Origin of the sequence: Pseudonocardia nematodicida (assembly GCF_040105385.1) — a bacterium.
Classification (GTDB): Bacteria; Actinomycetota; Actinomycetes; order Mycobacteriales; family Pseudonocardiaceae; genus Pseudonocardia; species Pseudonocardia nematodicida.
The window spans coordinates 54771-110109 of sequence record NZ_JBEDNQ010000004.1 but is presented as its reverse complement, the minus strand read 5'-3'; the positions used below and the strand labels follow the sequence as shown (position 1 = coordinate 110109).

The window sequence follows — 55339 nt, the reverse complement described above, 5'->3', positions numbered from 1 at the left end:
CCGGATGCTCGGTGACCTGGTGCTGGAGGACGCCCGGACGCTGGCGTTCGTCCGGTCCCGCCGGGCGGCCGAGCTGACCGCGCTCGGCGCGCAGCGCCAGGTCGCCGACGTCGACCCGGCGCTGGCGAGGCGGGTCGCGTCCTACCGCGGCGGCTACCTGCCCGAGGAGCGGCGGGCGCTGGAGGCGCAGCTGATGTCGGGCGAGCTGCTGGGGGTGGCGACCACCAACGCGCTCGAGCTCGGCGTCGACATCTCCGGGCTGGACGCCGTCGTGCTGGCCGGCTTCCCCGGCACCCGGGCCTCGTTCTGGCAGCAGGCCGGGCGGGCCGGGCGGGCCGCCGACGAGGCGCTCGTCGTGCTGGTCGCGCGGGACGACCCGCTCGACACCTACCTGGTACACCACCCCGAGACCCTGGTCGGGGCGCCGGTGGAGAGCTGCGTGCTGAACCCGGTCAACCCCTACGTGCTCGCGCCGCAGCTCGCCTGCGCCGCCGCGGAGCTGCCGCTGACCGAGGCCGACGTCGACGAGGTGTTCGGCGGCGAGCCGGCCCGCGAGGTGCTCGGCGCGCTGGTGGACGAGGGCGTGCTGCGCCGCCGACCGCACGGCTGGTTCTGGCCGGAGACCGGGGAGGCGCCGGCCGCCCGGGTCGACATCCGCGGCGCGGGGCTCGGGCAGGTCGCGGTGGTCGAGGCGGGGACCGGGCGGATGCTCGGCACCGTCGACGGCGGCGCCGCGCCCGGCTCGGTCCACCCCGGCGCGGTGTACCTGCACCGCGGCGAGAGCTACGTCGTCGACGAGCTCGACCTCGACCAGGGCCTGGCGCTGGTGCACCCCGAGGAGCCGGACTGGCGGACCGAGGCGCAGTCGGTCTCGGACGTGACGGTCCGCTCCGCCGAGCACTCCCGGCAGCACGGCCCGGTGGGCGTCCACTTCGGTGAGACGACGGTGACCAGCCAGGTCGTCGGCTACCGGCGGCGGACCCCGGACGGACGGGTGCTCGACCAGACCCCGCTGGACCTCCCGGCGCAGAGCCTGGAGACCCGGTCGGTCTGGTACACGATCGACCCCGACGCGCTGGCCGCCGCCGGCATCGACGACGCCCGCCTGCCGGGCGCGCTGCACGCCGCTGAGCACGCGGCGATCGGGCTGCTGCCGCTGTTCGCGATCTGCGACCGGTGGGACATCGGCGGGCTGTCCACGGCGCTGCACCCGGACACCGGCCTGCCCACGGTGTTCGTGCACGACGGCCATCCCGGCGGCGCCGGTCTGGCGGAGCGGGGGCACGCGGTGCTCGCCCGGTGGCTCGCCGCGACCCGGGCCGCGGTGCGCGACTGCGAGTGCCGGACCGGGTGCCCGTCCTGCGTGCAGTCCCCGAAGTGCGGCAACGGCAACAACCCGCTGGACAAGGCCGGCGCGATACAGGTCCTCGACCTCGTCCTGACCGCCCTCGCTGTGGATCCGTCCAGGGGTACCTGAGCGCTGAAGTCCGCTGATCGAACTGCGCTGGTGTGCCCGTCGGCGGGGCGGGACTCGGTCACCACCGGCCCGCCTGTCGGGGGCGGAGACGGGCCGGTGGCAACCGCCGGCGACGGCGTCGGACGGGGGCGCGTGATGCGGCTCCGACGCCGTCGCTGCACTGGGGAGCGAAGCTTCCGGCGGTCCGGGACGGGCCGGACCCTGCCCGCCGCGGATGACTCCCAGTAGGCACCGGATCCGGCTCCGTGACCAGAGATCCGGGCGCCGACGTCGCCGATCGGTCCGGCGGCGACGACGAGAAGCCGTCGCGCCGCACCTCTCGCCGCGACGCGCCGAGACCACCGCGTGTCGCGTCGTTCTCCCTCCGTTCATCCGGGGCGGTGGACCGCTGGGCGAGTTCTTCGCCCCGCTGCCGGAGATGTCACGATCGTGTCCGGTAATGGCCTCGCCATTCGTCGCACGACCTCGGCGACGAGTACGGGGCCCGCTCCTTCGGGCCTTCCACTCCCGGGTTCCGCCCGGCCCGCTGTAGACACCGCTGTTCGGGGGCCTGCCGGATCCGTCGTGATCGTGGTCGGCATCGCTGATCCTCATGACGCCCGAGGATCGCCGTCCGGCGCAGCCGGTCCGGCGCGCGCTCGCGCGGTGGCGGGTGCCCGGACCGGGAGCAGCCCCGTCCACGGCACCTCGGTCTCGACCAGCGCGTCCCATCCGTCGAGTTCGCAGCTGACGACCACGGCGCCGTTGCGGTCGGCGATCTCGGCGGCGAGCGCACAGGCGCTGTCGGCGCCGTCCACCGACCGGGTCGCGGCGGCCAGGGCGGAGAGGTCCGCCGCGGCCGCGGCGACATGCCGTGCGCGGACGGCAGCGGCGAGGTCGACGCCGACGGTGGCGACGAGCAGCAGCACCGCGGCGGCGGTCGCCGCCCAGACGGAGGCGACACCGGAGTCGTCGGTGAGGCGGCGGCCTGTCACGGCGGTGCCGGCGATCCGGAGCGGGCGGCCGGGCCGGCCGAATGACCGGCGACGGCCGGATCCGGCGCCTCCGGCTCGTTCCCAGGGTGGCGCGGGGCGGCCTCGTTCCCACGGTGGCGCGGGTCGGCCTCGTTCCCCGGGTGGATCGGGTCGGCGAGGTCGGTCGGCGCGACATCCGGCTCGGCCGGATCCGGCCCGAGGCCGTCCGGCTCGACGTAGCCGGAACCGGGCGGGGTCGTTGTCTCCGCGGCCAGGCCGGGCTCGGCGACCGCGACGGCGCTGCCGCCGATCGCGACCGGCAGCAGCCCGACCGGCCGGACCCGGACGGTCGCGACGACGGTGTCGCCGTCGAGCCGCAGTTCGGTCTCGGCGCCGGTCGGAGCCAGCGCCGCCGCGGCCGCCCGGCCGGTGTCGGCGTCGCCGCGTGCGGCCTGGCGGGCCAGCTCGCGGGCGGCGTCGGTGCAGCGGACCCCGGCGGCGACCGCGGCGACGGCCGCGATCGCTGCCGCGGTGACCAGCACCAGCGTCCCGAGCGCCATCGCCGCCTCGACGGTGACCGCGCCCGCGTCGCCGGTGCCGGGGCCCGGACCGGGGTCAGAACGTCGTCGACAGGGCACGTTGCACGATCCCGGTCAGGGCGGCCAGCACGTCGTTGCCGCTGACGATCGCGTAGAGCAGGGCCGCGAACGCCGCGGCGGCCACGGTGCCCACAGCGTATTCAACCGTCGACATGCCGTCGTCGTCGCAGGTCAGAGCGGTCAGTCGAGCGCGCAGGACGGAGCGGGTGGAACTCATGGCGTTCTCCTTCGTCGGGGGCCCGCGGTCCGCGGGCCCGGATGCCGCCCGGTGCTCACCACCGGGCGAACGCCTCCCCGGCCAGCCCGATCACGACCGGCACGATGCCGAGGACCAGGAAGGCGGGCAGGAAACAGAGCCCCAGCGGGGCGGTGATGCGCACGGCCGCACGCTGGGCGCGCTCCTCGGCGCGGTCGGTGAGCCCGGCACGGAGCCGGGCCGCCTCGGCGGCCGCGGCCCGGCCCAGCGCGGCACCGGTGCTCGCCGAGCGCCCGGCGGCCCGGGCGAAGCCGGCGAGCTCGGGGGTCGCGGCCGCGGCGGACCAGGCGTCGCCGGCGTCGGCGCCGAGCGCGAGCAGGCCCGACACCCGGCGCAGCGTCGTCCCGGACTCGCCGGGAAGCCGGCGCGCTGCCGCCGCGACGGCGTCGGGCACCGTGAGCCCGGCGGTCAGGCAGGTCGCGAGCAGGTCCCACGCCGCGGCGAGGTCGGCGTCGGCCGGTGGCGGCGATCCGGCCGCCGCCCGCCGGGCGAGGACCAGTGCTCCGGCTCCGGCTCCGGCCCCGACGACCGCTCCCGGCACACCCGCGACCGCACCCCCGAGCACCGCCCCGGCCGGGACGAGCGCCGCCAGTACCGCGGTGCGGGGCGGTCCGGGCGCCGGTCCGGCCGGAGGTCCGGACAACACCCGGAGACGTCCGGCGGCGGGCCGCGCGCCGCCGAGCAGCAGGGCCGCGGCGAGCAGCCCCAGCGCCGCCGCGGTCACGACAGCCCCCCGCTCACGCCGGTACCGCTCACGACAGCACCGTTCACGACAGCACCGTTCACGACAGCACCGTTCACGACAGCACCGTTCACGACAGCACCGTTCACGACAGCACCGTTCACGACAGCCTCGCTCATGACGGCACCGCGCTGCGCAGGATCCGGTCTGTCCACAGTGCACCCGCTGCGGTGAGGAGCACTCCGCACACCAGCAGGGCCGGACCGTGCCAACCGGTCCGCAGGACGCCCAGCGGCGCGATCCCCATCAGCTGACCGAGCCCGATCCCGGCCAGCGGCAGCGCCGTCAGGACCGACGCCGTGGCGCGCGGACCGGCGAGCTGGGCGCGGACTCGTGCGCCGTGGCCGAGCCGCCACCGGAGGTCGTCGAGCACTCCGGCGAGCAGGTCGGCCAGGGGCGCGCCGTGCCGGTCCGCGAGCTCCCACGCCGCCGCGACGCGGTTGAGGTCGCGCGCCACCGGGTCCGCACCGGCCCGGACCCGGCGTGCGCCGGCCCGGCGCAGAGCCTCCGGTACCGGCTCACCGGTGTGGACCGCCGTCGCCGCGGGTTCGAGCAGCGCGCGGGCGAGCGGGCCGTCGTGCACGGTGCCGGCCAGCGCCGCGGCGGGATGGGCCCCGGTGCGCAGCTCGTCGGTGATCCGCGCGAGCGCGTCGGCGAGTTCGGTCCCGGTCTCGCCGGCCCGGCGCTCGTCCGCCCGGCCGGCGAGCCGCCGCCGGACCACCCATGTCGCGCCGGCCCCGCAGAGCGCGCCGGCCGGTCCGAGCAGCAGCAGCCCCGTGGCGGGGACGAGAACGTAGAGCACGGCGGGGAGCGGGAGCCGGTGTGTGCGGCGCCGGCCGCCCGGTGCGCCGAGACCGCGGAGCCGTTGCCGGCCGGTGCGGCCCGGCAGGCCGAGGACGGCGACGGCGAGCAGGAGCAGCGCGACCGCGGCGCTCGGCGGAGCGGACAGTGCCGGCACTGTCGTCAGCACGGTGCACCCACCCCGCGCTCGCGCAGCAGATCGAGCAGGTGCTCCCGCCCGGGGCCCGCCCCGGCGTCCCGGGTCCAGGCCGGCTCGACCCGCGGGCTGCCGTCGCCGTCGCGGCACAGCACCCCGATGGCCTCGAGCACCCGGCCCGCGCCCGGCCGGCGACCCATCTGCAGCACGACCTGCACCGCCGCGGCCAGCTGCCCGTCGAGGGCGGACGGCGACATGCCGCCCAGGCCGGCGAGCGCCCGCATCCGGGCCGGGATCTCCCGTACCGAGTTGGCGTGCACGGTGCATGCCCCGCCGTCGTGCCCGGTGTTCATCGCGGCGAGCAGGTCGCAGACCTCCGCGCCCCGCACCTCGCCGACCACCAGGCGGTCCGGCCGCATCCGCAGCGCCTGCCGGACGAGCTCGCGCAGCGGGACCCCTCCGGCACCCTCGATGTTCGGTGGGCGGGCGACCAGCCGTACGACGTGCGGGTGGCGCGGCCGCAGTTCCTCGGCGTCCTCCACGGTGATCAGCCGCTCGCCCGGGTCGGCGGCGCCGAGCAGGGCGTTGAGCAGAGTCGTCTTGCCGCTGCCGGTGCCGCCGGAGACCAGTACCGCGAGCCGGGCGGCGACGACCGCGCGGAGCAGGGCCTCACCGGTGGCGTCCAGGGTTCCGGAGCGGCGCAGCGCCGCGAGGTCGTGGTGGGCGGGCCGCAGGACCCGCAGCGAGATCGCCGTCCCGGCGGCGGAGACCGGGGGCAGCACCGCGTGCAGCCGCACTCCGGCGTCGGCGAGCCAGCCGTCGACGCACGGGCTGGCGTCGTCGAGCCGCCGGCCGGCCGCCAGCGCGAGCCGCTGGGCGAGGCGGCGTACCGCGGCCTCGTCGGGGAAGGCGACGTCGCAGCGCTGCGGGCCCGCGCCGCGGTCGACCCACACCGCGTCCGGGGCGGTGACCAGCACGTCGGTGGTGGCCGGGTCGCGCAGCAGCGCGTCCAGCGGGCCGGCGCCGGCGAACTCCTGGCGCAAAGTCCGCAGTGCGGCGAGCACGTCCAGGTCGGAGGCGACGCCACCGGACTCGGCCCGCACCGCGGCCGCGACGGCGGCCGGGCCCGTCTCGCCACCGGAGTCGGCGAGGCGGGAGCGCACCCGCTCGACCAGCGGGTTCACGACGCGACCCGGGACGGCTGCTCGTCGGCCGGGCGGAGCCGGGCGTGCACCGCGCGTGCCGCGGTGGCCAGCGGCCCGCGCCCGGAGCCGGGGGTCCGTCCGCGCTCCATGGCGCCGGCCAGGTCCCGCTCGGAGCGCATCGCGTGCAGCAGCGGCAGGCCCAGCGAGCCGGCGACCTGGTCGGGTGTGATGCCGCCGGGGGAGGGGCCGCGCACCACCAGCTCGACCACGCGGGCGTGCTCGGCGAGGACGTCGCAGACCCGGCCGGCCGCGGCGCAGGCCCGCAGCCGGGCCGGGACGGCGAGCACGGTCAGGTCCGCCGCGCCGAGCACGGCCAGCGCGGCGTCGGTGGGGAAGCGCGGGATGTCGCAGACGACGGTCCCGCCGGCGCGGCGGCCGGCGTCGATCACCGCGGCGACCGCGGTCGGGTCCGGGCCGTGCGGCGACCGCGCGCAGGACAGCACCGACAGCGCGGTGCGGCCGGAGACCGCGCGCGGCAGTGCGGCGTGCAGCGACGCGGCCTGCACCCGGCCGTCGCCGACCGAGAGCTCCGGCCAGCGCAGTCCCTCGGCCCGTTCCAGGCCCAGGAGCAGGTCGAGCCCGCCACCGAGGGGGTCGCAGTCGACCAGCAAGGCCTCGGCGCCGTCTCGCGCCGCCGCCACCGCGACCGCGGTCGCGAGCACGGAGGCCCCGGCGCCGCCGCAGCCGCCGACGACGGCGAGCACCCGCCCCGCACGCCCGCCGGCCAGCGCCCGCTCACGGGCGTCGGCGAGCATCCCGGTGAGCGCCGCCTCGCCGCGGGGCAGCTCCACCACCCGGTCCGCGCCGAGTGCCACGGCCGCCCGCCAGTCCTCGGCCACCGGCTCGCCGGGCACCGCGATGATCACCGCGTCCCGGCGCGGGAAGCCGGCCCGCAGGCAGCGCTGCGCGCCGGACCGGTCGAGGAGCACCGCCGCGGCGCGGGACCAGCCCCGCCGCGCGTCGGCGGCGTCGACCGCGCACTGGGCCTCGGTGTCGGCCGCCGCCGCGAGCCGCAACAGCGCGTCCAGCACGTCCGGGTCGTCGGCCACGATCAGGCAGCGCCGGTCCATCGCGAGTCCCCTCCCGCCGTGGCCCGCCGGTGCGGGCTCCTGTGACTGAGAGTGCGGCCGGACCGGGGCTTCGGGCGGGCGAGTTGCGGTCCTGTGGATGGATCGCGGTCGGAGGCCCGGGCTGTGGACGGACGGCGGCCCGACGCCCCGGGATGTCGGTCCGGGGTGCGACGCTCGGGCGGGGACGCCCACGAGGACTCCGTGGATCCCGGGCGGGACCGGCTGCGGGTGGGCGGCGGATGACGGAACCGGCCGGGCACGAGGACGGCCCCCGCCAGGGGGGATTGGCGGGGGCCGTCGGTCGGTTCAGCCCCGGGGGGTCGAGCTGAACCCGCTCGGACGCAGTCCGAGCTCACACAACTGTAGCTGTAATGGCGCCATCACGCCCATACCTCGCCCGTGGCCTGCGCCGACCGGTTCGGGCCGGGGCGTGGCCGCGGCGTCCCGGACGGGTGGCCGCGGGCCCGACCGGTGACCGCGTCCGGGCGACCGGTCGTGCTGGAACGGTTACCCGGTGCAGCGACGCGGCCGTCGTGCATGATCGTCGGATCACGCCGGAACCGGAGCCGGACCGGGCGTCGTCGCGGGCGTCGGGCCGCCGGGTCCGGCAGGGTGGACGCCGTGTCCGACGCGCGCACCGCCTCCCGTCCCGCTCCCGCCCGTCCCGGCGCCGCGCCGCCGCTGGGCGCCGGCCCGCAGGCCGTGTTCCTGGACCTGGACAACACGATCATCGCCGGGTCCAGCGCGCTGGCGTTCGCCCGGCCGTTCGCCCGGCACGGGCTGATCGACCGCGCCACCGTCGTCCGCGGCGCCTGGGCGCAGCTGCTCCTGGTGCTCTCCGGTGCCGACGCGTCCACGATGGACACCCTCCGCCGGAGGATGACCCTGCTCTGCCAGGGGTGGGAGGTGGACCGGGTCCGGGCGATCGTCGCGGAGACGTTGCAGGAGGTCATCGGCCCGCTGGTCTACCCGGAGGCGGTCCGGCTGATCGCGCGGCACCGCGAGCAGGGGGCCGGGATCATCCTGCTGTCGGCGTCCGGGCACGAGGTCGTCGAGCCCATCGCCGAGCTGATCGGTGCCGACCGGTTCCGCGCGACGACGATGAGCATCCGGGACGGCCGCTACGCCGGCGACATCGCCTTCTACTGCTACGGCGAGGGGAAGGCGGAGGCGGCCCGGGAGATCGCCGCGGAGACCGGTCTGGACCTGGACCGGTGCGCCGCCTACTCCGACTCGATCACCGACCTGCCGCTGCTGGAGGCCGTCGGGCTGCCGGCGGTCGTCAACCCGGACCGGGAACTGCGCGTGGTCGCCCGGGAGCGCGGCTGGCCGGTCCTCGCCTTCGTCCGTGCGCACTCGCGGCGGGACCGGCTCTTCCGGCTCCGTGACCGCCTGTCCGACCGGCTCGCGGGGCGGGACGGCGGACCGGACGCCGACGCGAGCGTGGGCCCGGCCGGGTCGACCGGGGGGACCGGCGACGGCGACCGCCCGGCCGGATCGGTCGCCGCGCCCGTCGGGCGGTCGGTCGCGCTCGCCGCCACCGGGGCACTGGCGCTCGGCGCCGGCGTCGTGTTCGCCCGGCGACGGGCCGGTCGCGGCTGCTGACCGGACCGCCGCAGAGCACGACCAGGGCGGACCGGAACCGACCCGGGCGGACCGAGCCCGACCTGGACCGGTGCCGAGGGTGACCCGGACGGCCGCATCGCTCGTCACACACCGCTGCTGAACCGGTGCACCTGTCAGTGAGGGTTGCCTCCGTCACACTCCTGGGGCTAGGAAGGACCTCGCGGATCCCGGTCTGGCCAGAGGCGGTTCGGAGGAGAAGAGCCCGTCTCCCCGGCCCGGGCGCCGTACGCGAGAGCCGGGCACTCCACGCCGAGCACGCCGCGGGAGGCATGTCGTCGTGGGCCTGCGTACCGGGACGCCGGGCGCCGAGGCCAGTACACGACACGTAGTGCACGAACGGATCCCCGGGACATCGCGTCGAGCCGGGCGGGGCCCTACGGGGTGCCGCCCGGCTCTTGCGTGTGCCCTGGGACGGGGTCAGGCGGTGTGCGCGGCGGCGATCGACAGCCCTTCGCGGGACCCGGCCTCCCACTCGGTGCAGGTGTGCGTGATCCACCGGGCGAGCCCCTCGGGCGTCCCGGACGCGAACGCCTCCGCCGCCTCCCGGTAGCCGGCCGCCCGGCGCAGGAAGCCGACCTCGGGCACCGACAGCCCCCGCGGGTCCAGACCCGACGACATCGCCGTCAGCCGGGCGGCGGCGCGGGCGACGACGCCGTCCGCGGTCCCGAACGGCCGCAGCGTCAGCAGCTCACCGTGCACCACTGCCACGAGCACCGGCGCCGGTACCGAGCTGCGGCCACCGAGCAGGTCTCCCAGCAACGACAGCCGTGACGCCACGCCCTCCCGGGGACGTCCCAGCCGCGCTTCGTGGGAGGAGACCGGGACCAGGTCGGTCGCCGCGAGCACGTGCAGCCGGGCCAGGCCCTGCAGCGGGGCACGGGACCAGGTCTCGAGCAGCTTCGCCCGCTCGTCGGCGATCCGGACCGCACCGGCCAGCACCGGGTCCGCGACGTGGTCGGCGGTCGCCGGCGCCAGTGGTGCGCCGTCGAGAGCCGCGGACGCCCGGGCCGCGCGCAGTGCCGCCTCGGCCGCCGTCGCGGGCCAGCCGCGGCGGTTCACCGGCTGGTTGTGCACCTCGGTGGCGGCGTCCCGGGCCCGGGCCACCGCCTCGGCGACACCCGGCAGCGCGGCGAGCGGGGCGAGCGGGTCGTCGGTGGGGACGGTGGCCATGCCCTCCATCGTCGCAACCCGTCGATGATCGGCTCCGCCGTGCCCGGACCGTCCGTCGGCCGTCGATCGACCGTCCGTCCACCGCCGGTCGTTGCACTCGGCGACGGACCCGGCCGCCGTCGTCGTCCCGAATGCCCGCTCACCTGCGCGAACGGGCCGATCCGGGAGATCCACCGGCGGGCGACCTCTCCCGTCAGACGGTGCGCGGGGCGATCGGAATCACTAGCGTCGCCCCACACACGTGTGCGCACACCGAGTGCGCCACCGGGGCCGGGTTCCGGCCCGTTTGCACCCGTCGCGTCGAGGAGGACACGAGGACATGGCCGAGTCCGAGAAGAGCAGCGCCCTGAGCGCACTGTCCACCGAGAGCCGGTCGTTCCCGCCGTCGGAGGAGTTCGCGGCGCAGGCCAACGCGGGAGCCGACGCCTACGAGCGTGCCGACGCCGACCGCGACGGCTTCTGGGCCGAGCAGGCGGACCGTCTCCATTGGACGAAGAGGTGGGACACCGTCCTCGAGTGGGAGGCCCCGTTCGCCAAGTGGTTCGTCGGCGGCGAGCTCAACGTCGCCTACAACTGCGCCGACCGGCACGTCGAGGCCGGCAACGGTGACCGGGTCGCGATCCACTGGGAGGGTGAGCCCGGCGACTCCCGCACGATCACCTACGCCGACCTGCAGCGCGAGGTCTCCAAGACCGCGAACGCGCTCACCGAGCTGGGCGTCGGCAAGGGCGACCGGGTCGCGATCCAGCTGCCGATGATCCCCGAGGCGGTCTTCTCCATGCTGGCCTGCGCCCGGCTGGGCGCGCTGCACAGCGTGGTGTTCGGCGGGTTCTCGCCGGGCGCGCTGAAGGCCCGGATCGAGGACGCCGAGGCGAAGGTCCTGATCACCAGCGACGGCCAGTACCGGCGCGGCAAGCCCGCGCCGATGAAGGAGAACACCGACGAGGCCGTCGCGGGCACGACGATCGAGAAGGTCCTCGTCGTCAAGCGCACCGAGACCGACGTGCCGTGGACCGAGGGTCGCGACGTCTGGTGGCACGACGCCGTCGACTCCGCGTCCGAGACGCACACCCCGGAGTCGTTCGACTCCGAGCACCCGCTGTTCATCCTCTACACCTCGGGCACCACCGGGAAGCCGAAGGGCATCCTGCACACCTCCGGTGGCTACCTGACCCAGTCCGCCTACACCCACCACGTGGTCTTCGACCACAAGCCCGGCGAGAGCGTCTACTGGTGCACCGCCGACGTCGGCTGGGTCACCGGGCACACCTACATCGTCTACGGGCCGCTGGCCAACGGCGCCACGCAGGTGATGTACGAAGGCACGCCGAACACCCCGCACGAGGGCCGGCACTGGGAGATCGTCGACAAGTACGGCGTCACGATCTACTACACCGCGCCCACGCTGATCCGGACGTTCATGAAGTGGGGCGAGGACATCCCCGCCAAGTACGACCTGTCCTCGCTCAAGGTCCTCGGCACGGTCGGCGAGCCGATCAACCCCGAGGCCTGGATGTGGTTCCGGGAGAAGATCGGCAAGGAGAACTGCCCGATCGTCGACACCTGGTGGCAGACCGAGACCGGCTCGCAGATGATCGCCCCGCTGCCGGGCGTCACGGCGGCCAAGCCCGGCTCGGCGATGGGCCCGCTGCCCGGGATCTCGGCCGTCGTGGTCGACGACTCCGGCACCCCGGTCGGCAACGGCGAGGGCGGCTACCTGGTGCTCGACAAGCCGTGGCCGTCGATGCTGCGCGGCATCTGGGGCGACAACGAGCGCTACCGCGACACCTACTGGTCCCGGTTCGCCGAGCAGGGCTACTACTTCGCCGGTGACGGCGCGAAGTACGACGACGACGGCGCGATCTGGCTGCTCGGCCGGGTCGACGACGTCATGAACGTCTCCGGCCACCGGATCTCCACCACCGAGGTGGAGTCGGCGCTGGTCAGCCACCCGACGGTGGCCGAGGCGGCGGTCGTCGGCGCGTCGGACGAGACGACCGGGCAGGGCATCGTGGCGTTCGTGATCCTGCGCGGGTCGGCGGCCGGCGACGAGTCGAAGGGCGAGGAGGCGATCAAGGCGCTGCGCGACCACGTCTCCAAGGAGATCGGGCCGATCGCCAAGCCGCGCCAGATCATGGTCGTCGAGGAGCTGCCGAAGACCCGGTCCGGGAAGATCATGCGACGGCTGCTGCGCGACGTCGCGGAGAACCGCGAGGTCGGCGACGTCTCGACGCTGGCCGACTCGTCGGTGATGGACATGATCTCCTCCGGGATGCAGGACTCCAAGGAGGACTGACCACCGGACCCCGGTCCACGCGCCCCACGCCGGGGCCGGGGCCGGGGGCTCGGGCTCGGGGACGTACGCCCGGGGCTGGGAGCATGGCCCCGTGGACGGCGACGGCGTGCGGGTGCGGCGGGGCTTCGTCGTACCCGGGCGCGAACTGCGCTGGCGGTTCTCCCGCGCCTCCGGCCCGGGCGGGCAGGGCGTCAACACCACCGACTCCCGGGTCGAGCTGTCGTTCGACGTCGCCGGCTCGCCCAGCGTCCCCGAGACCCTGCGCGAACGGGCGCTGGGACGGCTGCGCGGCCGGCTCGTCGACGGCGTCCTGACGATCACCGCGGCCGAGCACCGCAGCCAGCTCCGCAACCGGGAGGCCGCCCGGGACCGGCTGGCGTCGGTGCTGGCCGAGGCGACCGCGGCGGGCCCGCCGACCCGCCGTCCCACCCGCCCGACGGCCGGGTCGCGGCGGCGCCGGCTGGACGCCAAGACCCGGCGCGGTCAGATCAAGAAACTGCGCGGCCGCCCGGACGAGTGAGTGGTTGTCCCCGGCGTGGCGTAGCCGAGCGGGCCCGAACACCCCGTGGCACGATGGCGGCTCACCGATCGACGGCCGTCCGGGGGACACGACCCTCAGGCGCCAGGGCGCAGGAGGAATGACGGTGGCCAGCAACAGCCAGTCCGGCGACGCGGAGGTCCCGCCGGTCCTTCCCTCGATCCCGCTCACGCCGGAGCCGGGCCCGCGCGACGCCTCTCTCGGCGCTCTCGCGAAGGACGTCACCACCCACCTGTCCACTCTGGTCCGGTCCGAGGTGGAGCTCGCGAAGGCCGAGGTCACGGCCGAGGTGAAGAAGGGCGTGCAGGGCAGCGTCTTCTTCGTGATCGCCGCGGTGATCGGGCTGTTCAGCCTGTTCTACCTCTTCTTCTTCATCGCCGAGCTGCTCGCGGTGTGGCTGGACCGGTGGGCCGCCTTCGGCATCACCTTCCTGATCATGCTGATCGCGGCCGGAGTGTTCGGACTGCTCGGCTACCTGCGGGTCCGCAAGATCCGCAAGCCGGAGCGGACCATCGACTCGCTCAAGGACTCCGCGCAGGTGCTGTCCCAGCGCGGCCGCTCGGGCAACGACGGCAACGTGCGTGAGCTGACCGACCGCCCGTCCGGGCGGCACGCCGCCGCCGGCTGACCTACCCCAGCGGGGAGCCGAGTGGGCGGGCCGGTCGACCCGGCGCTGGTCCGGGTACCCGGACCGTGGACGCACCGGGCGGTCTCGGCCAACGGCATCCGGATCCATGTCGTCGAAGCAGGGCCTCCCGACGGTCCGCTCGTGGTGCTGCTGCACGGCTTCCCGGAGTTCTGGTGGACCTGGCGTCATCAGCTGCCGGCACTGGCCGGTGCCGGGTTCCGGGTCGTCGCCCCGGACCTGCGCGGCTACGGCGACACCGACAAGCCGCCCCGCGGCTACGACCTGTGGACGCTCGCCGGTGACTGCGCCGGTCTGATCCGCGCCCTCGGTGAACGCCGCGCGCACCTCGTCGGGCACGACTGGGGCGCGGTCATCGGCTGGAGCGTCGCCGCCCTCCAGCCGCGCCTGGTCCGGTCGTTGTCCGGGCTCGGCGCCCCGCACCCGCTCGCCTACCGCGCGGCGGTGCTCCGTGACCCGCTCGGCCAGGGCCGCGCCGGCCGGTACGCCGCCGGGTTCCAGCTCCCGCGGCTGCCCGAGCGTTCCCTGCGTGCCGACGCCGGTGCCCGCGTCGAGCGGATCCTGCGGACCTGGGCCGGACCGCACTGGCCGTCCACACCGGACTTCACCGATGCGGCGGCGCGGTACCGCGGGGCGATCCGGATCTCCACGGTGGCGCACTGCGCGTGCGAGTACTACCGGTGGACGCTGCGGTCGCAGGTCCGCTCCGACGGCCGGAGCTTCGCCCGCGCCGTCGCCGGGCCGGTCGGGGTCCCGGTGCTGCAGGTGCACGGCGCCGACGACCCCTGCGTGCTGGAGGCGACGATGCGGCGCTCGGCCGCCTTCGCCGCCGCGGGTCTGGTCCACCACGCACTGCCGGGCAGTGGACACTTCCCGCACGAGGAGGAACCCGCCCTGGTCACGTCCCTGATCCGGGCGCATCTCGACGCCGCGGGATGAGCCGGGTCCCCGCCCGCGGCGGCGCGCCTCTACGCTCGTCGACCGTGCGAATCCTGGTCGTGGGAAGCGGCGCGCGCGAGCACGCCATCATGGTGTCCTTGGCGCAGGATCCGGAGGTGACGGCCCTGGCCTGCGCCCCCGGCAACGCGGGGACGGCGGCCGTCTCCGAGACGCTCGGCCTCGACGTCTCGGACAACGACGCGCTCGTGGCGCTGGCCCGGAGCTGGGAGGCAGACCTGGTCGTCGTCGGCCCGGAGGTGCCCCTGGTCAACGGCGCGGCCGACGCGGTGCGCGAGGCCGGCATCCCGTGCTTCGGCCCGGGGCGTGAGGCGGCCCGGATCGAGGGGTCGAAGGCGTTCGCCAAGTCGGTGATGAGCGCGGCGGGCGTGCCCACGGCGTCGTCGGTGGTGGTGGACAACCCGGCCCACCTGGAGACGGCGCTGAGCGTGTTCAGCCCGCCCTACGTCGTCAAGGACGACGGCCTGGCCGCCGGCAAGGGCGTGGTCGTCTCGTCCGACGTCGAGGTGGCCCGCGCGCACGCGCTGGGCCTGCTCGACGCCGGACACCCGGCCCTGCTCGAGTCCTTCCTGGACGGTCCGGAGGCGTCGCTGTTCTGCCTGGTCGACGGGACGACCGTGGTCCCGCTGCTCCCGGCCCAGGACTTCAAGCGGGTCGGCGACGACGACACCGGGCCGAACACCGGTGGCATGGGTGCCTACTGTCCGCTGCCCTGGGCCGGTGCGGGGCTGGCCGACGACCTCGTGGAGCGGGTGGTCCGGCCGGTGGCCGCGGAGCTCGAGCGTCGCGGCGCGCCGTTCTCCGGGTTGCTGTACGCGGGGCTGGCGCTCACCTCGCAGGGCCCGGCGGTGATCGAGTTCAACTGCCGGTTCGGCGACCCGGAGACCCAGGCCGTGCTGGCCCTGCTGCGGACCCCGCTCGCGCGGCTGCTGCACGCGACGGCCACCGGCACCCTGGCCGAGCAGCCGCCCGTCGAGTGGGCCGAGGGCTCCGCGGTGACGGTCGTCGTCGCCGCCGAGGGCTACCCGGCGACCCCGCGACTCGGCGACGTGATCACCGGGGCGGACGGTGACGGCGTCCTGCACGCGGGGACCCGGCGCCGCGAGGACGGCGCGGTGGTCTCCAGCGGCGGGCGGGTGCTCTCGGTGGTGGGGACGGGACCCGACCTCACCGCGGCCCGGGCCGATGCCTACGCGCGGCTCGAGCCGGTGCACCTGGCGGGCTCGCACCACCGGACCGACATCGGGTTGCGCGCCGAACGCGGGGAGATCTCGGTCCCGACGGGGTGATGTTTCGCCGACGTTACCGCCATGTGGATTAGTGATGTTGCTCCAAACGGCGCAAAACAATGATCAACCTGGCTGATCTTGCGATCTGCAATCCGGTGCATCGGAGGCGTGTGCAGAGCTCGTGAACACGCCGTAAAACCGGACATGATCGTTTGATCGTCGCGTGGCGGCCGTGGACAGTTCCTGATCACGAGGGCACAGCCGGTGCCCTTGAGTCACAGGAGGATCCATCATGGCCAACGCTCCCCGCCGTCGCCGCGCCCTGACCCTCGTCGGTGCCGCGATCGCCGCTCCGCTGGCGACCCTGGCGTTCGCCGGTTCGGCCCAGGCCGCCGAGCTGACCCCGGTCGCCGAGTACCTCGACGAGACCATCGCCGACACCGAGTCGCAGATCGGCGAGGTCCTCGACGCCCTCGGCCTCGAGGCGTGATGACGCGCGGGCCCCGCCCGCGCACCTGAGAGCCGGTCGTGGGAACCGGCTCCCACATCCGGGTCCGGCACCTCGCCGCCGCGACGGTGCCGGACCCGTTGCACCACGGTGGGTCGCGCGCCCGGACCCGGGCTCCCGTCCGGGCGCGCGACCCCTCCGAGCGGCGGCGCCTACGCTCGCGGGGTGACCGTGCCGTCCGCCCCCCAGCTGTCCGTCGCGGCCCGCGCCGCCGTCGCCCCGTTCCACGTGATGGACGTGTGGGCGGCCGCCGCCGTCCGTGCCCGCGAGCACGGCGACCTGATCAACCTGTCCGCCGGGCAGCCGTCGACCCAGGCCCCCGAGCCGGTCCGCGCCGCCGCGATCGCCGCGCTGCAGTCCGAGGTCCTGGGCTACACCGTCGCGCCGGGGATCCCCGAGCTGCGTGACGCCGTCGCCGGGCACTACCGCCGCACGTACGACCTCGCCGTCGACCCGTCCGACGTCGTCCTGACCACCGGGTCGTCCGGCGGGTTCCTGCTGGCCTTCCTGGCCGCGTTCGACGCCGGGGACCGCGTCGCGATGGCCCGGCCCGGCTACCCCTGCTACCGCAACATCCTCGCCGCGCTGGGCTGCGAGGTCGTCGAACTGGCGTGCGGGCCGGAGACCCGGTTCCAGCCGACCGTCGAGATGCTCGAGGAGCTCGACGAGCCGGTGAAGGGGCTCGTCGTGGCCAGCCCGGCCAACCCGACCGGCACGGTGCTCGCTCCCGCGGAACTCGCCGCGCTCGCGTCCTACTGCGAGGAGCGCGGGATCCAGCTGGTCAGCGACGAGATCTACCACGGCATCTCGTTCCCGGGCTCGCCGGCGACGACGAGCGCCTGGGCGACCTCGCGCGAGGCGCTGCTGGTGAACTCGTTCTCGAAGTACTTCTCGATGACCGGCTGGCGGCTGGGCTGGCTGGTGTGCCCGCCGCGGCTGCGCCGGACCATCGAGGGGCTGGCCGGGAACTTCACCGTCTGCCCGCCCGCGCTGCCCCAGCACGCGGCGCTGGCCGCCTTCGACGGGGCGAGCTACGCCGAGGCCGACGCGCACGTCGTGCGCTACGGGCGCAACCGCGACCTGCTGCTGTCCGGGCTGCCGGAGATCGGGATCGACCGGCTGGCCCCGGCCGACGGCGCGTTCTACGTCTACGCCGACGTCGGCCACCTGCTGCGACCCGGCGAGGACTCGATGGGGCTCACCTACCGGCTGCTCGACGAGACCGGCATCGCCGTCGCGCCGGGTGCGGACTTCGACCCGGTCGACGGCGGGACGCACATCCGGTTCTCCTGCGCGGGTACCCCGGAGGCGATCACCGAGGCGCTCGGCCGGCTCCGGGCCTGGGTGTAGCCCGGTCCAGGCCGACCAGCGTGCGCAGCCCGGTCCGGGTCGTCACGGCGGGCGCCCCGCGGAACAGCCAGATCGCGATGACCGGGTCGCAGATCGCGCACCCGAACGACGAGTGCGACAGCGCCGGGATGATCGGCGCACCCTTGAGGTGGTGCACGACGTCCCAGGCGGTGTGCAGGAGCCAGCCGACGCCGAGCCACCGGTAGTCCCGCAGTCCGAGGTAGGCGCACGTCGTGACGACCGCGGTGAAGGCCAGCTCCCACAGCCCCAGCGCGCCGCTGCTGATGTAGGCGGCGCCGGCTCCGGCGACCATCACGGCGTTGAACTTCTGCCGCCCGGGTTCGGGGATCAGCGAGGCCAGCACGACGTACACGACGCCGACGAGGATCGGGGCGAGGATGCTCACGAGGCCAAGATACAGTCAGACTGAAACTCATCCCACCTGTGAGTGCTTTCCGGGGTCCTGGCCCCGGAAAGTGCTCACAGGGGCGTCAGCCCACTCGGGGAAACTGGGCGGGCGGTCCGCCCGGTGAGCCGGTGCTCGACGGGCCGACCTCACCGATCCGGTTCAGGGCCGCGGTGACGTGCTTCTCGGCGACGTCGCGGTGGGTCATCAGGCGCAGCTTGCCGGCGATCGCGCCGGCCCGGACGCCGGCGTCGGCGAAGGCCGCGATGGTGCCGCGCAGGTCGGCGACGTCGAGCAGCACGATGTTGGTCTGCGGCTCGCGGACCCGCCAGCCCCGCTCGCGCAGCCCGGTGGCGAGTGTGGTGGCCAGCGCGTGGTCCTCGGCGAGCCGGTCGGCCTGGTCGAGCGCGACCAGGCCGGCCGCGCCCAGCACGCCGCCCTGCCGGACCCCGCCGCCGAGCATCTTGCGCAGCCGCCGGGCCTGCTCGACGAACTCCGCCGACCCGGCGACGACCGATCCGACCGGTGCGCCGAGACCCTTGCTCAGGCAGACCGACACGGTGTCGGCACCGACCGTCAGCGCCCCGGGCGGCACGCCGAGTGCGACGGCGGCGTTCCACAGCCGGGCGCCGTCGAGGTGCACCGCGAGCCGGGCGGCGCGCGCCGCGGCGGCGACCGAGGCGTGCTCCTCCGGGGCGGTGATGGTGCCGCCGGCCGAGTTGTGCGTGTTCTCCAGGCACAGCAGCGCCGGGCGCAGCGAGGCGTAGAAGCCGTCGTCGACCGCGGCCCGCCGGACCGCCGACGCGGTGACCTTGCCGGGCCCCCCGTCGTGCGGCAGCGGGCGGGGCATGCCGCCGGCCAGCCAGGCGGCGGTGCCGAGCTCGAAGTCGAGGACGTGCGCACCCTGTGGGGCGAGGAACGACTGACCCCGGGACAGGTGGCTCATCAGCGCGATGATGTTCGCCATCGTGCCGGTCGGCGTCCACAGCGCGTCGGCGGCGCCGAGCAGCCCGGCGACCCGCTCCTCCAGCGCGCGCAGGGTGGGGTCGCGGTCGAGGACGTCGTCGGCGACCTCGGCGCCGGCCATGGCCTTGCGCATCTCGGGGGTCGGCACCGTGACGGTGTCGGAGCGCAGGTCGATCGGCTCGTCGTCGGGGACGGCCTCGCGCGCACTGCGCGACGCGCGACGGCTTCGAGGTGTCGGACGCACGCCCTCAGTCTCGTTCATCGGCATCCGGAGCGACACGGCAGGGTCACGAAATGGTCACGGGATACCCCGCCACCTGCACCGACACCGGCGTGAACTCCGCCATGCCACTCGGAGGGACGACCGTCCGGACGGGCAGGATGGGGGTATGGCCGCGCCGGGGAGACAGACCGAGAAGGGCGAGCGGCGGCGCGCACTGCTCGTCGACGCCGCCGCCGACCTGCTCGCCGAGGGCGGCTTCGAGGCGATCCGGCACCGCGCCGTCGCCGAGCGGGCCGGCGTGCCGCTGGCGGCGACGACGTACTACTTCTCCTCGCTCGAGGATCTCGTCACGGCCGCGCTCGACAGCCTGGCCCGCGCCGAGCTCGCCGACGCCCGGCGGTTGCTCGAGCTGCGCGACGACCCGGCCGAGATCGTCCTCGACCTCCTGCTGGGACCCCGCTCGCGGACCGAGGGCCTCGACGCCGTGCTGCGCCGGTTCGAGCGGCTCATCGGATCCGGGCGCCGGCCGTTCCTGGCCACGGTCCTGCGCGAGCAGCGCGTCGAGTTCGACGCACTGCTCACCGAGGCGCTGGCCCGCGCCGGTTTCCGCCCCCGTCCCGGTGGTGTCCGCCGGGTCACCGCGCTGGTCGACGGCGCCGTGCTCTCCGGGCTGATCGAGGCCGCGCCCGACCCGCGGGGGATCGCCCGGGAGGCGCTGGCCGAAGCCGTCGCCGAGTGAGCGGCGCCGCGCCATTACCATTCCCGCACGTGATTCCCAACGTGCTGGCCGCGCGCTACGCGAGCCCCGAGCTGGTCCGCCTCTGGTCGCCGGAGTACAAGATCCAGCTGGAGCGCCGGCTGTGGATCGCGGTGCTGCGCGCCCAGCGCGACCTCGGCATCGAGGTGCCGCCGTCGGTCATCGACGACTACTCCGCCGTCGTCGAGCAGGTCGACCTCGCCTCCATCGCCGCCCGTGAGCGCGTCACCCGGCACGACGTGAAGGCCCGCATCGAGGAGTTCAACGCCCTCGCCGGTCACGAGCACGTGCACAAGGGCATGACCAGCCGGGACCTCACCGAGAACGTCGAGCAGCTGCAGATCCGGCTCTCGCTCGAGCTCGTCGCCGACCGCACGGTCGCGGTGCTGGCCCGCCTCGGCCGGCGCGCCGGTGAGCACGCCGAGCTCGTCATGGCCGGGCGCAGCCACAACGTCGCCGCGCAGACCACCACCCTGGGCAAGCGGTTCGCCTCCGCCGCCGACGAGCTGCTCGTCGCGCACGCCCGCCTCGAGGACCTGCGCTCGCGCTACCCGCTGCGCGGGATCAAGGGCCCGATGGGCACCTCCCAGGACATGCTGGACCTCCTCGACGGCGACGCGGCCAAGCTCGACGACCTGGAGCGGCGCGTCGCGACCCACCTCGGCTTCGCCGAGGCGTTCACCAGCGTCGGGCAGGTCTACCCGCGCTCGCTGGACCACGACGTCGTCACCGCCTTGGTGCAGCTGGCCGCCGCGCCGTCGTCGCTGGCCACGACGATCCGGCTGATGGCCGGCGCCGAGCTCGCCACCGAGGGCTTCGCCCCCGGCCAGGTCGGGTCGAGCGCCATGCCGCACAAGATGAACGCGCGTTCCGCGGAACGCATCAACGGGCTGATGACGATCCTGCGCGGGCTCTCGGTGATGACCGCGGACCTGGCCGGATCGCAGTGGAACGAGGGCGATGTCAGCTGCTCGGTGGTGCGCCGGGTCGCGCTGCCGGACGCGTTCTTCGCCCTCGACGGGCTCTTCGAGACCACGCTGACCGTACTCGACGAGTTCGGCGCCTACCCCGCGGTGATCGCCCGCGAGCTGGACCGCTACCTGCCCTTCCTGGCGACGACGGCGGTGCTGATGGCCGCCGTCCGGGCCGGTGTCGGGCGGGAGACCGCGCACGAGGTGATCAAGGAGCACGCGGTCGCGGTCGCGCTGGCGATGCGCGAGCAGGGCCAGGCCGACAACGACCTGCTGCAGCGCCTCGCCGGCGACACCCGCCTCGGCCTGCCCGAGGGCACCCTCGACGGCCTGCTCGAGGACCCGCTGCGCTTCACCGGCGCGGCATCCGCGCAGGTCGCGGGCGTGAACGAGAAGATCGCCGCGATCACCGCCGAGCACCCCGAGGCCGCCGCCTACACACCCGGAGGGATCCTGTGAAGCTCGTCCACTCCGGCAAGGTCCGCGAGCTCTACCTGGACTCCTCCACCGACCCGGCCGAGCTGCTGCTGGTCGCCTCGGACCGGCTGTCGATCTACGACGTGGTGCTCCCGACGCCGGTCCCGGACAAGGGCGCGATCCTCACCGCGCTGTCGCTGTACTGGTTCGACCGCACCGCCGACCTGGTGCCGAACCACGTGCTCGGCACGCACGACATCCCGGACGAGTTCGCCGGCCGCGCCGTCCGCTGCCGCCCGCTGCAGATGCTGCCGGTGGAGTGCATCGCCCGCGGCTACCTCACCGGCCTGGGCCTGAAGGAGTATCAGAAGGACGGCACCGTCTCCGGCGTCCGGCTGCCGGACGGCCTGGTCGAGGGCTCGCAGCTACCGGAGCCGATCTTCACCCCGACCACGAAGGCGCCGGTCGGCGAGCACGACGAGTTCATGACCTACGACGACGTCGTGTCCCTGCTGGGCGCGGACACCGCGGCCCGGCTGCGCGAGCTGACCCTCGAGGTCTACCGGCGCGGCGCCGAGTCGGCCGCAGGGGGCGGGATCCTGGTCGCCGACACCAAGCTGGAGTTCGGCCGCGACGCGGGCGGCGAGATCGTGCTGGGCGACGAGGTGCTGACCCCGGACTCGTCCCGGTTCTGGCCCGCCGACTCCTACGAGCCGGGCCGGACGCAGTTCTCCTTCGACAAGCAGTACGTGCGCGACTGGTCGGCCGGCCTGGACTGGGACCGCACCGCCCCCGGCCCGGAGGTCCCCGCCGAGGTGATCGGGGTCGTGCACGACCGCTACGCCGAGGTCTACCAGCGGATCACCGGCACGCCCTGGGGGTCGCCGACCGCGCACTGAGGCCGGCTCGGCCTGTCCGGCCCGCGCGTGATCCTTGTTCCGGTTCCGTGCGGTGCCGTCGTCGGCACCGATCGGAACCCGCCCGATGATCACCGCCCGGCCCAGGCAGGCACGGGCGGCCCGGGCCGTGTCCGGTGGAGTTCCCCGCCGTTCAGCCGGCGTCCAGGGCGTCGAGCAGGGCGGTGGCGGTCGGAGTGTCGGTGACCAGCCGGTTGAACAGCCCCGCCCGCACCCCGCCGACGATGCTCGGCGCCTTCTCCGCCCCGACCGCGACGGCGATCTTCCGCGGCACGCATCGCAGCTGCTCCGGCGAGATCCGCACCATCCGCTCGCTGCCCGGGAACGCGATCTCCCCGCCGTCGGCGCGGTAGAAGTTCAGGCAGACGTCCCCGACGCCGGCGCGCAGGCCGTCGTCGTCCAGCGGGACCGAGGTCGAGATCGACTCGCGGCCGGCGGGCGGGGCCCCGACCCCGACGAGCGCGGCGCCGGCGTGGTCCCAGAACCCGGTGACCCGGCGGAACTCCGGGTCGTCGGCGAGCGTCGTGCGCATCGCCGGTGACGGCATGGCCTGGGTGAACAGGAAGTGCGGGCGGCCCTGCATCCGTTCGGCGACGGCCCGGGTGATCTCGTTGGTCTGGTGCCAGGCCTCCGGCTCGGCCACCCCGCCGACGGTCGGCACGATCTCCAGGCCCGGTACCGCGGGCAGCGCCTCGTGGCTGAGCTCCCACACCGTGCGGCCGGACGACACCAGCAGCACGTCCCCGACACCCAGTCCTGCCTCGCGCAGGGCCTCGCCGACCGGCTCGGCCAGCGCCGCGCCGAGATCGGCCGACGCCGCGAACGGCGCCAGCCACACCCGGTCGATCCCCAGGGCGTCCGCGAGCCGGGTCGCGGTGTCGCCGCCGGAGTGCAGCGTGTCCGGGTCGTGCACGGTGATCCGGACGATCCCGATCCGGCGCGCCTCGGCCAGCAGCCGGGAGACCGTCGGCCGGGACACGGTCAGCCGCTCCGCGATCGTGGCCTGGTTGAGGTCCTCCAGGTAGTACAGCCGTGCCGCCCGGTGCATCAGCCCCAGGTCACGACGTGAGAAGCCCCGCGGCGCCATAGCCGCCCCCTTCCGCTCCCGGACGATCCTGCCACCGACCGTACTGCACGTTTGTTCACATTGGAACCGATGTGTTGACCGATGTTCACGTCAGAACGCATGCTCAGGGTCGAGCGCATGCACCTGTTCGCATGGCACCAATGGAGGTTCCGCCGTGGCTGAGAACTCACGCCTTCCCACCCGGATGCAGGCCGTCGTCGTACACGGTCCCGAGGACTACCGGCTCGAGGAGGTGGACGTCCCTCAGCCCGGCGCCGGTGAGCTGCTCATGGAGGTCGAGGCCGTCGGCGTGTGCGCCAGCGACCTGAAGTGCTACCACGGTGCCGCCAAGTTCTGGGGCGACGAGAACCGCCCCGCCTGGGCCCAGACCGGCCGCACCCCCGGCCACGAGTTCGTCGGGAAGATCGTCTCCGGCGACGCCGACGGCCTCGCGCTGCACGGCGTCGAGCTCGGCGACCGGGTCGCCTGCGAGCAGATCGTGCCCTGCGAGGAGTGTCGCTACTGCCGGCGGGGCCAGTACTGGATGTGCGGGCCGCACGACATGTTCGGCTTCCGCAACTTCGACGGCGCGATGGCCCAGTACATGCTGGTCCCGACCCGCGCCCGGGTGCACAAGGTCTCGAAGGACCTCGAGCCGCATCACGCCGCGTTCGCCGAGCCGCTGTCCTGCGCGCTGCACGCGGTCGAGCGGGCGACGATCTCGTTCGACGACGTCGTGGTGGTCGCCGGCTGCGGCCCGATCGGCCTCGGCCTGATCGCCGGCGCCCGCGCCAAGAACCCGAAGCTGCTGATCGCGCTGGACCTCGACGACGAGAAGCTCGAGCTGGGCCGCCGCACCGGCGCCGACCTCACGATCAACATCGGCTCCGAGGACGCCGTCGCCAAGGTCAAGGAGCTGACCGACGGCTACGGCGCCGACGTCTACCTGGAGGGCTCGGGCGCGGTCCCGGCCGTCGCGCAGGGCCTGAACCTGCTGCGCAAGCTCGGCACCTTCGTCGAGTACTCGGTGTTCGGCTCCGAGGTCACCGTGGACTGGTCGATCATCTCCGACGACAAGGAGCTCGACGTCCGCGGTGCCCACCTCGGCCCGCACTGCTGGCCCGCCGCGATCAAGATGCTGGAGGACGGCAAGCTCCCGATCTCCGACATCTGCACCCACCAGGTGCCGCTCGCGGAGTTCCAGAAGGCCCTCGACCTCGTCGGCGACACCTCCGGGTCGTCGGTCAAGGTCTCGATCCTCCCGCACGCCTGAGAGGCCACCGATGAGCAGCGCTGCCATCAACCCACCGCAGAACGAGACCTTCCTCGACCGCCTCGGCATCCCGAACTCGCTGCGCTGGGGCTTCCTCGGCGTGCTGGTGTTCATGACCGGCAACGGCACCGAGTCGAACTTCATCTCGCCGCACATCGAGGCGGTCCTCGGTTCGCCCGAGGCCACCGTCGCCACGATCATCTCGATGTACGGCCTCGCCGTACTGATCGCCAGCTACCTGGCCGGCGCGCTCGCCGACCTCTGGGGGCCACGCCGGGTGATGACCCTCGGCGTGTCCGTCTGGGTCGTCTTCGAGGTCCTCTTCCTGCTCAGCCTGCAGGCGGAGAGCTTCTGGGGCGTCGTCATCACCTACTTCCTGCGCGGCTTCGGGTACCCGCTGTTCGCGTTCGCCTTCCTGGTCTGGATCTCCGCGGTCACCCCGTACCACCGCAACGGCGCCGCGGTCGGCTGGTTCTACGTCATGTTCACCGGTGGCCTGCCCACGCTGGGCTCGCTGTTCGCGATCGGCATGATCCCGGCGTTCGGCGGGTCGACCGGTGGTGAGACCGCCGCGATGATCGGGGCGACCGGGCTGGTCGTCGCCGGCTGGGCGATCTGCCACTTCGGCGTCCGGGAGGGGCACGCCCACCAGCGGCTCGCCCCGGCCGGCGAGACGAACGCCCAGGTGCTCACCGCCGGTCTCCGGCTGACCGCGAAGAACCCGAAGATCCTGATGGGCTTCCTGGTCCGGCTGATCAACACCGCGCCGCAGTACGGCATGTTCGTCATCCTGCCGGCGGTCATCGCGGTCGACCTCGGCTGGGGCCAGAGCCGCTGGCTGACCATGACGGTGTTCGTCTACGCGACGAACATCCTGGTCAACGCGGTCTTCGGCTGGGTCGGCGACAAGTGGGGCTGGCGCCGCACGGTGCAGTGGTTCGGTGTCTTCGGCTCGGCCGTGGGTCTGCTGCTCTGGTGGTACGTCCCGCAGGCCGTCCCGGCCGGCTCCACCTGGGGCTTCTGGGTCTCCGTCGCGGCCGGCTGCGTCTTCGGCTGCCTGCTCGCCGGGTTCGTCCCGATGGGCGCGATCATGCCCGCGCTGGCACCCGACCACAAGGGAGCCGCGATGGCCATGTACACCACCGCCGCCGGTGGCGCGGCCTTCCTGGGCGCGGCCGTCGTCGCGATCATGCTGGGTCTCGGGACCGGGAACGTCGGCGTGGTCTGGGCGTTCGTCGTCCTCTACGGAGCGGCCTTCGTGATGATGTACTGGCTCGACGTGCCCCAGCACGCGGAGGACCTGGAGTCCTCGGCCGACCAGTCCGAAGTGCAGGAGAGGACATGACCAGGATCTACGACGACCCGGCCGAGTTCGCCGACGACCAGCTGGCCGGGTTCCTCGACCTCTACTCCGACCGCGTCCGCGGCGTGCACGGCGGAGTCGTGAGCCACCGCGCGGAGGAGCCGCAGGTCGCCGTGGTGATCGGCGGCGGATCCGGGCACTACCCCGCGTTCTGCGGGACGGTCGGGCCCGGCCTGGCGCACGGCGCGGTGGTCGGCAACATCTTCACCTCGCCGTCGGCGGCCCAGGCGTACTCCGTCTGCAAGGCGGCCGACCAGGGCCGGGGCGTCATCCTCAGCTTCGGCAACTACGCCGGCGACGTGATCAACTTCGGGATCGCCGCCGAGCGGCTGCGGGCCGAGGGCATCGACACCCGCATCGTGATCGTGACCGACGACGTGGCCTCCGCCGAGGAGGAGGAGAAGCGGCGCGGCATCGCCGGCGACTTCACCGTCTTCAAGGTGATGGGCGCGGCCGCCGCCGCGGGCCACGACCTCGACGAGGTCGAGCGGCTCGGCCGGGCCGCGAACGCCGCCACCCGCAGCCTCGGCGTCGCCTTCTCCGGCTGCACGATGCCGGGCGAGGACGACCCGCTGTTCACCGTCCCGGACGGGCACCTCGGCCTCGGCCTGGGCATCCACGGCGAGCCGGGCATCCGGGACGTCGAGATGCTGCGGGCGAAGGACCTGGCCGAGCTGCTGGTGTCCGAACTGGTCAAGAACGCGCCGGCCGACGCCGGCCGGCGGGTCGGCACGATCCTCAACGGACTCGGCACGACCAAGTACGAGGAGCTGTTCCTGCTCTGGGGGCACGTCGCGAAGGGCCTGCGCGACGCCGGGCTCGAGATCGTCGACCCGGAGGTCGGCGAGCTCGTGACCAGCCTGGACATGGGCGGCTGCTCGCTCACCCTCATGTGGCTGGACGACGAGCTGGACCCGCTCTGGCGGGCCGACGCCTACACCCCCGCCTACCGCAAGTCCGGGTCCCCGCTCGCGGCGCTGCGCGAGCCGACGGCCGACGAGCTGGCCGAGGCCGACGCCGTCGTCACCGCGCCGGAGGCCGGCGAGGCCGCGATCCGGCTGGCCGGCACCGTCCGCGACGCCTTCGCCGCGATCGAGGCGACGCTGCGGGAGCACGAGCACGAGCTGGGCCGGATCGACGCGGTCGCCGGGGACGGCGACCACGGCCGCGGCATGCTCAAGGGCGTCACCGCCGCGACGGCCCGGCTCTCCGACGCCGGCGAGGACGTCGGCGGTGGCTGGCTGCTCCAGCAGGCTGGGCAGGCCTGGGCCGAGCGGGCCGGCGGCACGTCGGGCGTCCTCTGGGGCGCCGCGCTGGAGGCCTTCGGGCGGCACCTCGACGACCGGGCGACCGGGTACCCGGCGGACGTGGTCGTCGGGGGCGTGCGGGAGTTCGCCACCACGATCCAGCAGCTCGGCGGGGCGCAGCCGGGGGACAAGACCCTGCTCGACGCCCTGCTCCCGTTCGTCGACGACCTGGAGCAGCGGGTCTCGGGCGGCGAGGAGCTCGCCGCGGCCTGGGCCGGCGCGGCCGAGGTCGCGACGGCGAAGGGGGCCGAGACCGCGGACATGCGTCCCCGGATCGGCCGGGCGCGCCCGCTCGCCGAGAAGAGCGTGGGCACCCCCGATGCCGGGGCGACGTCGATGGGACTGGTCGTCACCGCCGTCGGGAACGTACTGAAGGAGAGGAACCAGTGAGCGACAAGCTCCGCATCGTGGTCGGCGCCGACGACGCCGGATTCGACTACAAGGAGAAGCTCAAGGCCGACCTGCAGGCCGACGACCGGGTCGCCGAGGTGATCGACGTCGGCGTCGGGCCGGACGGGCACACCGCCTACCCGCACATCGGGGTGGCGGCGGCCCGCAAGGTCGCCGACGGCGAGGCCGACCGCGGGCTGCTGATCTGCGGCACCGGGCTCGGCGTCGCGATCTCGGCGAACAAGGTGCCCGGCATCCGGGCCGTCACCGCGCACGACCCGTTCTCGGTCGAGCGCTCGGTCAAGTCGAACGACGCCCAGGTGCTCTGCATGGGGCAGCGGGTGGTCGGCATCGAGCTGGCCCGGATGCTCGTCAAGGGCTGGCTGGACCACCGGTTCGACCCGCAGTCCGCGTCGGCCGAGAAGGTCGCCGCGCTGAACAGCTACGACACCCGCGACGGAGACCGGCTCGCCGAGGCGGGAGCGGTCGGGACGGACTGTTAGATGTTCGATCTCACCGGTTCGGTCGCCCTGGTCACCGGGGCGGCCTCCGGGATCGGCGCCGAGGTGGCCCGCGCGCTCGCCGCGCAGGGCGCCACGGTGGCCGGTGCCGATGTGAAGTCCGACGGGGTGCCCGAGGTCTGCGCCTCGGTGCACCGCGTCGACGTCTCCGATCCGGAGGCCGTCGAGGCCTGCGTGCGCGAGGTCGTGGACGCCCACGGCCGGCTCGACGTCCTGGTCAACTCGGCCGGGATCGCCCGGCTGTCGAAGGCGCTGGACACCTCGATCTCCGACTGGCGCCTCACCCTGGACGTCAACCTGACCGGCTCGTGGCTGATGGCCAAGGCGGCCGGGCGGGTCATGGTCGATCAGGGGTACGGGCGGATCGTGAACCTGGCCTCGCAGGCCGCGAGCAGCGGGCTGGACTCGCACGCCGCGTACTGCGCGTCGAAGGCCGGGATCAACGGCCTGACCCGGGTGCTGGCCGGTGAGTGGGGGCCGTCCGGGGTCACCGTGAACGCGGTGTCGCCGACGGTCGTGCTCACCGAGCTGGGCAAGGCGGCCTGGGACAACCCGGCCGGCGAGGCGCACAAGGCGGAGATCCCCGCCCGGCGCTTCGCCGAGCCGTCGGAGATCGCCGCGGCGGTGGTCTACCTGGCCTCCGTCGAGGCCGCGATGGTCAACGGCGCCGAGCTCAAGGTCGACGGCGGCTTCACGGCCCGCTGAGCGGACCGGGGCGACCCGCCACGTCCGCACCGACCTGGCGAGAACCCGGCGCAGGGGTGCGACGACGGTGCCGGGGTGCGACAGCGGGCGCCCGGCGCCGGACCGGTCGGCGTTCGTCGCCGGAACGACCCCCGGTCCTCACATGCGGTTCACGTGGGTCGGGCTCAATGGTCGGCATGAGCACGCTGCTGGTCTCGCTGTCCGGCCTGACCGACGCCGACGACGCCGACCGCGCCCGCGCCGTCGCGTTCGCCGCCGAGCTCGACGGCCTGGGCGTCCCGCTCACCCACCTGCTCCAGCCACGCCGCGCGGGCGGAGACCCGTTGCGGCACGACGACGACCTGGTCCGCTGGATCGCAGGCCGGGTCAACGGCGGCGACGACCTGCTGCTGCACGGCTACGACCACACCGCCGACCCGATCGGGATCTGGCAGAACGGCACCGTGCCGAGGATCGGCCGGCGCACCGAGTTCGGCGCGCTGCCCCGGCACGAGGCGATGCTGCGGCTCACGGCCGCCCGCCGGGTGCTGGCCGCGACCGGCCTGTCCACCGACGGGTTCGCCCCGCCGCGCTGGATCGCCTCCGCGGGCACGTGCGAGGCGCTGGCCGCGCACGGCTTCAGGCTCTGCGCGGACGAGGCGTCCCTGCGGGTTCCCGGCACCGCCGACGCCCTGCGCGCGCGGGTGCTGACCTTCCGCAGCACCGAGCCGTGGCTCCGCGGGTGGGCCGAGCCCGGCCGGGGGGAGCGCCCGGCCGGTGACCGCCGCCGGTGCCGGGCACTGCTCCAGCAGGCCACGAGGACCGCGCGCCGCGGCGGCATCGTGCGGATCGCACTGCGCGCCAAGGATCTCCGCCGCGAGGAGCGGGTGGCGGGCGCGCTGGCCGCGATCGACGCCGCCCGTGCCGCGGGCGCGGCGCCCTCCGTGCACCGGGGACTGTTCACGGTCACCGCCGCCGCGGCCTGACCCCACCCGGACGCCGACGACGGCGTCCCCCGAAGACCATCCGGCGAGGCCCGGTTGTCCACAGTGTGCGTTTCCTGTGGACAACCGGAGCCGCTTGTGGATAGACGGCCGAAGATCAGTCGGTCCGCAGGCCGAGCACGCAGAACTCGTTGCCCTCCGGGTCGGCGAGGACCGTCCAGGGCGGCCGGCCGGCACCGTTCTGACCCACGTTCACCCGCGTCGCCCCCAGCATCAGCAGCCGGGCGACCTCGGAGTCCCGGACGCCGTCCGGGCGCAGGTCGATGTGCATCCGGTTCTTCGCCCGCTTCCCCTCCGGTACCCGAACGAAGATCATCCCGGGCGTCACGCCGGGCGCGGGCTGGATCTCGAACTCGTCCGGCGAGGGGTTGACCACCACCCAGTCCAGGGCCTCGGCCCACCAGCGGCCCAGCCGGACCGGATCGCTCGCGTCGACGGTCACCTGCTCCCAGGTCATCGCCATCAGACGTCGACCGCCGTCTCGCGGTCCGGCACCAGCAGGGTCGTGCCCTCGGGGCGGAGCTGGTCGAAGAACCGGTAGTGCATCGCCGGGGTCGCCAGCGTCTGCTCGTGGATCGGGACGACCGTGCGCGGCGCGACGGCCCGCAGGTAGTCGACGGCCTCGGCGACCTTCAGCCACGGGGCGCCCGTCGGCAGCAGCAGCGTCGCGAGATCGTCGAGCCCGGGCGGCACGTAGGCGTCGCCGGGGTGCAGCAGGTGCCCGTCGACCAGGTAGCCGTTGTTGGCGACGAGCGGGATGTCGCGGTGGATCACGGCGTGGTCGCCGGACCCGACCACCGCGACGTCCGCGCCACCCAGCGTCAGCCGGTCGCCCGGCGCGGCGACGCGGGCGTCGATCCCGTCGAGCCGGCCGGCGGTCTGCCCGTCGCTGACCAGCGCCGCGTCCGGGTTCGCGCGCAGCAGAGCCGTCAGCCGCTCGGCGTCGACGTGGTCGGCGTGCTGGTGGGTGATCAGGATCGCGTCGAGGCCGTCGAGCGACTCGAACCCGGACGAGAAGGTGCCCGGGTCGAACAGCAGCCGGGCGGCTCCGGTGTCGATCAGGACGCAGGCGTGGCCGAAGTGCGTCAGGTGCATGGCCCCAGCATCCCCGCTCCGGCCCGGTCGTGGTGACCGCGGCACGCTGCGGGCCGGCCGGTCAGGTCTTCGGGGTCGGCTGGTAGGCGAGCAGCAGCCACCGCCCGCCCTCGCGCACCCAGACCGCGGCGCACCGGTTCGCCAGGGTCTTCCCGACCCCGCCGGCGGTGATCAGCGCGTTCATCTCGCCGATGACGACGGCCGTGTCCCCGCTGACCAGGATGCGGTCGATCGGGTGCTCGATCCGGTGGTAGACGTAGTAGCCGTCCCGGGCCTTCGCCAGGTACTCGTCGAGGGTGTCGACCACGGCGTTGGAGTGCGTGTAGACCAGATCCGGGTGGCAGAGCTCGGCGTAGGAGTCCCAGTCCCCGGCCGCGGCGGCGGCGTAGCGGCGGGCCTCGAGCTCACGGACCTGGTGCTCGACGGTCGTGTCCACGGTGGTCGTCCTCTCCTCGTGACGGTCTCCGGAGATCATGTCCTCATCGGGCCGGCCGGCGCGATGAGTTCGCGCCGCGTTCCCGGTCCACCGGGCATGGACACCCACACTCTCCACCTGGCCGACGCCGGGATCGTCTACGACGTGCACGGTCCCGACCCGGCGTCCGGCGAGCGTCCGCTGCTGGCGATCGGCCAGCCGATGGACGCCACCGGTTTCCGGTCGCTCGCCACCCACCTGGCCGATCGCCGCCTCGTCGCCTACGACCCGCGCGGGCTGGGCCGCAGCACCCGCAGCGACGGGCGCACCGACCACGACCCGCACGTCCAGGCCGCCGACCTGCACGCCCTGATCGCCGAGCTCGGCGCCCCGGTGGATCTGTTCGCCTCCAGCGGGGGAGCGATCACCGCGCTGGCACTGGTGGCGTCCTACCCGGACGACGTGCGGACGCTGGTGGCGCACGAGCCGCCGCTCATCGAGATCCTGCCCGACGCCGTGGCCGCGCGCCGGGTCGTCGACGGCTACCGGGACGCCTACTCCCGGCGCGGCTTCGGTGCCGGGATGGCCGCGTTCATCGCGGCGACGTCCTGGCCGGGGGAGTTCACCGACGAGTTCCTCGCCCAGGACCCGCCGGAGCCGGCCGCGTTCGGCCTGCCCGCAGAGGACGACGGCTCGCGCGAGGACCCGCTGCTGTCCGACCGCTCGCGGGCGGTCATCGAGCTGGTGCCGGACACGGCCGCGCTGGCCGCCGCGCCCACCCGGATCGTGCCGGCGGTCGGGGAGGAGACCGGCGATGCGCTGACCGCCCGCACCACCCGCGCGCTCGCCGCGCTGCTCGGCACGCAGGTGGTGGTGTTCCCCAGCCACCACGGCGGTTTCCTCGACGGCGAGTTCGGCTGGCCGGGCAAGCCCGCGGAGTTCGCGGCCCGGCTGCGCGAGGTCCTGCGGGACGTCCCCGTGTAGCCCTCAGACCGCGTCCAGCAGGGCCTTCTCCTCGGCGGGTGTCAGCCCCGCCTTCCGCTCGCGGTCGAGGCCCAGCTCCCGTTCCCGGTCGAGCGCGGCCCGGGCGGTCTCGGCGACCGGCCGGGTGGTCAGGCCGGCGTCGAGGGTGGCGGTGGCGTCCCGGTCGACCATGCCCCAGTGCGTCCCGGGCAGCCAGAACGGCAGCGACCGCGGTCCCGCCCAGATGTTCACGTCCCGGGCCTGCAGCGTCTCCGCGGGCACGCCGACGAGCTCGAGGTCCGGCGCCCCGACGGCCGACGCGATGCCGGCGTACAGGTCGGCCAGGGTGCCCCGCGGCCCGGTCCCGTCGAACGTGCCGGCGGTCCCGTCGGCCGCGCACCGCACGATCCACTCCGCCAGGTCCCGGACGTCGACGATCTGTGCCGGGTGCCCGGGCACGTCCGGCACCACCGCCGGACCGCCGCGGGCGAAGCGGGCGGCCCAGTAGCCGAAGCGGTCCATGTCGTCGTACGGCCCGCACATCAATCCGCCGCGGACGACGAGTGCCCGGTCACCGAGCCGGTCCCGGACCGCGTCCTCGCTCGCGACCTTGGCGGCGCCGTAGAGGTCCGGGTCGGTGTGCTGCCGTGCCGGGTCGGGCCGGCCGTGCAGCGGTGCGAGGGTCGGCTGGTCTACGGTGCCGCCGCGTGGGCCGGGGTCGGCGTAGGCGTTGATCGAGGAGACGAACGTCCAGTGCCCGGTCCGGTCGGCGAGCGCGTCGAGGGCGTCGCGCACCCAGGGCGCGGACATCGTCGCGACGTCGACGACGGCGTCGAACGACTCCGTGCCCAGCGCGGCGGCGACCGCGCCCGGCTCGGACCGGTCGAGCACGACCGGCGACGCGCCGGCCGGTGCAGACCCCGACACACCACGGTTCGCGCAGGTCACGTCGTGCCCGGCGGCCAGGGCCGCCTCGGCGACCGCGCGGGAGAGGAAGACCGTGCCACCCAGGACGAGAACGCGCATGGCCCCATGGTGAGACCCTGCACGTCGAGGGGGCAGTACCGTTCGCCGTGGGCTGAGAGAAGCTCGCGGAACGAACCTCTACGCTGATCGCGTGGCCAGAGTGGTGGTGGACGTGATGCCCAAGCCCGAGATCCTCGATGTCCAGGGTCAGGCCGTGACCCGGGCGCTCGGCCGGATCGGGGTCTCCGGGGTCAGCGGCGTGCGGCAGGGCAAGCACTTCGAGCTCGAGGTCGACGACGCGATCGACGACGAGACCCTGCACCGGCTGGCCGGTTCGCTGCTGGCGAACCCGGTGATCGAGGACTGGACGGTGACCCGCCTGTGAGCAGCGCAGGGCGCGTCGGGGTGATCACCTTCCCCGGCACCCTCGACGACGTCGACGCCGCCCGCGCGGTGACCCGCGCCGGTGCCGAGGCGGTGCCGCTGTGGCACGGCGACCACGACCTGCGGGGCGTGGACGCGGTCGTCGTCCCGGGGGGGTTCTCCTACGGCGACTACCTGCGGGCCGGCGCGATCGCGTCGCTGGCGCCGATCATGCGTGAGGTCGTCGACGCGGCCGGTCGCGGACTGCCGGTGCTCGGCATCTGCAACGGCTTCCAGATCCTCTGCGAGGCGCACCTGCTGCCCGGAGCGCTGGTCGCGAACGCCGGGATGCACTTCCTGTGCCGGGACCTCACGCTGACCGTCGAGAACGACCGGACCGCCTGGACCGGCGACTACACGGCCGGCGACGAGCTGCTCATCCCGCTGAAGTCGCAGGAGGGCCGCTACGTCGCCGACGCCGGCACCCTCGACGAGCTCGAGGGCGAGGGCCGGGTGGTGTTCCGCTACCGCGACGACGCGCCGAACGGGTCGTCGCGCGACATCGCCGGGATCACCAACGCGGCCGGGAACGTCGTCGGCCTGATGCCGCACCCGGAGCACGCGACGAGCACGCTGACCGGCCCGTCGGACGACGGCCTGGGGCTGTTCACCTCGGTGCTGCAGCGCGTAGTGGCCTGAACTCAGTCCGGCACCGACGCCGAGGTCACCCCCCTCGACGCCGAGAAGGACAGCGTCCGGCGCGCGGCCTCCTCGGTGTCGGCGACGACGACGGTGCTGAAGCGGCGGTCGTCGTAGACGGCGGCCAGGACGTACCGGCCCCGGTCCGGGGCCAGGGCGTAGCCGCCCTGTTCCCGGGCGCTGCCGCGCACCGTCCACCGGCCCTCGACCGCGCCGGGCCGCGCGGCGACCCCCGCCAGCAGGGCCTGGGCGTCGTCGACGGTCGGCCACGCCTCGTAGAACAGGGTGTCGCCGTTCCACGGGCAGGCCAGCCCGGCCACCGGCGCGGTGCGTCCGGACGGGCTCCCCGACGGCCGGCAGCCGACGTCACCGGCCAGCGGGAAGATCCCGCGCAGGGTGTCGCGGGCGGCGAGCTCGTAGGTGTCGCCGGTGCCGTCGTCGGTCTCGACCGGGAGCACCAGCGACCCGCCGCCCGCGCCGGTGACCAGCCCGGGCACCCAGGTGAAGGCGGCCGCCACCCCGGCCAGCAGCAGCACCGGGACGGCGAGCGCGGCGACCCACCGGCGACGCGGTCGGCGCGGCACCGGTACGGGTCCGGGGCCGGCCCGTTCGGTGATCGTCGGCGCGTCCGCGGAGCGGCCGCGCGGACCGGTCGCCGCGGAGGTCAGGGCCTCGGCCAGCGCTCCGGCCAGGGCGGGCGCGGTGTCGAAGCGGTCGCCGGGCTCCTTCGCCATGCCGCGCACCAGCACGTCGTCGACGGCGGTGGGCAGCTCCGGGCGGATCCCGGACGCGCGGGGCGGCGGCGTGCTCAGGTGCGCGAACATCAGCGCCGGGCCCTCGGCGTCGAACGGGAGTCGGCCGGTGAGCAGCTCGTGGGCGAGGCAGGCCAGCGCGTAGACGTCGGTGCGCCGGTCGACCTCGCCACCGGTGAAGGTCTCCGGCGACATGTAGGCGAGCGTGCCGACGACCACCCCGGTCGAGGTGAGCCGGGAGTGGGCCGCAGCCTCCGCCGCCCGGGCGATGCCGAAGTCGACCAGGTAGACGAAGTCCGGGGCGCCCTCGCGTTCCAGGACCAGCACGTTCGACGGCTTCACGTCGCGGTGGATCAGGCCCTCGGTGTGCGCGGCGTGCAGCGCGTCGGCGATCTGGGCGACGACCGCCGCCACCCGGGACGGCTCCAGCGGGCCGTCGGAGCGCAGGATCTCAGCCAGGTCCCGGCCGTCGACCAGCCGCATGTCGATGTAGAGCCGGCCGTCGATCTCACCGGCGTCGTGGATCGGGATGACGTGCGGCGACGACAGCCGGGCGGCGATCCGGGACTCGCGCCGGAACCGGTCCCGGAACCCGCCGGAGTCCGGCAGGTCCGCGCGCAGCCGTTTGAGCGCGACGGTCCGGTCGTTGCGGGGGTCGTGGGCCCGGTGGACCTCGCCCATCCCGCCACGGCCCAGCAGCGCCTCGATCCGGTACCGCCCGAAAGTCTCCACCCGATCCCCTCCCGCTCCGTCGACGATCATGCCGTCGAAGTGTCGGAGGGCACCGGGACGATCCGGTACCGATCCGGCGCGTCTACCCTGGCCCCGTGACGCAGCCCGAGGTGACCGCCGACTCCGTCAAGCACGCCGAGGCGACCCCCGACCAGCCGCAGCCCTTCCGCGAGCTGGGACTCAAGGACGACGAGTACGCCCGCATCCGGGAGATCCTGGGCCGCCGGCCCACCGACGCCGAGCTGGCCATGTACTCGGTGATGTGGAGCGAGCACTGCTCGTACAAGTCGTCGAAGGTGCACCTGCGTTACTTCGGCGAGACCACCACCGACGAGATGCGCTCGTCGATGCTCGCCGGGATCGGCGAGAACGCCGGTGTGGTGAGCATCGGCGACGGCTGGGCGGTGACCTTCAAGGTCGAGTCGCACAACCACCCGTCCTATGTGGAGCCCTACCAGGGCGCGGCCACCGGCGTCGGCGGGATCGTCCGCGACATCATGGCGATGGGCGCCCGGCCGATCGCGGTCGGCGACCCGCTGCGGTTCGGCCCGCTCGACGCCGACGACACCGGCCGGGTGCTGCCCGGGATCGTCGCCGGGGTGGGGGGCTACGGGAACTGCCTGGGCCTGCCGAACGTCGCGGGTGAGGTCGTCTTCGACCGCTCCTACGCGGGCAACCCGCTGGTCAACGCGCTGTGCGTCGGTGCGCTGAAGACCGAGGACCTGCACCTGGCGTTCGCCTCCGGCGCCGGCAACAAGATCATCCTGTTCGGTGCGACGACCGGGCTGGACGGCATCGGCGGCGTGTCCGTGCTGGCGTCGGAGACCTTCGACGCCGAGTCGGGCGGCTCCGGGCGCAAGAAGCTGCCGTCGGTGCAGGTCGGTGACCCCTTCACCGAGAAGGTGCTCATCGAGTGCTGCCTGGAGCTGTTCGCGGCCGGGCTGGTCGTCGGCATCCAGGACCTCGGCGGCGCCGGGCTCTCCTGCGCCACCTCCGAGCTGGCCAGCGCCGGGGACGGCGGCATGCAGGTCGACCTCGACGCCGTCCCGCTGCGTGCCACCGGCATGACCGCCGCCGAGATCCTCTCCTCGGAGTCGCAGGAGCGCATGTGCGCGGTGGTCACCCCGGAGAACGTCGAGGCGTTCCTGGCGGTGTGCCGCAAGTGGGACACCATCGCCACCGTGATCGGCGAGGTCACCGACGGCGACCGGCTGGTGATCACCTCGGGTGGCGAGACGGTCGTCGATGTCCCGCCGCGCACCGTCGCCCACGAGGGGCCGGTCTACGAGCGCCCGGTCGCCCGCGACGACGCGAAGCAGGACGCGCTGAACGCCGACGTCCCCGAGACGCTGCCCCGTCCGGAGACCCCGTCCGAGCTGCACGCGGAGATCCTCCGGATGGCCGCCGCGCCGAACCTGGCCTCCCGGGCCTGGGTCACCGACCAGTACGACCGCTACGTCCGCGGCAACACCGTCGCCGCGCACGGCGCCGACTCCGGCGTGGTGCAGGTCGACGAGGCGACCGGTCGCGGGATCGCGGTCGCCACCGACTGCAACGCCCGGTTCGTCGCGCTCGACCCGTACACCGGCGCCCAGCTGGCGCTGGCCGAGGCCTACCGCAACGTCGCCGTCTCCGGCGCGGTCCCGCTGGCCGTCACCGACTGCCTGAACTTCGGCTCGCCGGAGGACCCGCACGTCATGTGGCAGTTCCAGCAGGCCGTCCGCGGGCTCGCCGACGGCTGCGCCGTGCTCGGCACCCCGGTCACCGGCGGCAACGTCAGCTTTTACAACCAGACCGGCACCACCGCGATCCTGCCGACCCCGGTGGTCGGGGTGCTCGGCGTGATCGACGACGTCGCAGGCGCGGTCCCGTCCGGGTTCGCCGGGGCCGACGGCGACGCGGTCGTCCTGCTCGGGAGCACCGCCCCCGAGTTCGGCGGGTCCGAGTGGGCGCACGAGGTGCACGGGCACCTCGGTGGCCGCCCGCCGGCCGTCGACCTGGAGCACGAGCGGCGCCTGGCCGGGCTGCTCGCCGCCGCGGCCGCGGACCGGGTGCTCACCGGCAGCCACGACCTCTCCGACGGCGGGCTGGCCCAGGGGCTCGTCGAGGCCGCGCTGGCCGGGAACCGCGGCGCGCGGGTCGACCTGACCGTGGTGCACGACGACGCCTTCACCGCCCTGTTCTCCGAGTCGGCCGGCCGGGTGCTGGTCACCGTGGCCGACGCCGACGCCTTCCTGGCCCGGGCCGCCGAGGCCGGCGTCCCGGCCGTCCGGATCGGGGAGACCGGCGGCGACGCCGTCGACCTCGGCGACGCCGCCGCCGGGCGGCTGGAGCTGGCCGAGCTGCGGACCGCATGGGAGGCGACCCTCCCGGCCCGGTTCGGCCCCGTCTCGGTGTGAGCGACCCCCGCGACCTGCTGACGGACTGGCTCGCGGGCGGCCCGGAACCCGACCGCGCCACCCGCAAGGCCGCCGTCAAGGAGTCGCTGGCCGAGCTGGCCCGTCGTGCCCCCGGGCACAGCGTGGAGGTCCGGGTCCCGCCGTTCGGCGCGGTCCAGTGCATCGAGGGCCCGCGGCACACCCGCGGTACCCCGCCCAACGTCGTCGAGGCCGACCCGCGGACCTGGCTCGCCCTCGTGCTCGGCGTCACCACCTGGGCCGACGCCGTCGCCGGCGGTTCGGTACGTGCCTCCGGGGGCCGTGCGCCCGAAGTCGGCACGTTCCTGCCGCTGCGTGACTCGTGAGTGGTTGTCGCGGTCGCCGACCGCGACAACCACTCACGAGTCACGGAGTGACCCGGGTCGCGCACCGAGGTGAACGTCGTGTTGCGGGGCGTAGGATCCGGGACGGTCCGGTACGCCAGCCGAGGAGCGCCGCGTTGAGTTCCCCCCGGAACACCTACGTCAGCCCTGCCCTTGATCCCGACACCGACGAGCCCGGTCCCCGCGAGGAGTGCGGGGTGTTCGGCGTCTGGGCCCCCGGCGAGGACGTCGCCAAGATGACCTACTACGGCCTCTACGCGTTGCAGCACCGCGGGCAGGAGGCCGCCGGCATCGCCGTCTCCGACGGCAAGCGCATGGTCGTGTTCAAGGATCTCGGCCTGGTCAGCCAGGTCTTCGACGAGCAGACGCTGTCCTCGCTGCGTGGCCACCTCGCCGTCGGGCACTGCCGTTACTCCACCACCGGGTCGCAGACCTGGGAGAACGCCCAGCCGACGTTCCGCACCACCGCCACCGGATCCGGGCTCGCGCTCGGGCACAACGGCAACCTGGTGAACACCGCCGAGCTGCGCGACGACGTGGCCCGCCTGGAGACCCGCATCCGGTCGGGGATGCGCGCCACCACCGACTCCGACCTGGTCACCGAGCTGCTCGCGGCGGGCGCCGCGGACCTCGGCGTCTACGAGGCCGCGATGCGGCTGCTGCCGCGGGTGCGCGGAGCCTTCTCACTCACCTTCGCCGACGAGACCACCCTCTACGCCGCCCGGGACCCGCACGGCGTCCGCCCGCTGGTGATGGGCCGGCTCGAGCGCGGCTGGGTGATCGCCTCGGAGACCGCGGCGCTGGACATCGTCGGGGCCTCGTTCGTCCGGGAGGTCGAGCCCGGTGAGCTGATCGCGATCGACGCCGACGGCATCCGCAGCCGGCGCTTCGCCGCGCCGGAGCCGAAGGGCTGCGTGTTCGAGTACGTCTACCTGGCCCGCCCGGACACCCAGATCGCCGGCCGCTCGGTCTACGACACCCGCGTCGAGATCGGCCGCAGGCTGGCCGAGGAACACCCCGTCGAGGCGGACCTGGTCATCCCGGTCCCGGAGTCGGGCACCCCGGCCGCGATCGGCTACGCGCAGGGCTCCGGCATCCCCTACGGCCAGGGGCTGGTGAAGAACGCCTACGTCGGCCGGACCTTCATCCAGCCCAGCCAGACGATCCGCCAGCTCGGCATCCGGCTCAAGCTGAACCCGCTGCGCAGCGTCATCCGCGGTAAGCGGCTGGTCGTGGTGGACGACTCCATCGTGCGCGGCAACACCCAGCGGGCGCTGGTCCGGATGCTGCGCGAGGCCGGCGCCGTCGAGGTGCACGTCCGGATCGCCTCGCCGCCGGTGCGCTGGCCCTGCTTCTACGGCATCGACTTCGCCAGCCGGGCCGAGCTGATCGCCAACGGCGCGGACACCGAGGGTGTACGCCGGTCGATCGGGTCGGACTCGCTCGGCTACGTCTCGGTGGACGAGATGGTCTCCGCCACCGAGCAGCCCCGGTCACGGCTGTGCTGCGCCTGTTTCGACGGCGAGTACCCGATCCCGCTGCCGGAGGAGGCCCAGCTGGGCAAGCACCTCCTGGAGGAGGCCCCGGTGGCGCCCGCCGCGGACCCGGCCCCGCTGTCCGTCGGATACGGTGCTGGAGAGGCGCTGACCCGGCCCTGAGCCCGGGCGCCCTCCCCGAGAACCGAGCCCCGCACCTGGAGAACCGACCCATGCCCTCGACCGAGTCCGGCTCCGCCAGCTACGCCTCCGCGGGGGTGGACATCGACGCGGGGGAGCGGGCCGTCGAGCAGTTCCGCCCGTTCGCCGAAAAGGCCACCCGGCCCGAGGTGATGGGCGGGATCGGCGGCTTCGCCGGCCTGTTCGCCGCGAAGTTCGGCAAGTACACCGAGCCGGTGCTCGCCGCGTCCACCGACGGCGTCGGCACCAAGGTCGCGATCGCGCAGGCGATGGACAAGCACGACACCATCGGCCAGGACCTGGTCGCGATGGTCGTCGACGACCTCGTCGTCTGCGGTGCGGAGCCGCTGTTCCTGCAGGACTACATCGCCGTCGGGCGGCTGGTGCCCGAGCAGGTCGCGACGATCGTGCGCGGCGTCGCCGAGGGCTGCCAGCAGGCCGGCTGCGCGCTGCTCGGCGGCGAGACCGCCGAGCACCCCGGCCTGATGGAGGCCGGCGGCTACGACCTCTCGGCGACCGGCGTCGGGATCGTCGACGCCGAGAAGATGCTGCGCCCGGAGCGGGTCCGCTCCGGGGACGTGCTGGTCGCGATGGGCTCGTCGGGCCTGCACTCGAACGGCTACTCGCTGGCCCGCCACGTGCTGCTCGACATCGCCAGGCTGCCGCTGGACGGGGAGCTGGAGGAGTTCGACCACACGCTCGGCGAGGAGCTGCTGGTCCCGACCCGGATCTACGCCAAGGACTGCCTGGCGATCACCGCCGAGACCGGCGTGCGGACGTTCTCCCACGTCACCGGCGGCGGGCTGGCCCGCAACCTCGAGCGGGTGCTGCCCGACGGGCTCGCGGCGACCGTGGAGCGCGGCTCCTGGACCCCGGCCCCGGTGTTCAAGCTCATCCAGTCCCGCGGCCGGGTCGACCGCGCCGAGATGGAGAAGACCTTCAACATGGGCGTCGGCATGGTCGCCGTGCTGCCGCCCGAGGACGTCGACCGCGCGCTGGCGGTGCTCACCGCCCGGCACGTCCCGGCCTGGATCCTCGGCGAGGTCGGCCGGATCGGCGAGGTCTCCGGCGCCGACTCGGGTGAGCTCGGCGCCCGCGTCCAGCTGCGCGGGGAGCACCCCCGGTTCTGACGGGCGGCCCCGGCCCCGGTCAGGAGAGGGGGCGCTCCGCGGCCCGGTTGGACTCGCGCAGCATCGGCGGGTGCAGCGCGGTCGCCGGGCCGCGCCGGAACAGCCGCGGGGGGCGGCCGCGCCCGCCGGTGACCAGCTGGGGGGTCGGCACCAGGAAGTCGGCGGTCGAGGTGACCTTGCGCTGGAAGTTGCGCGGGTCGAGCGAGGACCCCCAGACCGCCTCGTAGACCCGCCGCAGGTCGGTCACGGTGAACTCGGACGGGCAGAACGACGCGGCCAGCGTCGTGTACTCCAGCTTGGACTTCGCCCGCTCGACGCCGTCCTCGAGGATCTGCTTGTGGTCGAAGGCCAGCGCCGGTACCCGGTCCAGCGGGAACCACGCGGACGCGGACGCTCCGCCCCCCGGCGTCGGCTCCGGCATGTCCGGCACGAACGCCAGGTAGCCCACCGAGAGCACCCGCCCACGCGGGTCGCGGTCCGGCGCGGCGTAGCTGGCGAGCTGCTCGAGGTGCCCGAGGACCGCGTCCCCGGTGTCCGCACCGGTCTCCTCGCCCAGCCGGCGGCTCGCCGTGTGCACGAGGTCCTCGTCCGGCCGGACGAAACCACCCGGGAGCGCCCACTCGCCGAGGAAGGGCTGTTCACCCCGCTCGATCAGCAACACGTGCAGACGGTCGGACCGGACGGTGAGCACGACAAGGTTGACGGCGACGGCGAAGAGGTTGCCGCGCATGTCGTGAACACCTCGTGCAGGGACGTAAGACCTGGGCAGATGCACCCGGCCCGGGCACATCGCGATGATCTTGCCTTATGCGCCGTGCCGGGCGAAAGCCGCTGGTGCGACCGGCGTATCACCCGGATCGACGAGCGGGTGTGTCGTGCTGCAAGAGGTGGACGTACGGCAGCGGCGCCCGGTGGAACCGGACGCCGCTGCGCGCGACTCAACGACGGGGGTCGTCGTCCTCGTCGTTGTACTTCGCCGCGAGGTCGGAGTACTCGCCGTAGTCGTCGTCGCGATCGTCGGTAGTCACCGCCGTCTCGCTACCGATCTCCCGCTGCAAGGCGTCGAGATCCATAGAAGGGGAGCTGTACTTGAGCTCGCGGGCCACCTTCGTCTGCTTGGCCTTGGCTCGTCCACGCCCCATGGCTGGTCCCCCTTACAACAGGGAAGGGGCGGCCCGGTCAGTCGACACGACCCGGCGGCCCCTCTCGTCTCATCAATGTCGTGGTAGTAACCGTACCCTGCTCCGCCCGGTGCGTGCGACGCGGCACCGCCGCCGTCACAACGGAACCGGGCGCACGAGGCGATCGCCCGCCGGACCGGCCCCGCGCGCCGGTCACCCGTCCGGGTCGCAGGTCCGGCGCAGATCAGGAACTCCCGCCGAGCCGGCCACGCGCGGTGCGCCCGGGCGGCGGCCGTTCGGCGTCCGGTTCGTACGAATCGGGGTCGATCGTGACCGGCGACACCCGATCGCCTTCGCCGGCCGTCAGCTCCGCGTCCACCGGGACCGAACGCTTCAGCAGCGCGAGCGCGACCGGGCCCAGCTCGTGGTGCTGGACGACCGTGCCGACCCGTCCCACCGGGCGGCCGTCCCGGACGACCGGGTCGCCGGTCCGCGGCAGCTCCTCGTCGCCGCCGTCGAGGTGCAGCAGCACCAGCCGGCGCGGCGGGCGGCCCAGGTTCGCGACCCGGGCGACGGTCTCCTGACCCCGGTAGCACCCCTTGGTGAGGTGCACCGCGGGGCCGATCCAGCCGACCTCGTGCGGGATCGTCCGGTCGTCGGTGTCGACGCGCAGCCGGGGTGCCCGGGACTCGACCCGCAGGGCCTCGAACGCGCTCGTACCGGCCGCCCGCGCCCCGGCCGCGGTCAGCGCGGCGTACCACCGCTCGGCGTCCGCCCTCGGCACGAGGACGTCGGCCGCGTCCCGCCCGGGCCACGGGGTGCGCCGGACGAACCCGCCGCCGTCCAGACCCAGCACCCCGTGCGGGACCGCCGGGACCGGCAGGCCCGCCTCGGCCAGCACCTGCGGGGTGTCCGGCCCGACGACGGTGTACACCGCCAGCTCGGCGGTCGCGTCGCGCGGCTCGACCTTCGACCAGAACACCATCTTCTGCAGGTAGTCCAGCAGCGCGGCGCCGTCGCCGGCCTCGGTGTCGAGGTAGACGGTGTCGCCGGTCGAGGCCACCGCCATGTGGTGCAGGACCCGGCCCTGCCCGTCCAGTACCAGGGCCTCGGTGCCGGTGTCCGGCGGGAGCTCGCTGACGTGCTGGGTCAGCAGCAGGTGCAGCCAGCTCAGACGTTCCTCGCCGGCCACCGCGAGCACGTCGCGGTGACCGCGGTCGACGACGGCCGCCGAGCGGGCCATCGCGCGCTGTTCGGCGGGCGGGTCCCCGCGGTGCACCGGGACGCCGGCGTCCGGGTCGGGCGGCTGCTCCTGCGGCTCCTGCAGGTCGGGTCCGGGAGTGGTCACCGGTCTCCTTCCACGGCGCGGGCGGCCGCGTCGTTCTCGTCGTGCTCGTGGTCGGGTGTGCCGGCGTCGTGCTCGGCGGCGCAGTCGGCGCAGGTGCCCGAGAGGGCCACGTGCGTCGCGTCCAGCCGGAACCCGAGGTCGGCCTGCGTGCGTTCGGCCACACCGGACAGCAGCTCGGTCGGCGCCTCGTCGACCCGGCCGCAGCGGTGGCACACCAGGTGCACGTGCCGGTGCTGGTGCTCGGAGTAGGTCGGGGCGCCGTGGCCGAGATGGGCGTGCCGGACGACACCGAGCTCCTCGAGCAGGTCCAGCGTCCGGTAGACCGTCGTGATGTTGACCGCCGGTGCGGTGGCCTGCACACGGGTGCACACCTGCTCGGGCGTCGCGTGACCCAGGTCGCGCACCGCGTCCAGGACCAGCTGTCGTTGCGGGGTCATGCGCAGGCCGCGCTTGTGCAACGTGCCCTTCAGTGAGGTGTCCACTCCGCCGATGGTATTCGGTACGGACAGGTAGGCTCGCCGACCGCGAGCGCAGCCGCGCATCGTGCCACGCGAGGGCCGGGAAACCCGGTTCGCCACGCCGGTGAGTAGCCGGTGTGGAGCGTGGAGTTCGCCGCGACGGCGATCGCGCGGCTATCCTGGCCGGTGGCCGACCCGGGTGGTGAACGACGGGCCGGCCGTTGTGGTGCCGGACGACCTGTGAGGAGAGGCGATGACGGCAGACGGGGCGGACCGCCCGGGCGGTTCCCCGCGGTTCGACGTCGTACTCCGCGGCTACGACCGTAGGCAGGTGGACGAGCACATCGTCGGCATGCAGCGCGTCATGGGCCGGATGCGGGCGGACATCGATGCACTGCGGAGCAGGCCGGTGCCGCCGCCTGCGCCGGTGCCGCCGCCGGGCGGGTTCGCCGGGCAGCCCGGTCCGGGGCGTCCCGCGCCGGCGCCGCGGCCAGCCCCGCAGCCCGAGCGGCCGGGGTCGGCCGACAACTTCTCCGACCGGATGCAGGCGATCCTGCAGAAGGCCGAGGAGGAGGCGGAGGAGATCCGGGTCAAGGCGAAGTCCGACGCCGAGCGCGTCACCGCCGAGGCACGCAAGCAGGTCGACCGGGCCCGTGCGGACGCCGACCGGGCCCGCGAGCAGGGCGACAAGCTGCGCGACGAGGTGACCGAGCTGACCCGCCGGCGGGACGAGCTGCGCTCCGAGGTCGCCAAGGGCGCCCGGCACGAGGTGCGGCTGTCCGGGGCGACCGCGGCACCGATGCCGGACAAGGGCGCGCCGCAGCCGTCGCCCGGGGTGAACGGCTCGCGTCCGGGTGCGGACGCTCCGTCCCCCGGTGCCCAGAACGCCCCGTCGCCGGCTGCGGACCAGGCCTCGCGCCCCGGCCCGCGCCCGCAGCCGAAGCCCGCGCCCCGGCCGGGGGCTCCGGCCCCGCAGGGTGGGCCCGGGTCCGAGCGGCACGACTCCGGGTCGCAGAAGCGGCCCGCCGGCGCCGGCGCGAACGCCTGGCCGCCCGGACGCCCCAGCGCCGACGGGTCGGCCGACCAGAAGCAGCGTCCGTCCGGCCAGCAGCCGAGGCCGGAGCCGTCGTCCTCCGACCCGTCGCCGCGGCCCGGTCAGCCCGGGCCGTCGCCGCGGTCCGGCCGGCAGGACTCGGGCCAGCAGGCCCGCCCGCAGCCGTCGCCGGGGCGTCCGGCGGGACCGGGCGCCGACCAGCAGGCCGGCCGGTCGAACGGGGCCGACCCGCAGGCGTCGCCGGACCGGGGTGGCTCGCGTCCGTCGCCGTCGGCGCGTCCGTCGCCCGCTCCCCGGCCCGGTACCGCGCCGTCCGGCCCGCAGAACCAGAACGCGGCCGAGCACACCACCGCGGTCCGCCCCGGTCACGACGAGCCGGAGCCCGCAGACCTGTTCCGGCCCGCCTCGGACTCCCGGCAGGGCGACCCCGCGACGTCCGCGGTGCCGCGCCAGAAGTCGTCCCCGGGTACGGGCGACGGCGCCGAGCGGACCGTCGCGGTGGGTGCCGTCCGCCGTTCCGGTGACACACCGAAGGATGGTTCGCAGCCGGACCCGGCCGAGGAACGTGGCGCCGCCACGGGCTCGCCGGGCAACGCCGGTGACCCACCGACGACGGCCAACCCGGCCGCCGGTCGCCTGCCGGACGGGCAGGGCGCCGACGGGCGCCGACAGGGTTCCGGCCAGGGCGGGAACGCCCAGGACAACCACCGGAACGGTGTCGACGGCCGTACCGACGGCGCCGACAAGCCGGGCCGGGGCCCGGGGGGCGGCCACCCGAACGGCTCCGGCGGCGCCGCCGAGAGCGCGTCCGCCGGTGAACGAGCCGGTGCGGGACAGCCGTCGTCGGGGACGCGCAGCACCTGAGATCCCCCACACGGTGGGGTCGGCCCGCATAAGGTCCGGGCCCATGCAGTTCGGCTCGTTCACGGTCCCGCTCCTGTCGCTCGTCGCGGCGGGGGCGGGCGTGCTCGTGCTCCTGGTCGTGTGGGGGGTGTGGCGGGCCCGCCGGATCCCGGCGCCCGCACCGCTGCCGGTGGCCCCGCCGGACGTCCCGGAGCGCTACCACCCCAGCGCGGAGGACTGGACCGGGGAGGGCGCCGGTGGCCCCGCCGACCCGCCCCGTCCGCCCCGGCCGCGGACCGTGGCCGACGTGGTGGCCGAGCGTCGAGCCGGGGCGTTCCCGGCGCCCGTCCCGCCGGCCCGACCCGATCCGGCCGTCCCGGCGCACGGCCGGCCCGACGCGGCCTCCGATGCACCCGAGCCCGCTCCGCCCGTGCCCGTCCACCCGCGGGAGCCCGTGGGACGGCACGCCGCCCCGGACGCCTCCGATCTCCCCGCGCCCCCGGAGGAGGGGTCGCTCGAGGCGCTCTTCGCGCCCGCCGACGAGGTGCCGGACGCGGCGACCCTGGACCGCATGCGGCAGGGCACCGGCGGTGACCGGCGCGGCGTCGCTCGCCGCGACGAGCGACCGGCCCCCCGGGACCGAGCCGTCACCGATGATCGACCGGTCACGGGCGACCGGCCGGAGTGCGACGACCGTCCCGTACCCGGTGAGCGACCCGTCCACGCCGACAGGCCGGCGTCCGGCGGCCCGTCAGGTCCCGATGACGACCCGGAGGCTCCTGGCCGTGCCGGCCCCGGCGCCGCGCCCGGCCCGATCGGTGACCCGAGGACACCGCTCCCGCCCTGGTCGGCCGAGCGCACCGAGCCCGCCGCGCAGGACCTGCCCGCCGGGCAGCCGGACACCCCGGATGCGGAACCCGCCGCCGCCCACCGCCCGGGCCACGACACGCCTGCGGTGCCGGACCCGGCGGTGCCGGACCCTGCGGTGCCGGAAACGATGTCCCGGGCCGTGCAGCAGGCCCTCGCCGCCCGTGCCGTCCAGCGCGCCCGCCAGCTCCGCGGCGAGATCGACCCGCCGCCCGCCGCCCCCGCGTCCGGCGACGAGCCCGGGCAGCCGCTGACCGTCGTACCCTCCCCGCCCGCGACGCCGGCGTCGGCGACCGGTCCCACCGCGGCCGCCGCCCGGGACGCCCGCGACCGGCTGCTGTCGGTGCTGCTCGCCGACCCGGCCCGCGCCCTGGACGCCACCCAGCTGCTCGACGACTCGCGGGACCGGATCTCCCAGCTCGACGACGTCCTGCGCCGCCGCCGCGACGAGCTCGCCGGCGCGGTCCGGCACCTGCACGACTGCGGGCTCGACCCGGCCCAGATCGGGCGGCTGTCCGGGATGGACACCGCCGACGTCCGGATGATCGTGGACGGCCAGGACTCCGGCCGCTGACCCGCCCGCCCTCGCCGGTCCCGTCGTACGGGGGCCGTCGTCGGGATCCGGCCGTAGGGGTACGCGACCGTGGCTCATGACGGGCGCCTGCTGCTAGGTCTGGTCGGGGACCGAGGGAAGGCGGATCGACGTGGGTTCTGTGGACACCGGTGCGGCAGCGGCGACGGTGACGGTGGGCGGGCGCCCGCTCACCCTCGACGAGGTGGTGGACGTCGCCCGCCGGGGCGCTCCGGTACGGATCGACCCGGCGTCGTCGGAGGCGATGCGGGCCGCGCGCGCGGCCGTCGACGAGCTGGCTTCCGGTGCCCGGGCCGTCTACGGGGTGTCCACCGGGTTCGGGGCGCTGGCCTCGATGAACATCGGCGTCGGGGAGCGGGAGGCCCTGCAGCTCGCCCTGGTCCGGTCGCACGCCGCGGGCAGCGGGCCGGAGGTGGAGGACGAGGTCGTGCGCGCGCTCATGCTGCTGCGCATGCAGACGTTCACCACGGCCCGGACCGGTGTGCGGTTCGAGATCGCCGAACGCTACGTCGCGATGCTCAACCACGGCCTGACCCCGACCGTGCACGAGTACGGGTCGCTCGGCTGCTCCGGTGACCTCGCCCCGCTGGCGCACTGCGCCCTCGCCGCGCTGGGCGAGGGCACGGTCCGCACCCGCGACGGGCGGGTGCTCGAGTCGTCGCGGGCGCTGGCCGAGGTCGGTCTGGAGCCGCTGCGGCCGGCGGCCAAGGAGGGCCTGGCGCTGATCAACGGCACGGACGGGATGCTGGGGATGCTCTCCCTGGCGATCGCCGACCTGCGCTCGCTGTTCCGCCACGCCGACATCGCGACGGCGATGAGCGTCGAGGCGCTGCTGGGCACCGACCGGGTGTTCGCGCCCGAGCTCCACGCGGTCCGGCCGCACCCGGGCCAGCGGGACTCCGCCGCGAACCTCGCGGCCCTGCTCGCCGGTTCGGCGATCATGGACAGCCACCGCGGGGAGGAGTGCACCGTCGTGCAGGACGCCTACTCGCTGCGGTGCGCCCCGCAGGTGGCCGGCGCCGCCCGCGCCACCCTGGCGCACGCCGTGTCGGTGGCCGACATCGAGCTCGGCAGCGCGGTCGACAACCCGGTCGTCCTCGACGACGGGCGGGTCGAGAGCAACGGCAACTTCCACGGCGCGCCGGTCGGGTACGTGCTCGACTTCCTCGCGATCGCGGTCGCCGACATGGCGTCGATGAGCGAGCGCCGCACCGACCGGCTGCTGGACCCGGGCCGGTCGCACGGGCTCCCCGCGTTCCTCGCCGGGTCCCCCGGGATCGACTCCGGTCTGATGATCGCGCAGTACACCCAGGCCGCGATCGTCAGCGAGCTCAAGCGGCTGGCGGCCCCGGCGAGCGTGGACTCCATCCCGTCCTCGGCGATGCAGGAGGACCACGTGTCGATGGGCTGGTCGGCGGGCCGCAAACTGCTGAAGGCGGTGGACGGCCTCACCCGCGTCGTCGCGATCGAGACGATGACCGCGGCGCGCGCCCTGGAGATGCGCCACCCGCTGACCCCGTCGCCGGCGACCGCGCGGGTGCTGGCGGCACTGCGCGAGACGGTGCGGGGCGTCGGGCCCGACCGGTGGCTGTCCCCGGACATCGACGCCGCCGTCGACCTGGTCCGTGCCGGCGCGCTCCTGCGGGCCGCGGAGAGCGTCGTCGGGGCACTGCGGTGACGCCACCGCGGCGCCGGGGGTTCAGGCGTCGACGGTGAAGCGGACGGCGCTGCCCGGGGTGGCCTGGGCCAGCAGCGGCAGGTCCGCGGGGTCGACGACGCCGATCACCGGGTAGCCACCGGTGGTCGGGTGATCGGCGAGGAACACCACCGGCGGGCCGTCCGGCGGCGCCTGCACGGCGCCGGTGACCATCGCCTCGCTGGGGAGCTCCCGGCCCCGGGTGTCCGGGCACCGGGGTGGCGCGGGGCCGTCCAGGCGCACCCCGATCCGGTTCCCCGTCGGCGACACGGTCCACACCGGACCGGCGAGGGCGGCACCGGCGTCGGTGAACCAGTCGTCGCGCGGCCCGAGCCGGACCCGCAGCCGGATCGTGGCCGGCGGCAGCGACACCGGGACCGGTCCGCACTCCGGTACCGGGCCGGTCCACGGGCCGACCGGCAGCGCGTCGCCGTCGGCGACCGGCTCCGGACCGAGCCCGGACAGCAGGTCGGTGCTGCGGCTGCCGAGCGCGGCCGGGACGTCCAGCCCGCCGGCCACCGCGAGGTACACCCGCAGCCCGCCCACCGGCGTCCCGATCTCCAGGACGGCGCCGTCCGGGACCCGGACCGCGTGGTGCGAGCCGACCGGCCGGCCGTCGACCCGCACCGGGGCCGGCGCGCCGGTCACCGCGACCAGCCGCGGGCCCCGGGCGCGCACCCGCAGCCCGCCGCCGAGCAGCTCCAGCCCGGCGGTGCCCGGCGCGTTGCCGACCAGCCGGTTCCCCAGGTCGAACGCCGGCCGGTCCAGCGCTCCCGACGGCGGGACGCCCAGGTGCGCGTTCCCCGCCCGTCCGTGGTCGGTGACCAGCGCCTGCGGGCCGGACGCGAGGACGTCCAGGAACGCGCTCATCGGACCTCGAACCGCACCCGGTCACCCGGGGTGAGCAGCGCGGGCCGGTCCGCGGCCGGGTCGAACAGGACGGTGTCGGTGCGCCCGATGAGCCGCCACCCGCCCGGTGAGCGGCGCGGGTAGACGCAGCTGTAGACGTCCGCGATCCCGACCGAGCCGGCCGGGACCGCCGGGCGGGAGCTCTCCAGCCGCGGCTGCCGCAGCGGCTCCGGCAGGCCGGACAGGTACCCGAATCCCGGCGCGAACCCGCAGAAGTCCACCGTGTACTCCGCCCCCGAGTGCAGCGCGACGACCTCGTCGGCGGAGATCCCGGCGGTCGCCGCGACCAGCTCGAGGTCCTCGCCGTCGTAGACGACACCGATGGTGTGCAGCTCGCCGGTGCCCGACGTGCCGGCCGCGGGATCCGCGGCGGCCGCCGCCTCCCGGACGCGATCGAGCGAGGCACCCGCGGACACCTCGACGAGCACGGTGCGCGCGGCCGGGACGAGCTCGGTCACCTCGGGCAGCCCGGCGGCCCGGACGGCCGCGACGACCGCCGCGACCTCGGTGGCCGACGTCACCTCGAACAGCAGTGCCCGGCCACCGCAGGGCCGCGCCACGGGCTCCATCTCGGAGACGTCAGCCCGCGACGCGGCTGAGCATGGCCGACATGTACGGCACGACCTCGCCGCCGTCCAGCGACCGCTCGTCCACATAGGCCAGATCGCCCTGGTTGACCAGCCCGTAGAGCCGCTTCGCCCCGCTCGTCTCGCGCGCGGTCCCGGTGCGGGCCACGGCGTCGGACTCGATCTGCCAGGACCGCATGTCGCCCTTCGGTCCGTAGTAGAGCTCGGCCAGCCCGTTGCTGGAGGCGATCACGACCTCCAGCGAGCCGTCGGGCTGCGGCCGCCAGAAACCGGTCTCCCGCTCCAGCAGCTCGCCGATCGCGCCGTCCTCCCCGACCAGCCAGGCGCGGGACTCGAAGGACAGGAACGGGCGCCCGTCGTGGGCGAACACCAGCTGCTGGGCGAACGTCCGGGCCCCCTCGACGGCCGGGTCGACGATCTCGCCCGAGCCACGCCAGACACCGACCAGCGGGAGCAGCCCGAGACAGGCCTCGTCCAGGTCGGGGCCCTGACGCAGGTTGGCGGTGTCGTCGGGGACCGGCAGGTCGTCCCAGCGGGGGCGGTTGCGCTGCGGCGAGTCCGGCGCGGCGTTGCGCGGGCCGGTGATCGTGGTCTGCAGCTCGTCGTCGGACGGGGTCACGTCAGGGCTCCTCGGTGTCGTCTTCGGCGGGCCCGGCGGGCGCGGTGCGGTCGGATGTCACGGCGCGGTCTGCGGGGACCGCGGCCGGCTCGACGACGAACAGGCGCCGGAGCAGCCAGCCGGCCCAGGCGGCGGTCCCCGCGGACAGGGCGATCAGCAGCCCGGTGGAGAACCAGTGCACGGCGCGCCAGCCTACTCGTGGGGTGCCCGGGAACGACGAACGCCGCCCCGGACACGAGGTCCGGAGCGGCGTTCGGTCCTTCAGCGAGTTCGGTCCGGAGCTCAGGCGACGGCGACCTCGGCCTGGTGCAGACCGGGGCCGTCGGCGACGAGCTCGGACTGCCCGTTGCCGGAGCGCGACAGCGCCCGGACGGTCCAGGTGCCGGGGGCGGCGAAGAACCGGAAGTCACCCGAGGCCGAGGACACGACCTCCGCGGTGAACTCGCCGGTGCCGTCCAGCAGCCGCACGAACGCGCCGCCGACCGGCTCGCCGCCGGCCACGACGCGCCCGGCGAGGACGGTCTCCTTCGACAGGTCCGTGCCCGCGGGCAGGGTCAGGGACTGGTCGGGGGCTCCACACATGCTTACTTCGCTCCCAGCTCGATCGGCACGCCGATCAGCGAGCCGTACTCGGTCCAGCTGCCGTCGTAGTTCTTGACGTCGGCGTGGCCGAGCAGCTCGTGCAGCACCACCCAGGTGTGGCTCGAGCGCTCACCGATGCGGCAGTAGGCGATGGTCGCCTTGCTCTCGTCGTAGCCGGCCTCGCCGTACAGCGCGGCCAGCTCCTCGTTCGACTTGAAGGTGCCGTCCTCGTTGGCAGCCTTCGACCACGGGATGTTGACCGCGGACGGCACGTGGCCCGGGCGCTGCGACTGCTCCTGGGGCAGGTGGGCCGGGGCCAGGATCTTGCCGGAGAACTCGTCGGGCGACCGGACGTCGACCAGGTTCTTCTTCTCGATCGCGTCGACGACCTCGTCGCGGAAGGCGCGGATGGACGTGTCGGCGTCCTTCGCGGTGTAGGAGGTCGCGGCGCGGTCCTTGACGTCGGTGGTCAGGGTCCGGCCGTCGAGCTCCCACTTCTTGCGGCCGCCGTCGAGCAGCACGACTCGTCCGTGGCCGTAGAGCTTGAACTCCCAGTAGGCGTAGGCGGCGAACCAGTTGTTGTTGCCGCCGTAGAGCACGACCTTGTCGTCGTTCGACACGCCCTTGGCCGACAGCAGCTGCTCGAACTGCTCCTTGGTGACGATGTCGCGGCGGACCGGGTCCTGCAGCTCGTCGGTCCAGTTCACCTTGACCGCGCCGGGGATGTGGCCCCCGTCGTAGGCGGTGGTGTCCTCGTCGACCTCGAGGAACACCACCCCGTCGGTCTCCAGGTTCTGCTCCGCCCAGTCGGCGGTGACGAGGACGTCCTCGCGGCTCATGTTCGATCTCTCCCGAATGTGTCGCAGGTGGTGAGTGGACGGGGTACTAGGGGCGTGGGCGGGCCACGCGGCCGCGCGTCTCCCGGACCAGGGTCCGGAGGACGGTGAGGAGCGCGGCGGAGAAGCGGACCCGCTGCGGGTCGAGCCGGGGCTCGCTACGCACGGGTCCGAGGTCCGTGACGGACATGGAAGGACTCCTGGGGCGTTGACCGTGGATCGGCCGGTGCGCGGTCTCCCGCGACGGCCCGGGCGCGCGTCAGGAGTCGAGACAGAGGCAGCCGGCGAGGCGGCACAGATCGACCGTGCGGCGTCGGGTCAGCGGCCAGTACACGGTCGCGAGGGTAACCGACCAGGGCGGGTGCGTGCACCCGTACGCGGAACCGGCCGGCCCGGTGCCGTCGTCCCGGCCTCGACGGGGGCGTCAGCCCGCCGAGCGGGCGGTGGGGGAGGACTCGCCGACGGCCAGGTCCCGCACCGCGCCGGAGATCTCCAGGATGTTGTACTCCGGGACGGTGGCCGTGGTGGGCGTCACGTCCAGCGGCAGCGTGCCCGGGTCGAGGGTCACCGTCAGCGCGTGGGTCAGCGACTCGCGCACCGCGTCCGGTACCGGTTCGTCGGTGTACTGCTCCCGGACGTCGCGCGGCACGATCCGCAGCACACCGTCGGACACGACGAGTGCCGACAGCACCGCCACCTCGGTGTCGCTCCCGTCGACCGGCATCTCCGCCACGAACCGGGCCGCGGACCGGGGATCCAGGTTGCGCAGCGTGGGGTCGCCGCCCGCGCGGACGGCGGTCTCGATCGTGTTCGCGTCGACCTCCTGCACGCTGAGCCGCTCGACGTCCGCGGCCGGTCCGCCGTCGTCGTCGATCATCCGCCGGATGTCGGCCGGCCGGATCCGGACCGACCCCTCGGCCGCGGCGGCCCGGAACCGGGCCGGTCCCGGCCCGAGCAGGTCCGGCAGCGGGGCGCGCACGCCGTACAGCTCGGCCCGCACCTCGGGGGTGCGCAGCGGCCCGATCGGCATCCGGTCCATCGAGACCTCGACCGTGCCGTAGCGGCCGGTGACGGCCTGGGCCAGGAACGAGAACCCGGTCACGTCCACGGCGGGGTCCTCGGGGAGGTCCATGTGGTCCCGCATCGCCCGGGAGATCGAGGACTCGGCCGCGGCGCCGGTGCCGAGATCGACGAGGACGGCGACGGCGACGACGGCCAGAGCGGCCGCCAGGACGCGCCTCACGGTGCCTCCCACCAGCGGTGCCTCCCAGGTGCGGGGACGGGACCCCCTGACGGTAGGGACAGGGCCGAACGGCCCGGTCACCGGCCCCCGCGGCGGTGCGGGCCCGGGCACGGGCGAATAACGATCGGACTCCGCGGGCGTGAGGCGGATCGCGATCCTGCTGACCGGCGGATGACGTGCCGGTATCGTCTGCGTATCGCGAGAGGAGGAGTCCATGGAACTGCTCCTGCTGACCACGGCTCCGGAAGCGGGCGCGGTACTGCCCGCGCTGTCCCTGCTGCCGCACAACGTTCGGACGGCCGCCCCCGAGGTGGCCGCCCTGCTCGACGCGGGCCCGCACGACGCGGTCCTGGTGGACGCCCGCAGCGACCTGGTGGCCGCCCGCAGCCTGTGCCGGCTGCTCGGCAGCACGGGGACCGACGTGCCCGTGATCGCCGTGCTGAACGAGGGCGGCCTGGTCGCCGTGTCCGGTGAGTGGGTGGTGGACGAGATCCTCCTGCCCGACACCGGCCCGGCCGAGGTCGACGCGCGGCTGCGGCTGCTGCGCGCCCGCCCGGGCGCCGAGTCGTCGTCCGGCGGCGGCGCGCTGGTGCTCGGCGAGCTGGTCATCGACGAGGCCACCTACTCGGCCCGCCTCAAGGGGCGGCTCCTCGAGCTCACCTACAAGGAGTTCGAGCTGCTCAAGTACCTCGCGCAGCACGCCGGCCGGGTGTTCACCCGGGCGCAGCTGCTGCAGGAGGTCTGGGGCTACGACTTCTTCGGTGGCACCCGCACGGTCGACGTCCACGTGCGACGGCTGCGCGCCAAGCTCGGCGGCGAGCACGAGCAGATGATCGGCACCGTCCGCAACGTCGGCTACAAGTTCGTCCGGCCCTCCCGCGGCGGGCTGACCGCCCCGCCGGACCCGGACGCCGACGCCGACGCGGAGGCCGAACCGGCCGGTCCGGCACACTCCGCGCCGTCGGCGCGGCCCGCGCCGTCGTCCGGGCGGTACCCCGGGCCGGGAGCGCTCTCCCCCCGCTGAGTCGTGCCGACGACGCGGATCAGCCCGGCTGACTAGGGTCCGGGGCGTGGACCCGCAGGTGCTGACCGAACTCGATGCCGACACCGTCGCCGCGGTGCACGACGTCCTCGCGGCAGCCGCCGCCGAGGACGGCACCGCACCGCTGTCCGAGCAGTTCCTGCGGGGCGTGCGCGCGGGGACGTCC

The 55339-nt window shown here is 74.7% G+C and carries 60 protein-coding genes (2 of these 60 only partly in view); 30 read left to right on the top strand and 30 right to left on the bottom strand.

The features are described from left to right. A protein-coding gene (locus tag WIS52_RS10955) for a DEAD/DEAH box helicase (protein WP_349298071.1) crosses the window boundary here: on the top strand, positions 1-1477 show its 3' portion. It extends 1046 nt beyond the left edge of the window; 1477 of the gene's 2523 nt are visible here — the last part of the coding sequence; its start codon lies off the left edge, out of view; the stop codon is at positions 1475-1477. A 590-nt stretch (positions 1478-2067) separates the two neighbouring features. Here WIS52_RS10955 and WIS52_RS10950 read toward each other — a convergent pair. From WIS52_RS10950 to ssd, 8 genes are read right to left on the bottom strand one after another with little or no spacing between them, the layout of a single operon-like run. Beyond that, positions 2068-2451 carry an Rv3654c family TadE-like protein gene (locus tag WIS52_RS10950; protein WP_349298070.1) on the bottom strand — a complete coding sequence of 128 codons (384 nt, stop codon included), beginning with the start codon at positions 2449-2451 and terminating at the stop codon, positions 2068-2070. Further along, positions 2448-3068 (bottom strand): TadE family type IV pilus minor pilin, encoded by a 621-nt coding sequence (locus tag WIS52_RS10945; protein ID WP_349298069.1) that lies wholly within the window; start codon positions 3066-3068, stop codon positions 2448-2450. Before WIS52_RS10945 ends, WIS52_RS10950 begins: the two co-directional genes overlap by 4 nt. Next, positions 3046-3246, bottom strand: a complete 201-nt coding sequence (locus WIS52_RS10940) for a DUF4244 domain-containing protein (RefSeq protein ID WP_349298068.1) — start codon at positions 3244-3246, stop codon at positions 3046-3048. The genes WIS52_RS10945 and WIS52_RS10940 overlap by 23 nt, the downstream gene beginning before the upstream one ends. A gap of 55 nt (positions 3247-3301) precedes the next feature. Further along, positions 3302-4009 carry a type II secretion system F family protein gene (locus WIS52_RS10935; RefSeq protein WP_349298067.1) on the bottom strand — a complete coding sequence of 236 codons (708 nt, stop codon included), beginning with the start codon at positions 4007-4009 and terminating at the stop codon, positions 3302-3304. Further along, positions 4006-4146, bottom strand: coding sequence for a hypothetical protein (locus WIS52_RS10930; RefSeq protein ID WP_349298066.1), 141 nt, complete (start codon positions 4144-4146; stop codon positions 4006-4008). Before WIS52_RS10930 ends, WIS52_RS10935 begins: the two co-directional genes overlap by 4 nt. After that, positions 4143-4997: a type II secretion system F family protein gene (locus WIS52_RS10925; protein ID WP_349298065.1), complete on the bottom strand. Its 855-nt coding sequence runs from the start codon at positions 4995-4997 to the stop codon at positions 4143-4145. The genes WIS52_RS10930 and WIS52_RS10925 overlap by 4 nt, the downstream gene beginning before the upstream one ends. Then, the gene (locus tag WIS52_RS10920; protein WP_349298064.1) at positions 4991-6148 is read right to left on the bottom strand and encodes a TadA family conjugal transfer-associated ATPase; all 1158 of its coding nucleotides are present in this window, start codon (positions 6146-6148) and stop codon (positions 4991-4993) included. Before WIS52_RS10920 ends, WIS52_RS10925 begins: the two co-directional genes overlap by 7 nt. Next, complete coding sequence (gene ssd / locus WIS52_RS10915; protein ID WP_349298063.1) at positions 6145-7239, bottom strand: septum site-determining protein Ssd; 1095 nt, start codon at positions 7237-7239, stop codon at positions 6145-6147. Before ssd ends, WIS52_RS10920 begins: the two co-directional genes overlap by 4 nt. Positions 7240-7860: 621 nt before the next feature. Between ssd and WIS52_RS10910 the strand changes: the two genes are divergently transcribed. Then, the gene (locus tag WIS52_RS10910; protein ID WP_349298062.1) at positions 7861-8844 is read left to right on the top strand and encodes an HAD family hydrolase; all 984 of its coding nucleotides are present in this window, start codon (positions 7861-7863) and stop codon (positions 8842-8844) included. A 438-nt stretch (positions 8845-9282) separates the two neighbouring features. Here WIS52_RS10910 and WIS52_RS10905 read toward each other — a convergent pair whose 3' ends face one another. Then, entirely contained in the window at positions 9283-10035 is a 753-nt protein-coding gene (locus tag WIS52_RS10905; RefSeq protein ID WP_349298061.1) for an oxidoreductase, read from the bottom strand. Between the two features lie 319 nt (positions 10036-10354). On the opposite strand from WIS52_RS10905, the gene acs reads away from it, so the two are divergent. The 7 genes from acs to WIS52_RS10870 all read left to right on the top strand — a co-directional run bounded on the left by acs (position 10355) and on the right by WIS52_RS10870 (position 17559). Continuing rightward, positions 10355-12331 carry an acetate--CoA ligase gene (gene acs, locus WIS52_RS10900; RefSeq protein WP_349298060.1) on the top strand — a complete coding sequence of 659 codons (1977 nt, stop codon included), beginning with the start codon at positions 10355-10357 and terminating at the stop codon, positions 12329-12331. Between the two features lie 91 nt (positions 12332-12422). Next, on the top strand, positions 12423-12851 hold the full coding sequence (gene arfB / locus WIS52_RS10895; RefSeq protein ID WP_349298059.1) for an alternative ribosome rescue aminoacyl-tRNA hydrolase ArfB: 429 nt from the start codon (positions 12423-12425) through the stop codon (positions 12849-12851). 118 nt (positions 12852-12969) lie between these two features. Next, positions 12970-13497: a phage holin family protein gene (locus tag WIS52_RS10890; RefSeq protein ID WP_349298058.1), complete on the top strand. Its 528-nt coding sequence runs from the start codon at positions 12970-12972 to the stop codon at positions 13495-13497. Positions 13498-13518: 21 nt separating this feature from the next. Beyond that, a complete protein-coding gene (locus tag WIS52_RS10885) occupies positions 13519-14454 on the top strand; it encodes an alpha/beta fold hydrolase (RefSeq protein ID WP_349298057.1) in 936 nt (311 codons plus the stop codon). Positions 14455-14498: 44 nt separating this feature from the next. Continuing rightward, positions 14499-15761 carry a phosphoribosylamine--glycine ligase gene (gene purD, locus WIS52_RS10880; protein ID WP_349298056.1) on the top strand — a complete coding sequence of 421 codons (1263 nt, stop codon included), beginning with the start codon at positions 14499-14501 and terminating at the stop codon, positions 15759-15761. Positions 15762-15993: 232 nt separating this feature from the next. Beyond that, on the top strand, positions 15994-16191 hold the full coding sequence (locus tag WIS52_RS10875; RefSeq protein ID WP_349298055.1) for a hypothetical protein: 198 nt from the start codon (positions 15994-15996) through the stop codon (positions 16189-16191). A gap of 183 nt (positions 16192-16374) precedes the next feature. Further along, positions 16375-17559 (top strand): pyridoxal phosphate-dependent aminotransferase, encoded by a 1185-nt coding sequence (locus WIS52_RS10870; RefSeq protein ID WP_349298054.1) that lies wholly within the window; start codon positions 16375-16377, stop codon positions 17557-17559. Here the strand turns inward: WIS52_RS10870 and WIS52_RS10865 are convergent. Together WIS52_RS10865 and WIS52_RS10860 are read right to left on the bottom strand one after the other, a co-directional pair. Further along, the gene (locus WIS52_RS10865; RefSeq protein WP_349298053.1) at positions 17522-17965 is read right to left on the bottom strand and encodes a DUF6010 family protein; all 444 of its coding nucleotides are present in this window, start codon (positions 17963-17965) and stop codon (positions 17522-17524) included. The two genes, WIS52_RS10870 and WIS52_RS10865, sit on opposite strands and share 38 nt — an antisense overlap. Before the next feature lie 85 nt (positions 17966-18050). After that, positions 18051-19193, bottom strand: coding sequence for a threonine aldolase family protein (locus WIS52_RS10860; protein WP_349298052.1), 1143 nt, complete (start codon positions 19191-19193; stop codon positions 18051-18053). A 127-nt stretch (positions 19194-19320) separates the two neighbouring features. On the opposite strand from WIS52_RS10860, the gene WIS52_RS10855 reads away from it, so the two are divergent. Genes WIS52_RS10855 through WIS52_RS10845 form a run of 3 tightly spaced genes read left to right on the top strand, consistent with a single transcriptional unit; the run spans position 19321 to position 22198 of the window. Continuing rightward, entirely contained in the window at positions 19321-19893 is a 573-nt protein-coding gene (locus WIS52_RS10855) for a TetR/AcrR family transcriptional regulator (protein WP_349298051.1), read from the top strand. 29 nt (positions 19894-19922) lie between these two features. Next, positions 19923-21341 (top strand): adenylosuccinate lyase, encoded by a 1419-nt coding sequence (gene purB, locus WIS52_RS10850; RefSeq protein WP_349298050.1) that lies wholly within the window; start codon positions 19923-19925, stop codon positions 21339-21341. Next, entirely contained in the window at positions 21338-22198 is an 861-nt protein-coding gene (locus WIS52_RS10845) for a phosphoribosylaminoimidazolesuccinocarboxamide synthase (RefSeq protein WP_349298049.1), read from the top strand. Before purB ends, WIS52_RS10845 begins: the two co-directional genes overlap by 4 nt. 151 nt (positions 22199-22349) lie before the next feature. Here the strand turns inward: WIS52_RS10845 and WIS52_RS10840 are convergent, their stop codons facing one another. Beyond that, entirely contained in the window at positions 22350-23303 is a 954-nt protein-coding gene (locus WIS52_RS10840) for a sugar-binding transcriptional regulator (RefSeq protein WP_349298048.1), read from the bottom strand. Positions 23304-23457: 154 nt separating this feature from the next. Here WIS52_RS10840 and WIS52_RS10835 point away from each other — a divergent pair, with 154 nt between their 5' ends. From WIS52_RS10835 to WIS52_RS10810, 6 genes are all read left to right on the top strand, one after another. Next, positions 23458-24555 (top strand): alcohol dehydrogenase catalytic domain-containing protein, encoded by a 1098-nt coding sequence (locus WIS52_RS10835; protein ID WP_349298047.1) that lies wholly within the window; start codon positions 23458-23460, stop codon positions 24553-24555. A 10-nt stretch (positions 24556-24565) separates the two neighbouring features. Next, a complete protein-coding gene (locus WIS52_RS10830) occupies positions 24566-25900 on the top strand; it encodes an RbtT/DalT/CsbX family MFS transporter (protein ID WP_349298046.1) in 1335 nt (444 codons plus the stop codon). Beyond that, positions 25897-27615, top strand: a complete 1719-nt coding sequence (locus WIS52_RS10825) for a dihydroxyacetone kinase family protein (RefSeq protein ID WP_349298045.1) — start codon at positions 25897-25899, stop codon at positions 27613-27615. Before WIS52_RS10830 ends, WIS52_RS10825 begins: the two co-directional genes overlap by 4 nt. Further along, positions 27612-28118: a ribose-5-phosphate isomerase gene (locus WIS52_RS10820; RefSeq protein ID WP_349298044.1), complete on the top strand. Its 507-nt coding sequence runs from the start codon at positions 27612-27614 to the stop codon at positions 28116-28118. Before WIS52_RS10825 ends, WIS52_RS10820 begins: the two co-directional genes overlap by 4 nt. Continuing rightward, positions 28119-28841 (top strand): GolD/DthD family dehydrogenase, encoded by a 723-nt coding sequence (locus WIS52_RS10815; protein ID WP_349298043.1) that lies wholly within the window; start codon positions 28119-28121, stop codon positions 28839-28841. Positions 28842-29017: 176 nt separating this feature from the next. Beyond that, positions 29018-29806, top strand: coding sequence for a DUF2334 domain-containing protein (locus tag WIS52_RS10810; protein WP_349298042.1), 789 nt, complete (start codon positions 29018-29020; stop codon positions 29804-29806). Positions 29807-29921: 115 nt separating this feature from the next. Here the strand turns inward: WIS52_RS10810 and WIS52_RS10805 are convergent, their stop codons facing one another. The 3 genes from WIS52_RS10805 to WIS52_RS10795 all read right to left on the bottom strand — a co-directional run bounded on the left by WIS52_RS10805 (position 29922) and on the right by WIS52_RS10795 (position 31355). Beyond that, entirely contained in the window at positions 29922-30287 is a 366-nt protein-coding gene (locus WIS52_RS10805) for a VOC family protein (RefSeq protein ID WP_349298041.1), read from the bottom strand. After that, positions 30287-30919: an MBL fold metallo-hydrolase gene (locus WIS52_RS10800; RefSeq protein ID WP_349298040.1), complete on the bottom strand. Its 633-nt coding sequence runs from the start codon at positions 30917-30919 to the stop codon at positions 30287-30289. The genes WIS52_RS10805 and WIS52_RS10800 overlap by 1 nt, the downstream gene beginning before the upstream one ends. 61 nt (positions 30920-30980) lie before the next feature. Next, positions 30981-31355 carry a nuclear transport factor 2 family protein gene (locus tag WIS52_RS10795; protein WP_349298039.1) on the bottom strand — a complete coding sequence of 125 codons (375 nt, stop codon included), beginning with the start codon at positions 31353-31355 and terminating at the stop codon, positions 30981-30983. A 96-nt stretch (positions 31356-31451) separates the two neighbouring features. On the opposite strand from WIS52_RS10795, the gene WIS52_RS10790 reads away from it, so the two are divergent. Next, on the top strand, positions 31452-32318 hold the full coding sequence (locus WIS52_RS10790; RefSeq protein WP_349298038.1) for an alpha/beta fold hydrolase: 867 nt from the start codon (positions 31452-31454) through the stop codon (positions 32316-32318). A gap of 3 nt (positions 32319-32321) precedes the next feature. On the opposite strand, the gene WIS52_RS10785 is transcribed toward WIS52_RS10790, so the two are convergent. Then, on the bottom strand, positions 32322-33323 hold the full coding sequence (locus WIS52_RS10785; RefSeq protein ID WP_349298037.1) for an NAD-dependent epimerase/dehydratase family protein: 1002 nt from the start codon (positions 33321-33323) through the stop codon (positions 32322-32324). Positions 33324-33414: 91 nt separating this feature from the next. Here WIS52_RS10785 and purS point away from each other — a divergent pair, with 91 nt between their 5' ends. Both purS and purQ read left to right on the top strand, forming a co-directional pair. Further along, entirely contained in the window at positions 33415-33648 is a 234-nt protein-coding gene (gene purS / locus WIS52_RS10780) for a phosphoribosylformylglycinamidine synthase subunit PurS (RefSeq protein ID WP_029239885.1), read from the top strand. Then, positions 33645-34325 carry a phosphoribosylformylglycinamidine synthase subunit PurQ gene (purQ, locus tag WIS52_RS10775; protein ID WP_349298036.1) on the top strand — a complete coding sequence of 227 codons (681 nt, stop codon included), beginning with the start codon at positions 33645-33647 and terminating at the stop codon, positions 34323-34325. The genes purS and purQ overlap by 4 nt, the downstream gene beginning before the upstream one ends. Before the next feature lie 2 nt (positions 34326-34327). Here the strand turns inward: purQ and WIS52_RS10770 are convergent, their stop codons facing one another. Further along, positions 34328-35809 carry a serine/threonine-protein kinase gene (locus WIS52_RS10770; RefSeq protein ID WP_349298035.1) on the bottom strand — a complete coding sequence of 494 codons (1482 nt, stop codon included), beginning with the start codon at positions 35807-35809 and terminating at the stop codon, positions 34328-34330. A gap of 95 nt (positions 35810-35904) precedes the next feature. Between WIS52_RS10770 and purL the strand changes: the two genes are divergently transcribed. The 4 genes from purL (at position 35905) to purM (ending at position 41376) form a co-directional block, all read left to right on the top strand. Continuing rightward, positions 35905-38208: a phosphoribosylformylglycinamidine synthase subunit PurL gene (gene purL, locus WIS52_RS10765; RefSeq protein ID WP_349298034.1), complete on the top strand. Its 2304-nt coding sequence runs from the start codon at positions 35905-35907 to the stop codon at positions 38206-38208. After that, the gene (locus WIS52_RS10760) at positions 38163-38552 is read left to right on the top strand and encodes a sterol carrier family protein (protein WP_379611649.1); all 390 of its coding nucleotides are present in this window, start codon (positions 38163-38165) and stop codon (positions 38550-38552) included. The genes purL and WIS52_RS10760 overlap by 46 nt, the downstream gene beginning before the upstream one ends. A 134-nt stretch (positions 38553-38686) precedes the next feature. After that, on the top strand, positions 38687-40228 hold the full coding sequence (gene purF, locus WIS52_RS10755) for an amidophosphoribosyltransferase (RefSeq protein ID WP_349298032.1): 1542 nt from the start codon (positions 38687-38689) through the stop codon (positions 40226-40228). A 50-nt stretch (positions 40229-40278) separates the two neighbouring features. Next, positions 40279-41376 (top strand): phosphoribosylformylglycinamidine cyclo-ligase, encoded by a 1098-nt coding sequence (purM, locus tag WIS52_RS10750; protein ID WP_349298031.1) that lies wholly within the window; start codon positions 40279-40281, stop codon positions 41374-41376. A 19-nt stretch (positions 41377-41395) separates the two neighbouring features. Here purM and WIS52_RS10745 read toward each other — a convergent pair whose 3' ends face one another. The 4 genes from WIS52_RS10745 to WIS52_RS10730 all read right to left on the bottom strand — a co-directional run bounded on the left by WIS52_RS10745 (position 41396) and on the right by WIS52_RS10730 (position 44327). Beyond that, positions 41396-42106, bottom strand: a complete 711-nt coding sequence (locus WIS52_RS10745) for an NUDIX hydrolase (RefSeq protein ID WP_349298030.1) — start codon at positions 42104-42106, stop codon at positions 41396-41398. A 208-nt stretch (positions 42107-42314) separates the two neighbouring features. Beyond that, positions 42315-42518: a DUF3073 domain-containing protein gene (locus WIS52_RS10740; protein WP_349298029.1), complete on the bottom strand. Its 204-nt coding sequence runs from the start codon at positions 42516-42518 to the stop codon at positions 42315-42317. A 223-nt stretch (positions 42519-42741) separates the two neighbouring features. Next, on the bottom strand, positions 42742-43845 hold the full coding sequence (gene ygfZ, locus WIS52_RS10735; RefSeq protein ID WP_349298028.1) for a CAF17-like 4Fe-4S cluster assembly/insertion protein YgfZ: 1104 nt from the start codon (positions 43843-43845) through the stop codon (positions 42742-42744). Beyond that, a complete protein-coding gene (locus WIS52_RS10730) occupies positions 43842-44327 on the bottom strand; it encodes a Fur family transcriptional regulator (protein WP_349298027.1) in 486 nt (161 codons plus the stop codon). Before WIS52_RS10730 ends, ygfZ begins: the two co-directional genes overlap by 4 nt. A 229-nt stretch (positions 44328-44556) precedes the next feature. On the opposite strand from WIS52_RS10730, the gene WIS52_RS10725 reads away from it, so the two are divergent. The 3 genes from WIS52_RS10725 to hutH all read left to right on the top strand — a co-directional run bounded on the left by WIS52_RS10725 (position 44557) and on the right by hutH (position 49337). After that, on the top strand, positions 44557-46221 hold the full coding sequence (locus tag WIS52_RS10725) for a DivIVA domain-containing protein (RefSeq protein ID WP_349298026.1): 1665 nt from the start codon (positions 44557-44559) through the stop codon (positions 46219-46221). A 43-nt stretch (positions 46222-46264) separates the two neighbouring features. Beyond that, positions 46265-47641, top strand: coding sequence for a hypothetical protein (locus tag WIS52_RS10720; RefSeq protein ID WP_349298025.1), 1377 nt, complete (start codon positions 46265-46267; stop codon positions 47639-47641). A gap of 130 nt (positions 47642-47771) precedes the next feature. Continuing rightward, entirely contained in the window at positions 47772-49337 is a 1566-nt protein-coding gene (gene hutH / locus WIS52_RS10715) for a histidine ammonia-lyase (RefSeq protein WP_349298024.1), read from the top strand. Between the two features lie 21 nt (positions 49338-49358). Here hutH and WIS52_RS10710 read toward each other — a convergent pair whose 3' ends face one another. From WIS52_RS10710 to WIS52_RS10675, 9 genes are all read right to left on the bottom strand, one after another. After that, positions 49359-50225, bottom strand: coding sequence for a 5-oxoprolinase subunit C family protein (locus WIS52_RS10710; RefSeq protein ID WP_349298023.1), 867 nt, complete (start codon positions 50223-50225; stop codon positions 49359-49361). After that, positions 50222-50833 carry a 5-oxoprolinase subunit B family protein gene (locus WIS52_RS10705; RefSeq protein ID WP_349298022.1) on the bottom strand — a complete coding sequence of 204 codons (612 nt, stop codon included), beginning with the start codon at positions 50831-50833 and terminating at the stop codon, positions 50222-50224. The genes WIS52_RS10710 and WIS52_RS10705 overlap by 4 nt, the downstream gene beginning before the upstream one ends. A gap of 10 nt (positions 50834-50843) precedes the next feature. Beyond that, positions 50844-51470: a heme-binding beta-barrel domain-containing protein gene (locus WIS52_RS10700; protein WP_379611654.1), complete on the bottom strand. Its 627-nt coding sequence runs from the start codon at positions 51468-51470 to the stop codon at positions 50844-50846. Position 51471: 1 nt separating this feature from the next. Further along, positions 51472-51651: a hypothetical protein gene (locus tag WIS52_RS10695; protein ID WP_349298021.1), complete on the bottom strand. Its 180-nt coding sequence runs from the start codon at positions 51649-51651 to the stop codon at positions 51472-51474. Between the two features lie 101 nt (positions 51652-51752). Further along, the gene (locus WIS52_RS10690; RefSeq protein ID WP_349298020.1) at positions 51753-52052 is read right to left on the bottom strand and encodes a DUF1416 domain-containing protein; all 300 of its coding nucleotides are present in this window, start codon (positions 52050-52052) and stop codon (positions 51753-51755) included. 2 nt (positions 52053-52054) lie between these two features. Further along, positions 52055-52891: a sulfurtransferase gene (locus WIS52_RS10685; RefSeq protein WP_349298019.1), complete on the bottom strand. Its 837-nt coding sequence runs from the start codon at positions 52889-52891 to the stop codon at positions 52055-52057. A gap of 46 nt (positions 52892-52937) precedes the next feature. Then, positions 52938-53078: a hypothetical protein gene (locus WIS52_RS10680; protein WP_349298018.1), complete on the bottom strand. Its 141-nt coding sequence runs from the start codon at positions 53076-53078 to the stop codon at positions 52938-52940. A 69-nt stretch (positions 53079-53147) separates the two neighbouring features. Next, positions 53148-53222: a putative leader peptide gene (locus WIS52_RS31685; protein ID WP_379611677.1), complete on the bottom strand. Its 75-nt coding sequence runs from the start codon at positions 53220-53222 to the stop codon at positions 53148-53150. A 90-nt stretch (positions 53223-53312) separates the two neighbouring features. Further along, positions 53313-54131, bottom strand: coding sequence for an LmeA family phospholipid-binding protein (locus WIS52_RS10675; protein ID WP_349298017.1), 819 nt, complete (start codon positions 54129-54131; stop codon positions 53313-53315). A 214-nt stretch (positions 54132-54345) separates the two neighbouring features. Between WIS52_RS10675 and WIS52_RS10670 the strand changes: the two genes are divergently transcribed. Beyond that, a complete protein-coding gene (locus tag WIS52_RS10670) occupies positions 54346-55155 on the top strand; it encodes a winged helix-turn-helix transcriptional regulator (RefSeq protein ID WP_349298016.1) in 810 nt (269 codons plus the stop codon). 46 nt (positions 55156-55201) lie between these two features. Further along, positions 55202-55339 carry the 5' end (the start) of a mycothiol synthase gene (mshD, locus tag WIS52_RS10665; RefSeq protein ID WP_349298015.1) on the top strand. The gene runs 750 nt beyond the window's last position, so only the first 138 of its 888 coding nucleotides appear in the window; it begins with the start codon at positions 55202-55204; its stop codon lies beyond the right edge, outside the window.

Bases quoted from the DNA above. Each gene is read 5' to 3' on its own strand.
- WIS52_RS10680 (WP_349298018.1), bottom strand. From the start codon at position 53,078: ATGTCCGTCACGGACCTCGGACCCGTGCGTAGCGAGCCCCGGCTCGAC.
- WIS52_RS10905 (WP_349298061.1), bottom strand. From the start codon at position 10,035: ATGGCCACCGTCCCCACCGACGACCCGCTCGCCCCGCTCGCCGCGCTG.
- WIS52_RS10785 (WP_349298037.1), bottom strand. From the start codon at position 33,323: ATGCGCGTTCTCGTCCTGGGTGGCACGGTCTTCCTCTCCCGCGCGGTC.
- WIS52_RS10670 (WP_349298016.1), top strand. From the start codon at position 54,346: ATGGAACTGCTCCTGCTGACCACGGCTCCGGAAGCGGGCGCGGTACTG.
- WIS52_RS10855 (WP_349298051.1), top strand. From the start codon at position 19,321: ATGGCCGCGCCGGGGAGACAGACCGAGAAGGGCGAGCGGCGGCGCGCA.
- WIS52_RS10875 (WP_349298055.1), top strand. From the start codon at position 15,994: ATGGCCAACGCTCCCCGCCGTCGCCGCGCCCTGACCCTCGTCGGTGCC.
- WIS52_RS10930 (WP_349298066.1), bottom strand. From the start codon at position 4,146: ATGAGCGAGGCTGTCGTGAACGGTGCTGTCGTGAACGGTGCTGTCGTG.
- WIS52_RS10800 (WP_349298040.1), bottom strand. From the start codon at position 30,919: ATGCACCTGACGCACTTCGGCCACGCCTGCGTCCTGATCGACACCGGA.
- WIS52_RS10725 (WP_349298026.1), top strand. From the start codon at position 44,557: ATGACGGCAGACGGGGCGGACCGCCCGGGCGGTTCCCCGCGGTTCGAC.
- WIS52_RS10685 (WP_349298019.1), bottom strand. From the start codon at position 52,891: ATGAGCCGCGAGGACGTCCTCGTCACCGCCGACTGGGCGGAGCAGAAC.
- WIS52_RS10940 (WP_349298068.1), bottom strand. From the start codon at position 3,246: ATGAGTTCCACCCGCTCCGTCCTGCGCGCTCGACTGACCGCTCTGACC.
- WIS52_RS10840 (WP_349298048.1), bottom strand. From the start codon at position 23,303: ATGGCGCCGCGGGGCTTCTCACGTCGTGACCTGGGGCTGATGCACCGG.
- WIS52_RS10830 (WP_349298046.1), top strand. From the start codon at position 24,566: ATGAGCAGCGCTGCCATCAACCCACCGCAGAACGAGACCTTCCTCGAC.
- WIS52_RS10805 (WP_349298041.1), bottom strand. From the start codon at position 30,287: ATGGCGATGACCTGGGAGCAGGTGACCGTCGACGCGAGCGATCCGGTC.
- WIS52_RS10740 (WP_349298029.1), bottom strand. From the start codon at position 42,518: ATGGGGCGTGGACGAGCCAAGGCCAAGCAGACGAAGGTGGCCCGCGAG.
- WIS52_RS10815 (WP_349298043.1), top strand. From the start codon at position 28,119: ATGTTCGATCTCACCGGTTCGGTCGCCCTGGTCACCGGGGCGGCCTCC.
- ssd (WP_349298063.1), bottom strand. From the start codon at position 7,239: ATGGACCGGCGCTGCCTGATCGTGGCCGACGACCCGGACGTGCTGGAC.
- WIS52_RS10710 (WP_349298023.1), bottom strand. From the start codon at position 50,225: ATGAGCGCGTTCCTGGACGTCCTCGCGTCCGGCCCGCAGGCGCTGGTC.
- WIS52_RS10745 (WP_349298030.1), bottom strand. From the start codon at position 42,106: ATGCGCGGCAACCTCTTCGCCGTCGCCGTCAACCTTGTCGTGCTCACC.
- WIS52_RS10860 (WP_349298052.1), bottom strand. From the start codon at position 19,193: ATGAACGAGACTGAGGGCGTGCGTCCGACACCTCGAAGCCGTCGCGCG.
- acs (WP_349298060.1), top strand. From the start codon at position 10,355: ATGGCCGAGTCCGAGAAGAGCAGCGCCCTGAGCGCACTGTCCACCGAG.
- WIS52_RS10825 (WP_349298045.1), top strand. From the start codon at position 25,897: ATGACCAGGATCTACGACGACCCGGCCGAGTTCGCCGACGACCAGCTG.
- WIS52_RS10720 (WP_349298025.1), top strand. From the start codon at position 46,265: ATGCAGTTCGGCTCGTTCACGGTCCCGCTCCTGTCGCTCGTCGCGGCG.
- WIS52_RS10690 (WP_349298020.1), bottom strand. From the start codon at position 52,052: ATGTGTGGAGCCCCCGACCAGTCCCTGACCCTGCCCGCGGGCACGGAC.
- WIS52_RS10790 (WP_349298038.1), top strand. From the start codon at position 31,452: ATGGACACCCACACTCTCCACCTGGCCGACGCCGGGATCGTCTACGAC.
- purM (WP_349298031.1), top strand. From the start codon at position 40,279: ATGCCCTCGACCGAGTCCGGCTCCGCCAGCTACGCCTCCGCGGGGGTG.
- WIS52_RS10890 (WP_349298058.1), top strand. From the start codon at position 12,970: ATGACGGTGGCCAGCAACAGCCAGTCCGGCGACGCGGAGGTCCCGCCG.
- WIS52_RS10705 (WP_349298022.1), bottom strand. From the start codon at position 50,833: ATGGAGCCCGTGGCGCGGCCCTGCGGTGGCCGGGCACTGCTGTTCGAG.
- WIS52_RS10810 (WP_349298042.1), top strand. From the start codon at position 29,018: ATGAGCACGCTGCTGGTCTCGCTGTCCGGCCTGACCGACGCCGACGAC.
- WIS52_RS10760 (WP_379611649.1), top strand. From the start codon at position 38,163: ATGGGAGGCGACCCTCCCGGCCCGGTTCGGCCCCGTCTCGGTGTGAGC.